The sequence below is a fragment of the Paraburkholderia monticola genome, from assembly GCF_001580545.1.
Classification (GTDB): Bacteria; Pseudomonadota; Gammaproteobacteria; order Burkholderiales; family Burkholderiaceae; genus Paraburkholderia; species Paraburkholderia monticola.
In genome coordinates, this window is record NZ_LRBG01000035.1 from 168,654 (window position 1) to 226,324 (window position 57,671).

The window sequence follows — 57,671 nt, forward strand, 5'->3', positions numbered from 1 at the left end:
GCAACCGTAAATGGCTGGCTGTAGCCGGGTACTCTCTGGGCGCAATGAGCAAGCCGTTTTTTGCTATCGCGCCGACACTTGGAATCGTTGTGATGGCGCGCATCATGGACCGTGTAGGCAAGGGAATTCGGGGCGCACCTCGAGACGCGCTGGTCGCGGATGTGACACCGCAACACCTGCGCGGCGCGGCCTTCGGGCTACGCCAGGCGCTCGACACGGTCGGTGCTTTCCTCGGTCCGCTGCTGGCGGTTCTCATCATGCAGACGTGGGCGGGCGACTTCCGCCTCGCTTTCTGGGTTGCGGTCATTCCAGCGCTATTTGCCGTTGGACTGTTGACGTTTGGTGTCACGGAGCCCGCGCGTGACCGGCACGCCAAAGGGACCCGTCCAGTCCGATGGACGAGCCTCAGAGACCTCGATTCGAAATATTGGTGGGTGGTCGGAATAGGCGCCGTTTTCTCGCTGGCGCGGTTCAGCGAGGCGTTTCTGGTTCTTCGTGCAATGGCCAGCGGCGTGCCGATTGCGCTGGTGCCGCTCGTCATGGTCGCAATGAATATCGTGTACGCATGTCCGCCTATCCGTTCGGCAAACTCGCGGACGCCATGAGCCATACCCGGTTATTGATAGCGGGTCTGGTCGTATTGATCGGCTCCGACGTGGTCCTCGCGCACGGTACCCATTGGAGCATCGTCGTCGTGGGAGTCGCGCTTTGGGGGCTGCACATGGGGATGACCCAAGGTCTACTCGCCACGATGGTCGCGCACGCGGCGCCCCCACATCTGCGTGGCACGGGGTTTGGTTTCTTCAATCTGCTGGGCGGCATCGTGACGTTGGCTTCGAGCGCCATCGCAGGGCAGTTGTGGGAACGTTTCGGAGCGGCCACTACGTTTTACGCGGGCGCGGTCTTCAGTGCCGTGACTGTCGTGCTGCTCCTGTTTTACCCGACCCCTGCCACGGGCGATGCAAGCTGAGGCGTGGAGTCGGACTGGTCGTCAATCAGTTGGCTTGGCGGGCGTCCACTTCAATACGCGCGCTTTCCCCCCGATATCTGCACCCCGCCAGAGAACCGTGCCATCATGTCCACGATTCAGCAGATGTTTTCGCGCGGACAAAATTCGTGTTTGTAGTAGACGCTTCAGTACCGCATGATCCGACGCGCAGCAGCAGCTGAACGAGGAGGTCATCATGCTTGCAGTTCACAAGGCGGTGTTTCCGGTGGCGGGAATCGACACGCGCTTCCTGCCGGCCACCAAGGCGAGTCCCAAGGAGATGCTGCCGGTCATCGACAAGCCGTTGATTCAATACGCGGTCGAAGAAGCGATCGACGCGGGCATCACCGAGTTGATCTTCATCACGGGCCGCGGCAAGCGCGTGATCGAAGATCACTTCGACGAATCCTACGAAGTCGAACGCGTGCTACGGGCGAGAGGGCTGCAGAGCCTCGCCGAGCTGGTGCACGGCATCACGCCATCCAACGTCAGTTGCATCTATGTCCGCCAGGCCGAGCCGCTCGGTCTCGGTCACGCGGTTCTGTGCGCACAAAAGCTGATCGGCGAAGAACCCTTCGCGGTCGTTCTCGCCGACGACCTGCTCGAAGGTCAGCCGCCTGTTCTCGAACAGATGGTGCATATCTTCAGCCATTACGATTCGTCGGTGATTGCGGTCGAGGAATTCGAATCGGAGGGTGCATGCTCGCACGGCGTGATTGGCGGACGGCATTGGGACGAGCGTGTGATCAGCGTGTCGAGCATTGTCGAAAAGCCAGCGCCGCAAGACGCGCCGTCGGCATTCGGGGTCGCGGGGCGCTATGTGCTGATGCCGGCGGTGTTCGAACATTTGCGCGGGGTACGGCCTGACGCACATGGCGAGATTCAACTTACGCCGGCCATTCACTCGATGCTCGAAACCGAACAGGTGCTCGCCTACGAATTCATCGGCAAACGCTACGACTGCGGCACCAAACTCGGTTATCTGCAGGCCACCGTCGACTTCGCGCTGCGCCATAACGAAGTCCACGACACATTCGACGCCTGGTTGCGTCAGCGCATGGGCGGCGCGGCGGGTGCGTCGGGGACCGCGCATTAGCGGAGCCCCCATTGTGGAAAACGAAACAGTCTGATCAAATCAGGTCCCGGTAAATCTGTGCGCTATCGAACACACGTCAAAGCGTTGAATGTCCATGATTTACCGATAAAGGCTTTTCTCCGAGGCCCTTGTCCGAGTGTGGCGAGCCCGGGTGTCGACATGGGCTCGCGTGTAACGCGCTATATTTGACGTCTCACCGTGCGATGCGGCAAGGTTCGTTTGCGCTCGTCAGGTGGCGATCTCGAGCGAATTCGACACGGCGGTGCGCTAACCGCCGCGCGAGCATCCGCTTCGAGAGTTTCAGCAATCGTTGTGAGCTTTGGTGATTTCCGGGCCCGTGTAGGACCGCTGCAGACAGGCGTCGCGCGGGTCTTCCGCTTAACCACGACTTCCCAGGACGGCAATATGTCACTTCGTATCAATGATGTCGCGCCCAACTTCACCGCGCGGACCACGCAAGGCACCATCGATTTCCACGAGTGGATCGGCGACCAATGGGCGATCCTGTTTTCTCACCCGAAAGACTTCACGCCAGTCTGCACGACTGAACTGGGCTATATGGCGAAGATCGAGCCGGAGTTCACCAAGCGCAACGCGAAGCTGATCGGGCTGTCGGTCGATCCGGTCGAAGATCACGAAAAATGGGCCGCGGACATCCAGGAAACGCAGGGCGCCGCCGTCAAGTACCCGATGATCGGCGACACCGATCTATCGATCGCCAAGCTGTACAACATGCTGCCGGCCGATGCGGGCGACACCAGCGAGGGCCGTACCGCCGCGACCAACGCGACCGTGCGCTCGGTTTTCGTCATCGGTCCCGACAAGAAGATCAAGCTGACGCTGACCTACCCGATGAGCACCGGCCGCAACTTCGACGAAATCCTGCGCGTGCTGGATTCGATTCAACTGACCGCGAAGTACCGGGTCGCGACGCCGGTCAACTGGAAGCAGGGCGACGACGTGATCATCACGACCGCTGTCAGCAACGACGAGGCGCAACAGTTGTTCCCTGGCTTCAAGACCATCAAACCGTATCTGCGCACCACCAAGCAGCCGGGCTGACAAACGCTGCGCGGCGGCCGTTTTTTGGCCGCCGCGCCGATTTTCAGAAGAGATGCAGATGATCTTTCGTCAGCTTTTCGATCCGGTTTCGTCGACCTACACGTACCTGCTCGGCGACAGTGGCGAGGCGCTGCTGATCGACCCTGTCTACGAGCAGGTGCCGCGCGATCAGGCCCTGCTGCGCGAGCTGGGCCTGTGGCTGCTGACGACGCTCGATACCCACGTGCACGCCGACCACGTGACCGGCGCATGGCGCATGCGTCAGCGTTGCGGCAGCGAGATCGCGCTTGCCGCGGCCGTCGAAGCGAAAGGCGTGACGCGGCCGTTGCGGCATGGCGATCGGATCGACTTCGGCACGCGTCATCTGAGCGTGCGCGCAACGCCTGGTCATACGAACGGCTGCCTGACTTACGTGCTCGACGACCAAAGCATGGCCTTCACGGGCGACAGCCTGCTGATTCGTGGCTGTGGCCGCACGGATTTCCAGCAAGGCAGTCCGCAGCAGCTGTTTGCGTCGGTGCGCGAGCAGATCTTGTCGCTGCCGGAGAGCTGCCTGCTTTATCCTGCGCACGATTATCGCGGCATCACGGTGACGAGCGTGGTCGAAGAGCGGCGCTTCAATCCACGCCTGGGCGGCGACGTCGACATCGGCGATTTCACCGGGCATATGAATAACCTGAATCTGCCGCATCCGAAGCTGATGGCGGTGGCGGTGCCCGCGAACATGCGTTGCGGCCAGCCGGAAGAGGCCGCCGGCGTCGCGACGGAAACGCCGGATTGGGCGCCGTTGACGTTGCGCTTTAGCGGCGTATGGGAAATCGAGCCGATGGCGCTGCTCGAACATGGCGCGGCGTTTCAGATCGTCGATGTGCGGGAGGCGCCCGAGTTCATCGATCGTTTGGGTCATCTGCCTGGCGCCCAGTTGGTGCCGCTGTCGCAATTGACAGGGCGACTCGAGGAACTCGATCGCGACCGGCCGGTTGTCGCGGTGTGCCGCTCCGGCGTGCGCTCGGCGCAGGCGAGCGTATTGCTGACGAAGGCGGGATTCGGCAAGGTCGCCAATCTTGCCGGTGGGATGCTGCGATGGAGGACGGAGGGGTTGCCGGTGGCGTCGGATAGCGTGTGAGGGACTCGACGCTATCGGAAACGCCCTGCGAGCTCAGCCTCGGCCACGACCCAAAACCGCGCCAGCCTTCGAATAACCGGTGGCCCGTTGTGCCGAGCGCGTAACCAGCCAGATCCCCGCGCAGACGAACACCAGCGCGACGAGATTCTTCAATTCCATGATGTTCTCGTTCAGGCAGATGGCCGAGAGCACGGTGCCGAACACAGGTACGAGGAAATTGAAAACGGTGACCTTGCCGACCTGGTTATATTTCAGCAAAAGACTCCACAGGGTGAAAGCCACTGAGGACAGTAATGCCAGATAGGCCAGCAAGGCCATCGATCCCAGCGTGAACCCGTGCAGCGAACCACCGGTTGCGTAACCCGCCGCGAGCAGAGCGACGCCGCCAAACCCGAGTTGATAACCGGTCATGACCATGACGTCCATGCTCTGCGAGATGCGCTTTCCGTAAATCGACGCGGCGGAGAGGACGAACGCGGCAATCACGATGAAGCCTTCGCCGAGCAGGTTGAACGAAAACCCGAACAGGCCGTCGCCGAAATTCACGACCATCACGCCGACGAATCCCAGCAGGCATCCAAGCGCCTTGCGCGGTGAGACCTTGTCGTTCTTATAGATGAAATGGGCGAGCAACACGCTGAAGAAGGTCGTCGTCGAATTCAGGATCGAACCGCGAACGCCGGTCGTGTAGGCGAGACCGATATAGAAGAACACGTATTGAATCGCCGTTTGCGTGAAGCCCAATAGCATCAGCTGACCGCCGTTGCGTCGATTCAGATCGAACACGGGCTTCTTCGACAAAGCAGCGAGTATCAACAACAACAGTCCCGCGAGCACGAACCTGTAGCCTGCGAAGATCAGCTTTGAAGGAATATCGTTTTGCGTGATTCCGAGTAAGGCGTAGCCAATTTTAATGGCCGGGTATGAACTGCCCCAAAGCAGGCAGCATACGGTTGCCACGAGGACGAGCACTTTCGGTTGGGTGAAAAACCGCACGGAATCGCGCGATCCGAGTGTTGCTGAGGGCACTGACATATTTCGAGTGTGTTGTCTTTGTGCACATTGTGGGCAGGCCACATCAGTGCTTTATTGATTGCGGTATCGCTTTTTTTGCTTTTCAGTAATACCGCATGAAGGCTTTGCGAAATTATACGCAAATGCAAATGTAATGTCAGGCGACATACACGGACGCTCATCGTCCATCGGACGGGAATGCCACGGGCGGCCGGACGTTACGCCGGCTGCTATGTCTGCATCACTGTGTCGGGCGATCTTCCGACCATGCGCTGGCGAGTGGTGCGCACCTTCACACCTGCGGCGCAGGCACCCGTGGGTTCGATCATTCTGCCCGATTGTCGATCCCGCTGCGATTCGCTCGTCGTAGGAATGAACCGACTGGGTTCATCGACCAGGAGCACATCATGCGCAAGCACATCGTTTCCATGTTCCTCAGCCTGGATGGCGTCACTCAAGCGCCCGGCGGGCCAACGGAAGATACCAGTGGCGATTTTCGCCTCGGCGGCTGGATCGTTCCTTACGCCGACGAAGCCATCAGCTCACACGTGCACGAGCTGCTCGCGCAGCCATTCGAGTTGCTGCTGGGGCGTTGCACGTACGACATATTCGCGTCGTACTGGCCGCATGTGGCGGCCGATTCACCGAGCCGCGGCATCGCCGACCAATTAAATCGCGTCCCCAAGCACGTGGCCACGCACCGAGCCGATACGCTTGAATGGCACAACAGTCATGCGCTGAAGGGCGAGCTTGCCGGCGCGATCCGCGCGCTGAAACAGCAGGACGGTGCCGATTTGCTGACGTTCGGCAGCGGCGCTATGGTGCGTCAACTGCTGGCCGCGGGGCTCGTCGATGAACTGCGACTGCTGATTTATCCGGTCGCGCTCGGGCACGGCAAGCGAATGTTCGGCGACGACGCGCTGGCGTGCGCTTTCACGCTGGCCCACACGACGAGCACGCCCGGCGGCGTGCTGATCACCCGCTACACACGCAGCGGCGAGGTGCGCACCGGCGCGTTCGAGTAAGTTGACGCACAGCCGAACAACGCACTATGTCTTCCGCACGTCCCGCGGCCGCTTACCACTCGCCACCGTATCGGCAAACAGATCGATCACGAGCTCGCGCAGCCAACGACTGCCTTCGTCCTGGTGGACCCGCTCGTGCCACAGCAAATGGATCGGCGCGGCGGGCAGCGTCATCGGCAGCGCGCGCAGGCTCAGCGAGAACGGCGTAGCCAATTCCAGCGCGAGGCGCTCAGGCACCGTGGCGATCAGATCGGTACGTTGCAGGATGTAGCCCACGCTCATGAAGTGCGGCACCGTCAGGCGCACCTGACGTCGCACGCCGCGCCGTTTCAGCCACTCGTCCACCTGTCCGTGGCCGGTGCCGGCCGACACCACCACCAGATGCTCGGCCTCGCGCCATGCGGGCAGCGTCAACGCTGCGTCCTCGAGAGGATGGCCGCGTCTGAACAGACAGACGTAGCGCTGATCGAACAGACGCCGCTGATAAAAACCACCCTTCAATTGCGGCAGCAAACCGATCGCCAGATCGACGCGGCCCGCGGCCATTTCATTGCCGAGATTGACGCTCGTATTGCGGACCGTATTCATCGCGATGCCCGGCGCGACGCGCGACAACCGTTCGAGCAGCGCGGGCAGAAACACGACTTCGCCGATATCGGTCATGCCGATCGTCATCGTTCGCATCGCGCGTAGCGGATCGAAGCCGGTCACCGGATTGAGCGCGGCGTGCAAGGTGGCGAGGGCCTGCGAGACCGGCTCCGCGAGACGCAGCGCGAACGGCGTCGGCACCACACCGCCCGGCGCACGCACGAACAGCGGATCACCGAGCAGGCGACGCAGCTTCGCGAGCGCGTTGCTGACGCCCGGCTGGCTCATGTTCATTTGCTCGGCGACGCTCGCCACGCGCCGTTCCTGCATCAGCCGCTGAAAGAGCAGCAGCAGATTGAGGTCGAGATCGCTCAGTTCCATGATTTGGGCATGACCGGAGGTCATTCTTGTCAGTGATGATGGAGATTCATTTCATCTTATTGAGCAATGAAGGTCCAGTGCTGAAAATACCAACACGGAATCCGCATGCGACACGCTGACCGCGCGTGCCAGAGCGACCGAATCGATAAACCTGCCTATCGGAGACACAATCATGAGTGGAATAGACCTGAGGATCGCGATCGTCGGCGCCGGCATCGGCGGCCTGACGCTGGCGCTCGCGCTGCGCGAACACGGCATCGATGCACAGCTTTACGAGCAGACCGACGAGTTGCGCGAGGTGGGCGCGGCGGTCGCACTGTCGGCCAATGCGACACGCTTCTATGACCGCATGGGCCTGCGTTCCGCGTTTGAAAAGGTGTGCGCGGAAGTGCCCGGACTCGTCTATCGCGACGGGCGCAGCGGCACCGTCATTGGTCATCATCGCGGCATGCCCAGCTATCTCGAGCAATTCGGCGGCTCGTACTGGGGCGTGCATCGCGCCGATCTGCAGGCGGTGCTGTCGCAAGCGGTCGGTCTTGAGCGCATTAATCTCAGCCACCGGCTGGTCGATCTGGTGCAGCATCCCGATCGCGTCAGTCTCGCCTTCGACAACGGTCGGCGCATCGACGCAGATCTCGTGATCGGCGCCGACGGTGCCCGCTCGATCACGCGACGCTGGATGCTCGGCTACGACGACGTGCTCTATTCGGGTTGCTCAGGCTTTCGCGGTGTCGTGCCGGCCGAGCGCATGGACCTGCTGCCCGATCCCGAGACGATCCAGTTCTGGGTCGGGCCCGGCGGTCATCTGCTGCATTATCCGATCGGCGACAAGGGCGATCAGAACTTCCTGCTGGTCGAGCGTCATCCGTCGCCGTGGCCGTCGCGCGACTGGGTCATGCCATCCACCGAAGGCGAGCAACTGCGTCTGTTCAAGGACTGGCATCCGGCCGTCGTGCAGATGATCACGGCCGTGCCGATCAGTCAGCGCTGGGGCCTGTTCCACCGTCCTCCGCTCGGCCGCTGGAGCAAGGGCCGCGTGACGCTGATCGGCGATGCCGCGCATGCGCTCGTGCCGCATCACGGCCAGGGCGCCAACCAGTCGATCGAGGATGCCGTGGTGCTGGCCGCCCAGCTAGCCAAGGCCGGCCCCGGCAATTGGCGCGAAGCGCAGCAAGCCTACGAACGTTTGCGCCGCGGCCGCACGCGCAAGGTGCAGTACGCGTCGATTACCACCGCGGACGTGCTGCATCTGCCGGACGGGCCAGCTGCGCAGGAGCGCAACGCGAGGCTCGGTGCGCGCGACAGCATGCTGCATCACCTCGACTGGATTCACGATTTCGACGCGCTGGAGCAGGAGCCGAGCGAACGGCAGGGCGGCACGTGGCTTTGAGCTTCACGATGAGGACGCGGTGAGCGTGCGACCCTGCGCGCGCTCACGCGAGTTGGCGTTTCGTCGCGGCGGGAGGTAGCATCGGCAGTCGATCGGTGATGGTTTCGACAACCTGCTCGATCGAACAATTAGCCGTATCGACTACGAGATGCTCTGATTCCCATGCATCGTATCGACGTTCCTGCACGCTCTTCCATGTCGGCAGTTTGTGCCCTGGGATATCCGCCTGTCGCGCTTCGATCCTCAGACGGTGCACCGTAGTGTCGGAACAAATCAACTCGATTTCGACAATTTGCACCCCTGCTTCGAGCGCCGCCTTTCTCCAGCCGCTACGCGTCACATCCAACCCATTGACCGAGTCCGCGACGACCGTCAGTCCGAGACGCAAATTATCTTTCGCAACGGCATAGCCGGCCAGATATCCGGCGGGGCCAATATCGGTCCCGTCGTCCATGCCCGCGATAATCGCCTGTTCCAACGTATCGATGCGCAGATAAACGGCGGCGAGTTTCCGAGCCAGTGTTTGCGCGACCGTTGTTTTTCCCGTGCCCGGTAGTCCTCCAAAGGCAATCAACAATTTCGATTCCCCCTTCAGGTCGATTGCTTGCGATCGAGGCAACGATATCAGACAGAGATCGGTCAGGCATCTGTGAATTCAGTGCGGCAGCGGCATCGGCGCCTATGCAAATGCGTCGGATGAAAGGCTTTTGATAGCTTCCCTGCGGTTGTTGTATTTCCGGTCAAATCGGGAAAAGACCAACTTGCTTGTAACTGAATGTAACCATAGACTGTCGCAAAATTACCAGATGTGGTCTCCGGGGAACGATGAAAAAAGCTCTAGCCATGTGCGCAGCGAGTGCGATGCTCGCGGCCTGCGCCACTGTATCTACGCCTCCTCAAGTCAGGGAAGCACCCATCCCCAGGACGCAACAGCAAGCAGCGCAAGTCACGAATGCGCCGACTGACGAAAAGGTCGTCAAGCGAAAGATCGCTATCGGCCGTTTCAGCAACGAAACTCGCTACGGCCGCACCTTCGTTACCGATGCCAGTCTCGATCCACTGGGCAAGCAGGCCAGCGACATCCTGGCAAGTCGCCTCGTAGCGTCAAAGCAGTTTCTCGTTTTCGAACGTCCCGATATCGCAAAGGTGTCCGCCGAGCAATCGCTTTCGAAAGACGCGGGACTGATAGGCGTGGACGCGCTCATTTTGGGGTCGGTTACTGAATTTGGTCGCAGCACCACGGGCAAGTCAGGCTTCCTGAGCGCGACGAAGGTTCAGAATGCTCATGCGAAGGTCGAGTTGCGACTGGTTGACGTGAAGACGGGATATGTTTTCTTTTCCGCGTCTGGCACGGGTGAAGCGTCCACAGAGTCGGGAGAAATCGCGGGATTTGGGAGTCGCGCCGATTACGACGGCTCGCTCAATGACAAGGCGATATCTGCTGCGATCTCCGACGTCATTGGCCGGATGATGACAAAGCTCAAAGAGCGCCCCTGGAAGTCCGACATTCTCAAGGCAGAAGGCTCTACGGTCTACATCAGCGGCGGTGCGCTGCAGGGGATCAAGCCTGGTTCCACCCTTCACGTCTATAGGGCAGGTGAGTCTGTTCAGAGCGGGCAGACGGGCTTCACCATTGCGTTGCCCCCTACGTCCATCGCCACCATTCGCGTCACTTCGAATTTTGGTGACAGCGAAGTGAATGAAGGCTCTGTCGCCCTCGTGACGAGCGGGACCGTCACAAAAGACAAATCTCTCTTCGTAGCCGAGTAACTAGAAATGATGCGATCCATTTGCCTGGCAACGCTTGTCGTTGCCCTCGCGGGCTGCGCTATGCCTCATAGCCAGGTCGTTTCGGGCAGTGCCCGTCCAACCCTTAGCCTCGTTGGCGCTCCGACCGATAGCGAACTCGTTCTCGACGGGCAGTTGATCGGACCAGCGAACCAGTACAACGGGGTCAACGGTGTGATGTCCATCGAGGAAGGACCGCACTCCGTTGAAGTTCGTCAAGGCAACGCGGTGCTAGCAAAGAAAAGAATCGTGGCTGCCAGTGGAGAAGGAGTCGCAGTGGACGTAATGAGCGGAGGACAACAACAATGAAGGTCTGGAAATTTGCAGTCGTGCTCACAGTAGCCGGAATGACCGCTGCCTGTGCGCCGCAGACGAAATACGCATGGGGAAACTACGAGTCGTCATTGTACGAACACTACAAGACGCCGGGCGACACAACGGCATTCGCTCAGCACCTGGCTGATACCATCAGCACGGCTGAGGCATCCGGTAAGAAGGTGCCTCCGGGAATCTACGCTGAATATGGCCAAGTCTTGCTGGAGTCCGGTGACTCGAAGCAAGCTACTGTCTTCTTCGAAAAGGAGAAGACCACCTGGCCTGAGTCGACAGTCTTCATGACGACCATGATCAGGGTCGCCTCTAGCACGAAGGAGGCGAAGCAATGAGCGCAGCAAATCGCCTTTTGAAGCTTGCTCTCGCCGTAACTTCAGTAGTTGCGATGGCAGCGTGCGCACCGGTTCCCGTCCACAACGACTACGCAGCATTCCGGCATGCTGACCCGCACTCGATTCTTGTTGTGCCGGTTGTCAACCGCAGTGTTGACGTGGATGCGCCAGACTACTTTTTATCGACGATTAGCCGGCCGTTGGCAGAGCGCGGCTACTACGTCTTTCCTGTGAATCTCACGAAGCGTGTCATGGAGGACGACGGGCTTGGCGACGCTAATCTCGTCCACGCCAACGATCCGACCGTCCTGGGCAAGATGTTCGGTGCGGACTCAATCATGTACATCACCATCAATCGTTGGGACGCGAAGTATGCGATTCTAGCGACATCGGTGACAGTCGAACTCAGCTATGCGCTGAAGAGTGGCACCACCGGAGAAACGCTGTGGACCCACAGACAGACTATGGTCTACTCGCCGCAAGCCACGAACGCTGGTAACCCGATTGCAACGTTGATCGCAGCCGCAATCACGGCGGCGATCGCCAAGGCGAAGCCGAACTACGTTCCTTTGGCTCAACAGGCAAACGCGATCTCCGTTAATCAAGTCGGTCAGGGATTGCCGGCCGGCCCTCATGACGGTCAGTACAAGTCTGACGGCACAAGTTTCTAACTATGTGAATCGCCTTCGGTGAGCAGATCTTCGTCGAGGTATTGAGCGATCGGATTGCCGTGGTGATAAGCCTCGAAGAATTGTCTCGTCAATTGAAAGGCCGCTGTCCGTGACGGTGCGGCCTTTCATAAACAGCATGGCGAATGAGGGATCCTGTGTAGTTACGATCCTCGATCCGCAATCACTCCGTTCGCCCACGAAACTTGAGCGCTTTGTGCATGCGCTCGTTCGCTCAGTCGCAGCCGATTGTCATCGTTATTAGCTGTCACTGCCCCGTAGCGGCTGGCGACTTCACGCTCGGCGTCGCCAGCGTGTTATTGGTCGCGGGCGCAGGGCCGGTGTCAGACGGCGAACTGCTGTTCATGCTCGGCAGGCCCGAGTTTGGCGCCTTGGCGCCCATGCCGGTTTGCGAGTTCGGGTTGCCTGGCATGCCGTAGCCGCCCGTTGTCGCCCCGTTCATCTGGTTCGCCGGGCTGGCCGTGCTGCCTGCGGTGCCTGCCGAACCGCCGCTGTTCTGGCCGCCGGCCGCCTGTGCGAAAGCGCCGCCCGACAGGGTGAGTGCGGCGACGGCCGCGACTAATGCAATGGTTGCCTTGCTCATGATCCGCCCCTCCTTAGTTGGACTGGAATAAAGACGCAGACTGTTGCTGCCCGCGCTATCAGGAGTGCCGCAAGCGCCGTGCCTCGCGTTCCCGTCTCGACCGAAACGGAGATCGGGCCGCGCTGTTGCTCGCCGTCAAATACCTGCTCCATGCTGGACCCAAACGAAGTAGGCAGACGATCAGTGGCCCGTCACCCCGGCGGCTGATGTGCCGACGCCGGCCATCCCGATTCGCCCACTGCCGTACACTACCCGCTGGCCGCATCACCCGTTGCCTGCCAGCTCGACCCATGCCCAGCCCACTCAATCCCACCAACTGGCTCACCGCCCGGCGCGATGTCGAAACGGGCATCGAAAGCCTGCGCGCGCATTTCAGCGGTCACGCCTACGATCCGCACGATCACGACGACATGTTGATCGGCTACACGGAGCAGGGCGTGCAGCGTTTCCAGTGTCATCGGTCGTTGCACACGAGCGTGCCGGGCCGCGCGATCCTGATCGAGCCCGGCGCGCTGCACGACGGTCACGCACCCGAAGCGGCCGGTTTCACGTACGCAATGCTGTATCTGCCGCAAGCGTGGGTCGAGCGTGCGGCGCGCCGGCTCGATCTGCCGGGACTGGTCGGTGTCGAGTCGGCATTCGGCCATACGCTCGTCGACGATCGCGCGCTCGTCGACGCGATCCGGCAGGCCTTTGTCGCGCTTCATGGCAACGAAGGCCGGCTCGCGCGTGACCAGACGCTCGATCGTCTGCTGTTGCAACTCGGCGCTCAATTGCGCGACGCGCCGCTCGCGGGCGACCCCGCCGCATCGCCCGCAATCGCGCGGGTGCGCGATCTGTTGCACGAGCGGATGGACGGCAACCTCGGGCTCGACGAACTCGCCGACGCAGCCGGCATCGACCGGTTCCGCTTGACGCGTCTGTTCCAGCGCGCGTTCGGCACCCCGCCGCACGCCTATCTGGTGCGCTTGCGGCTGCGCGCCGCGCGGCGCCTGCTCGCGACCGGCCGCACCCCCGCGCAGGTCGCCGCCGAAGTCGGCTTCGCGGATCAGAGCCATCTCGGCCGCTGGTTTCGTCGCGCGTACCGGATGACGCCGGCGGCCTACCGGCAGATGTGCACAAACGTTCCAGACTGATCGCGCGGGTTCGTCGATCATGAGCGGCTCAACGAGGAGTCAACATGTTCGATACCAAAGTGGCGCTGATCGTGCGCAGCGATCTCGCGGTCTGGCAAAAGCTCAATGTGGTCGCGTTTCTCGCGACCGGCGTCGCGGCCGCGGCGCCCGATGCGCTGGGCGAGCCCTACGAGGATGCCGCGGGGCATCGCTACGGCCGCATGCTCGGCCAGCCGATGATGGTGTTCGCCGCCGACCGCTCCGGTCTGCAGAGCGCACATCGGCAGGCGCTCTCGCGCGAACTCAGAATCGTGCCCTATGTGCACGCGATGTTTTCGACGGGGCATGACGCGGCCAATCGCGCTGTCTTTCGCGCCGAGGACGCGGCCAATCTCGATCTCGTCGGTCTCGCATTGCACGGACCTAAGAAAGCTGTCGATAAGGCCGTGAAAGGTTTGGCCTTGCACGAATGAATTGACGAGTGCGCGACCCGCTTATTGGTTGAAGGTACTCGCGCCGAAGGGCTAAAGAAGAAACCTCCGCTGCGCCGGGCATCAATTACATTAAAACAAAAATATTATTCGGCGAATGCACGGTGCATCGAAGTCGAGTCGCCAGCGCGGCACCGAGATTGCAAGTCTTTTGCCAGGGAACGAACTGTCGGCGACGACCCGTGTGCGGTCGCGCAGTCGTCTCAAATGGTTCTTCGCAAAAGCGGCCTTCTATAGCATGGCCATGCTCGCAAGTAAAACTTGCGAACACATTTCATTCCGAATTTGACCTCAATCGGAATTGAACGTGTTGATGTTACACTGCAACCCGCTGGAGCCATTCTAGCAAGGGGCTTGGGTGTTTCCGGCTCAACTGTGGTTTGAAACACGTCCACGACTTGTCGCCGGTGTCGTGCGTGCGGCAGCCATTCGCTGGACTCCTCCGACACCCTGCTGCGTTCCCGGATTCCTCAGGTACTTATACCGTGTACTCTCAAACGCAAATCGACCCGGTGATCAGCTTCCGCAACTCGCAGCGCGAGCACGTGCGTGGGACGATCATTAACCTCCAGAGAAAGTCTTTGGTCATGGAGGTCTATAACCCCTACTCCATCGTGCAGGTCAGCGAGGTGTTGAGCGAGCTGAGCGTGCGCATGGGCACCAAGAATGCCTATCTCGGCAAGGCGGTGGTGGTGAGCCTGGTGAACACCGGTCTCACCGCGGTGGTTTCTCTGGCACTGATCGACGAGTGGCGCGAGCTGAGTGTTCTGCCCAATGAAGCGAAGTCGGTCGGACGGGAAGCAGAACTCTTTATTAGCGATTGGGACGCGCGTTTCAATATCCGGCGCGATTATCAGATCGTCGTGAATGAGATGCGCGCGTTCCTGTCGGAAGTGTCGCGCTGGGTCGAGCAGGTCGATCTGACAGAGAGCTTGCCGAAGACAGACGGCGGCAGGCTGCGCGAGGACCTGTTCTACGAGCTCGCCACGCCGATCATGCTCAAGATCAAGTTCTTCCTCGACCGCCTGGAGAATGAGGCCGAGCGCGTCGACGCCGAGACCGCGCCTGTGCATCGCACGTATGCGCAATCGGCGTTGCATCCGTTGCTGCTGCGCGCGCCGTTTGTCTATCGCACGTTCACGAAGCCGCTCGGCTACGCCGGCGACTACGAGATGGTCAACCAGATCCTCAGCGATCCGCAGCAAGGACCGACCACCTACTTCCAGATCGTCAATACGGCATTCCTGCAGGCAGCGGTCGCGACCGCGCACCGCAACCGCATCACGCTGCTGATCGACTTTCTGACACGCCAGGCCGAAGCGGCGCGCGCGGCCGGCAGAACCTTCCGCATCCTCAACGTCGGTTGCGGGCCCGCTTTCGAGATCCAGCGCTTCGTGCGCGAATATCCGCATCCGGAGCTGCTGTCGTTCGAACTGGTCGACTTCAGCGAGGAAACGCTGGCGTTCACGAAGGACGCGATCGAAAGCTCGGCGCGCGCAGCGGGACACGAAACGTCGGTAAAAATGGTGCATCAGTCGGTGCACGAGCTGCTCAAGCGTAAAATTTCAGCGGACCCCTCCGCGCGGGAATTCGACGCGGTTTACTGCGCGGGCCTGTTCGACTATCTGTCGGACAAGGTCTGCGCGCGCCTCCTGAGTTACTTCGCCGCTCGCACGCGAGCTGGCGGCCAGTTGCTGGTCACCAACGTCCATTCGGCGAATCCGGAGAAGTACGGGATGGAGCATCTGCTCGAGTGGTATCTGATCTATCGGAACGAGAGCGGCATGAGCTCACTGCTTCCCCCCAACTCCTCTGACCAGAAGCTCTACGTCGACGAGACCGGGGTGAATGTGTTCGCGGAAGCCATGATCCTCTGAAACCGTGTCGACATCCCTGTCCATGACTACCAGTCCTCTGCAGAGCGGCTATCAAACCGAACTGGCCGACTTCCGCGTCACGTTCAGCCGGGGCGGCGCGTGCACCGCCATCGTGCTCGTGCTGCTCGGCGTGGGGCTGGATTACGCGCAGTATCCGCAGCATCAGACGTCGTTCGCGCTCGCGCGTCTGCTCGTGTCGCTGATGATCGGCGGTATCGTGGCCTTGCTCGATACCGACATGGGGCGACGTTTGACCCCTTGGCTGACGCTGTCCTGGCTGCTGCTGCCGCAGGCGATGATTTCATGGATGATCTGGCGCACTGATGGCGTGCTGTCGCCGTACTACATGGGCCTGAACCTGGCCATCTTCGCGTCCGGCATCGCGTTGCCATTCGGCTTGTGGCAGAACCTCGTGTTCGGCGTGTTGTCGTGCCTTCTGTATCTGCTGGCCTGCCTGCTGCCTCCGCATAGCGGCGTGCCGCTCGGCACGATGACCGTCAATGTGCTGCTGCTTCTGTTCGCCGCTGCCGCGAGTGCCGTCTACACGTTCTTCAACGAACGCGTGCGCTTCATGCTGTTTCGCCTGAAGGCCGAAGTGTCCGAGAAGAACGAGGAGGTCTCGGGGAAGAACACCGAGCTCGAAGTGAGCAATCGCCAGTTGCTGGACATCAAGGGCCAACTGCTGCAGCAGGAAAAAATGGCGGCAATCGGTACGCTCGCGGCGGGCCTGCTGCATGAAGTGAATAACCCGGTGAACTTCTGCCTGATGGCAATCGAGGTTGCACTGGAAGAGCCGATCGCGAAGAAGGAGCCGACGCTGCAGGAGTGTCTGGTCGACGCGCGCCAGGGCATGCAGCGCATCCAGCACATCGTGTCGGACCTGAAGACGTTCGCGTATCGCAAGCCCGGTGCCGAAGCGGAGCTGGGCACACCATTCCTGTTCGAAAAGGCGCTCGATTCCGCGATCCGGCTCGTCGGGCATGAATTGCGCGGCGTCGCCGTGACGCGGGAACTGCCCGCGGACACGCTGGTGCAAGGCGACGAGGCGGCCATCATCGGCGTGCTAATCAACCTGCTGTCGAATGCGGTGCTGGCCATGCGCAAGGCGGCCACGCCCGCGCCGGCGATCCACATCAACGTCAGATGGACGGATGAGCGCCTGCATGTGACGGTCAAAGACAACGGACCGGGCATCGCGCCGGAGAATCTCGCGCGCGTGTTCGAACCGTTCTTTACCACCCGTGAAGTGGGACAGGGCCTGGGCCTGGGGCTGTCGATCAGCTATGCGGTGATCGAGCGCCACGGCGGTTTGCTGTTCGCTGAGAGCGAGCTGGGTAGTTGGGCGGCATTCAGTTTCGATCTGTCGCCCGCCCCGTGAGAAACATCATGAATGACATCCGACAGACACAGCCCACGCTTCTCTACGTCGACGACGAAGAGCTGGCGTGCAAATACTTCGCGCGCACCGTCGGTGCGGATTACGAGGTCCTGCTCGCAACGAGCAGCGACGAGGCAATCGCGATCCTCGAGCAGGACAATGCCCGCATCGCGGTGCTGGTCACGGACTTCCGCATGCCGGGGCGCGACGGCGGCGAACTGCTGCGCCAGGTGGCGCTTGAATATCCGCACATCGTGCGCATTCTGGTCACGGCTTACGCGGACGTCGAGATGCTACTGCGGACGGTCAACACCGGCGAGGTGTTCCGCATCCTCGAAAAGCCGCTGAAGCCGGCGGCGGTGCGCGACACGCTGCAACTGGCGTTCGAGCGTTTCCACGAACGTGCGATGCAGAATCAACGGCTGATCGCCATCGACGAAACCCTGGCGTTCATCGCGCACGAACTGAATACCCCGCTCGCGGCGATCGCGTTGAACGCGCACAGCATCGAAGATCGCACCGATGCGGAGCGCGATGCGGAAGGTGAAATCCTCGGCGCCGCGAAATCGATGCGCGAGAGCGCGCAGTACTGCATGGCGGTGGTGTCGTCGTTCTGGCGCTCGGTCCACAACGGGCGCCGGCTGCCGGAGGACGACGAGGCACGCCTCGAGAGCACCGCGCACGGGCTGATCTCGGCGTTGCTCGACACGTATCCGTTGACGACCGCGCAGCGCTCGTGGGTGCAGGTCGAGGTCGCCAGCGACTTTGCCGTGCTCACGCAACCGAATTGCGTGGCGCTCGTGCTGTCGTCGCTATTGTCCAACGCGTTGCGTGCGCTCGCGGATGTGCCGTCGCCGTCGGTGCGCTTTAACGTGACAACGGACCCCCACCCGAGCATCGGCATCTGCGACAACGGGCCGGGGATTCCGCCCGAGATCAAAGACCGCCTGTTGACGGACCCGATTACAACGCACGCGAAATCTGGGGGAAACGGCTTGGGCCTGATTCTATGCAACCGCGTCATGCAGTCCTGTGGCGGCGGACTCAGGATCGAATCCACGCCGGGGGGAGGCACCACCGTAGTGCTGGATTTCCCCCATATCAAAGGTCAAACGCACAGGAGTTGTTGATGAACGAAGCAAAAGCCACAGAGGAGTTGGCGCCGGCGATCATCTTCGTCGATGACGAAGCTACCGCCGTAAAGTACTTCCAGCGTGCCATTGGAAGCCTGGCGCCGGTCCTGACTGGTGGCTCGGTGGAAGAGGGCAAGGCGCTGCTCGACCAGCACGGCGACAGGGTGGCGGTCCTTGTCTCCGACCAGCGCATGCCGGGCGAGTTCGGCAACGAGCTGCTGCGCTATGCGAGCGAGCGCTTTCCGCATGTCGTGCGGATCCTGACCACCGCGTATGCGGAGATCGATCAGACCGTCGCGGCCGTCAACCTTGGCCATATCCATCGCTACATCAAGAAGCCGTGGGACATCACGGCGTTGCGCATGGAGCTGAAGCAGGCGCTCGAGCTGGCCGAGCTGCGCAAGGAACGCGACACGCTGGTGCGCGAGAAGCTCGGCGTGCTGCAAAAGCAGGTGGTCGCCACGCGCGTTGGTCTGGTGCGCTCGCTGTCGGCCACGCTGATCGGGCTGGAGCGCTTTCAGCCGGTCGAGACCTACCTCGCCGCGGCGCTACTCGCCAACGTGCCGAACTCCGAGCCGGACTGGCTGCTGCAGGACTACTCCGATCTGATCGCCGCCGAGAGTGCCCGCAGCGGCGCGTTCGGTCATACGGTGGCGGCGCATCTCGCCACGCTGCGTAGTCGTCATGGCGGCATGAGCGCGAGCGATGCGCTGACCGCGCTGGCCGGGACGCTTTCCGAGGCAGGCATCGGTGTGCGCCGCGAAGGCGATGGTCTCATGTGGGATCAGCCGGCCGCACTCGCCGAGTTTCTCGCGGAGCCGGGCAATAACGCGGTGTCGAGCGCACACGCGGCATGGCTGGCAAGTCTCCTGTGGCTCGATATCAATGATGTTGCACTGCAGCCGGTCCGTGAAGGCAATGCGATCGCGTTGCGGCCGGTGCAGCGCGCCAGCGAGTTCGCCGCCGATCGCCTCGCCACCTGGATCGAGCAGTTCTGATTACTTTGCTACGCGAGCGCGGCGTCTGACGCTCCGATACGCATACCTGGTTCGCGCTGCTGTCCGCCTGGGCTAGCAGCGCGCAACTGACAACGGCTCGCCCGAGCCGTCCCGCCTTCAGTCGACCCCTCTTCAAGCTGCATTTATCGCAGCGATCCCATCCCATCGCAATACTTCGCATCCCGACGCGATTTCCGCGGCGGCGACCCGCGTCACGCGCGCGAATAACAGACCGACATTTCATTTCGATGAAACATCGCACTTTCCGTTGATGGGGACCCGGTGACGGAGGAGTTCATTAAAAGTTCCATGTCATAAAAACGGAACATTGCCGCTCGATAATCCGGCTGCGTAAAAAAACACGGATTTGTTCCATTCGGGCGGAAAAGTCGCATCTAAACCATCAGGGGTCCCACAATGTCGGTCAGTCCAACATCACGCACTAGTCTGATTCTCACTTCAATCGCGGCCGCCTGCGTTCTAGCAGCCTGCGGCGGCTCCGATAATTCGAACACGGCGAGCACCAGTACGCCGCAACCGACGACCTTCTCGGGCGTCGTGACCGCAGCCAACTTCGTGCCGGGCAACGCGTCCGGTAACCCGACCATCAACGCAGGCTACTACGCCGGCGCGACCGTCTGCCTCGATACGAACGGCAACGGCAAGTGCGATTCGGGTGAAGCAAGCGCGACGACCGACAGCAAAGGTCACTTCTCGCTGCAATCGAGCGCGAGCGGTCAGCTGATCGCCGACGTCAGCACGAAGGCAACCAATACCGCAAGCGGCGCGGCTGTCGCAAGCCACGTGATCCTGCGCGCTTCGGCTGCGCAAATCGCCGACCAGGGCGCGGCGAACGTCGTGATCAGCCCGATGTCGACCGAAGTGCAGCGTCTCGTGGAAGCGAACGGCACCACCTACGCCACCGAAAAGGCCAACGTCGCAGCACGCCTGAGCGGTCCGGCACTCGGCGCATCGTCGGTGACGGTGAGCGCCGCGGATGCGCTCGGCGACGTGAACAAGCTGTCGGGTGTCGAGCAGCAGACCGTGCTGTTCGAAGACAACCAGCTCGCGAACCGCTACACATACGCGACGACCAAGCTCGATCGCGGCGACATGTACCCGGACAACCTCGCGGTGACCGGTGGTGATCCGTCGATCGTCGGCGCGTCGGGCGTGACCGCCTTGACGGCCGTGAAGTCGACGCAGACGCAAGCGCCGATCACGTATGCGCAAGCGCAGCAAGCCGCGTTCAACGTCGAAGGCATTCCGCGTTACGACAACGTGTTCGTGATCATGCTCGAGAACCACAGCGTGGCGCCGACCGGTTCGGGTGCGAACTTTACGCCGGGTATTCTCGGTTCGTCGAGCGCGCCGTTCATCAACCAGTTCCTGAGCGGCAACGCCCAGTTCACGACCTACTACTCGACCGGCAACCCGAGCGAGCCGAACTACACGGCACTCGGCGGCGCGGATGACTGGGGTATCACGGATGACAACTGGTGGGGCTGCGGCGCGGGCACGACCGGCGCAAACGCACCGACCGACGCGGCATTCGCAGGCGGTACTGCTTCGGACGGCGCACCGCTCGTCGCGACCGGCGCACTTCCGCCGCTCGACACGTCGCACCTGACGGGTTACACGACGACCGGCGCGTGCGCATCGACGACCTCGATCGCGAACCACAACGTCCAGGCGTCGAACCTGTTCACGCTGCTGTCGCAAGCGGGCATGACGTGGCGTACCTATAGCGAGTCGATGAACCCGGGCCAGGACCCGCGCGCGGACAGTATCGCCGAGCCGACGATTTCGGCCGCCTACACGGGCCCGGGCAGCAACGGCACGGCCTACCCGATGCCGGGCGCGCTGTACAAGACCAAGCACCATCCGGGCATGGCCTATCAGCAGACGCGTAACCTGCCGGAATTCCACGCCGACAACCGCACGATCTTCGGCACGCAGTACCCGCAGTCCGCTCTCGTGAATTCGAAGGACTATCCGATCCCGGCGAACTACAACTACGACCAGTTCAGCACCGACCTCGCGACCGGCGACGTGGGTAACGTGAACTTCATCATGCCTGACCAGTGCGACGACATGCACGGCACCGGCTCGGATCCGTCGTGCCTGAGCGGCAGCACGGCGATCGTTCAGCGCGGTGACGACTACGTGCGTCAGGTGGTTTCGAAGATCCAGGCTTCGCCGCTCTGGACCAACCCGAACCGCAAGGTCGCGATCGTCGTGATGTTCGACGAAGGCGAAGGCAGCTCGACCTCGTGCTGCGGCTGGAACCCGGTCACCTCGAACGTGAACCAGCAACCGCTGACGTTCGCGAACGGCAAGTACTCGCCGACGACGACGGTGCTGTACAACGCGGGCAACCACGGTCACGGCAACTCGGTGTTCGGTGTCGCGACGAACCAGGCGAACCCGAACGTCGTGGATAGCGACGAGTACAGCCACTTCTCGTTCGTGCGCACGCTGCAGGACATGTTCCAGATCGCCGACCCGCAGCAGCCGAACACGTACCTCGCTCGTGCGAAGTACACGGAGTCGTTCATCGCGTCGAACATCGCGAACCTGCCGGAATTCTCGGGCAGCGCGGATACGCACTTCGACTCGATCCGTCCGATGAACCACGCGTACGTCACGCCGGCCACCTACACGCAGAAGCTGAACCCGGTCGACGTGACGGGTACGTCGCTGGCATCGCGTGTTCCTGGCCCGGATGCGACCCAGACCAACATCTGGTCGCTGAAGTCGGCGAAGTAAGGAGCCGATCCGCATGCGATACAAGCCGGCTCGCCGCCTTGTATCGCAGCCAGATGCGAGAAGAAGCGCTTGCTGCCGGGCCACGTATCGAGTGGTCCGGCAGTTTTCCATTTTCGTTCGTCCCATTGCCTCGCGGCCTTAGCGGTACGCGCAGTTAGCCAGGCCCTGCACGAGGCCCAGCCAGGACCGCCCGGCAATTGGATTCACGTACCCAGACATCGTCATGCGAACACTTACCCTCGGCGTGCTGTGCGCGCTCTCCCTGATATTGACCGCCTGCGGCGGTGGTGGCAGTGATGGCGGCGGCTCGAGCCAGACGTCGTCGGGCGGCGGCGGCACGACGAGCGTCGCGCCGCCCGCGACGGTCACGTTGAGCGCCGCGGCGCAAGTCGGCCAGCAGTTGTTCTTCGACCAGAATCTGTCGGGCAACAAGAACATGGCCTGCGCGACCTGCCATAACCCGCAATTCGCCTATGGGCCGCCCAACAGCCTCGCCGTGCAGCTCGGCTCCGATCCGTCGGTGGCGGGGCAGCGCGCGGTGCCCTCGCTGCGCTACAAGTCGATGACGCCGCCGTACAACGACGTCGCCGACAACCCCGACGGCATCACGCAAAACGCGCCGGGCGGCGGCTTCATGTGGGACGGCCGCGCGACGACGCTCGCCACCCAGGTATCGTTGCCGCTGCTCAATCCGCTCGAAATGAACAACACGTCGGCCGCCGCCGTCGTGAAGGTCGTGCAGAACGCGTCATACGCGGCGCTGTTCCAGCAAGCGTTCGGCTCAGGCGTATTCGCCAATACCGACACCGCGTTCACCGACATCGGTCTCGCGATCCAGGCCTACGAGACGGAAGATCCGAGCTTCGCGCCGTATTCGAGCAAGTTCGACCTGTACGAGTCCAACAAGGTGGGCGGCACGCTGACGGCCGCGGAAATGCGCGGCCTCCAGCTGTTCAACGACACCGACAAGGGCGCCGGCTGCGTGGCTTGCCACTATGCGGGCGCGAACTTCAACGGCTCGGTGGGACTGATGACCGACTTCACCTATCAGGCGATCGGTGCGCCGCGCAACGACACGTCGATTCCGGACAACCCGGACCCGATCCCGAGCAACACCAACACCGCGTACTACGACATGGGCCTGTGCGGTCCGCTGAACACGATTCACACGCCCGGCACCGCGACGAGCGGTGCAGGTCCGGACTCGATCACCGGCGTCAACGTACCCGATCCGTATTGCGGCCGCTTCAAGGTGCCGACGCTGCGCAACGTCGCGACGCGCACGGCGTTGTTCCACAACGGCGTGTTCCATTCGCTCGTGCAGGTGCTGAACTTCTACAACACGCGCGACACGAACCCCGAGTACTGGTATCCGAGCACGGGCGGCGATACCAGCAACATGGTCCAGAACCCGTCTTACGCGCTGTTCCCGAGCGCTGCATCGGGCGCGACGGCGACGCGGTTCAACGATTTGCCCACCGCGTACCAGGGCAACATCGACGAAGAACTGCCGATGGGCCAGGGCCAGACCGATGCGGGCGGCACGACGGCGGCCGACGGCGCGCAGGCGCGCCCGGTTCACTCGACGCCGCAGCTGACGCAGCAGAACATCGCGGACCTGGTCTGCTTCCTGAACACGCTGACGGACGGCTATCAACCGCCCGCCACGACGCCGACGAGCGGCGCCTGCGTGAACTGACGACATTCAATCAAGCAACTCAACCTGAGCAACAACGACATGATGCGACGCTCCACCGCCGCCCGCCTCGCAGGCGGCGCGCTTTCCCTGATCGCCCTGACGCTCTTCGCGGGGTGCCACGACAAGAGCCAGGATGCGAATCAGGCGAACTTTACGACCACCATCAACGACTACCTGAGCAAGCGCGGCCATCTGTGTCTCGCCAAGTACGACTGGCCGATCTACACGACGACCGAAGACCGCGCCAACGGCACGCGCGACGCGGTGCAGATGCCGGTGCTCGAGAAGCTCGGTCTGGTGGAAGGCAAGGACATGCTGGTCGAACGCGTCGACGCGGACGGCAAGAAAATCACCGCGTCAGCGCGGCAGTATCAGCTGACGCCGGAAGGTCAGAAGTACTATCTGCACATTCCGGAAGTGGTCGCGACCGCGACGTCGCGTGTGACGCATCCGGCCGATTTTTGCGCGGCTTCGTTGTCGCTGGACAAGGTCGTCGGATGGGAACGGCCGATGAAGATGGACGGCAAGATGGTGACGTCGGTGGTCTACACGTACAAGATCGACCCGGCGCCGTGGGCGAAGGACGCCGACGCGCAACGTGTGTTTCCGATGGTCAAGCGTGTGATCGAAGGCGCGGGGACCATGCAGCTGCGCGAGGGGGTGCATCTGACCGATGAGGGGTGGGTTGCGGATGAGGTGTTTCAGCGCTGAGATTTGAGTTGGGACAGCGGGGCGGGCACAGAGCGCCGCCCCGTTTTACGTCGTCAGGTTCGCTCCCGCACCACAAACCGCCGCGTCCGAATCCACTTGGTCGCCACCCACTTATCCCCCGCACGCAGCGGCGTGCTCGCGTGCAACGAACTCGGATCACACAGCCCATACCGGTTGCCATACTCGAAGTAGAGCGCATGCCCCCGCTGCGGCGCGACCGACCAGCCGATTTGCGGAAACACCGTCTCCCCACCGCCGTCGACGTCTTTCAGATACATCAACAGCGTACCCATGCGCTGGCCACTGCGCGCGATCGATTCGCGATTCGCTTCATTGCCGGTAATCAGATAGTCGACGTGCGGCGTCGACTCCGCGCCTTCCTCGTAGTGCAGCATTTGCAGGCCTTCGCCGTTCTCGACCGGCGTGCCGGTCAGCGCCGCGATGCGCGCTTCGATGCGCGCGATCAGCGGCGTCTCGCCCAAACGGAAAAACATCCCGTGACTGCTGCGATGACCGGCAACCACATTGCGGCCGGTCACCGGATCGACGACGGTCGACCGGTCGAGCCGAGGCTGCGCGAGCGCGATCAGCTGTTCGCATTCGTCGCCGCTCAGGAAGTTGGCCAGATGCACGGCGGCGGGCCGTTGCAGCCGAGACAGCACGCGTATCTTGCGCTCGCCGAGCTGGATCAGTGGACCGTCGGCCACGCGCAGCGGCTCAGGCTGGTAGCTGAGCGGCGCGCCGCCGACTTCGAGCTTGTCGCCGGGCAGCGGCGCACCGTACAGGAACGCCGACGACACCGCCTCGACCATCGCCGACGCGAGCTCGGCCGCGTTGTTGCGGCTCACCAGTTCGTTGACGATCGCTTGCGGCGCGACGCCGCGCGTGAGGTTGGCGGCGATCCAGTCGCGGACCTCGGCGGGAAAATGGACGGTGATGGACATCGGCGTGACGTGATGGGAAGTCGTGATGGTCGCGGCGCCCGCGACGCTGGCTTGGGATGATAGCGAACGATTGTGACGATTCTGGACGGACGGGGCGCCTTTCAATCGGCAGTCGTCTGTTACCGCATATTGCGAAGGCCTGCCGTGTCCAAAACTCGACGCATCCGGGTGTCGCCGCGCCACGTGCCGTTCGATCCATGCCCCCAACTCTTCCACACACCAACATGTTGCGCTCCTGTAACTCAATCCCGCCGTAAGCCAGTTACATTCACGCATGCCGGGATAAAAGCACGCCCATTTCCTTACATATCGATAACAACACCTCCAGAAGGGCTTCGACTGATGACAACGCGCGTGAACCATGGCAATTTTGCGCAGTCCCGTCAGAGGACGAGATTCCAACCACACATCGACACCAATATCCGTCCCCGGAGAACAACATGAGCGAAACCGTGTCCCCGCCGCCAAAGCGCTCCCGACGCGGGCTCATCATCTTCGCGGTTATCGTGCTCGTGCTGGTCGCGCTGGTCGTCGTTCATCTGGTCACGCGTAAGAAGCCCGCGCGCGAGAACCCAGCCATCGTCGTCACCGTGGCGCAGGCGACGCTCGGGTCGATGCCGGTCACGTTGAGCGAGCTCGGCACCGTCACGCCGATTGCGACCGTGACCGTGCTGCCGCAACTGAGCGGCTATCTGACCGAGGTCGGCTATCACGAGGGCCAGGAGGTGCAGAAAGGCCAGTTCCTCGCGCAGATCGACCCGCGCCAGTATCAGATCAGCAAGCAGCAGGCGGAGGCCACGCTCGCGAAAGACCGCGCGTCGCTCGCGCAGGCACGCGCCGATCTCGAGCGCTATACGCAGTTGAACGAGCGCAAGTCGATCGCGCAGCAGACCTACGCGGATCAACAGTTCCTCGTGCAGCAGGACGAAGCGGCGGTGAAAGCCGATCTTGCCAACATCGCCCAATTCGACCTCGATCTCGCCTATTGCCGCATCACTGCGCCGATCGCGGGCAAGGTCGGCTTGCGGCTCGTCGATCCAGGCAACTACGTGACCGCGTCGTCGTCGACGGGGATCGTCGTCATCACGACCGTGAAGCCGACCACGGTGCAGTTCACGGTGCCGCAGGATTCGCTGGCCTCGATCGTGCAGCGTCTCGCCACCGGCGCGAAGCTGCCGGTCACCGCGTATTCGAGCGATAACTCGCGCGAGATCGCGACCGGCACGCTGTACGCGGTCAGCAACCAGATGGCGACCGCGACCGGCACCGTCACCCTGCGCGCGACCTTCGCGAACGAGGACGAGGCGCTGTTCCCCAACGAGTTCGTCAACGTGAAGCTGCTCGTCGACACGATGCAGAACGCGGTGCTGGTGCCGACCGCGGCGGTCCAGTCCGGCGCGCCGGGCGACTTCGTTTATCTGGTCAATTCGAATAGCACGGTGTCCGTGCACAAGGTCAAGCTCGGCCCGAGCGACGGCAAGAACACCGTCATCGAGTCGGGTCTCGCGGCCGGCAACCAGGTCGTGACGGACGGCACGGATCGTCTGAACGACGGCGCGAAGATCCAGCCGGCACAACCGAAGCCCGCCGTCGCGGCGAGCGGCGTGGCCGCCAGCGGCGCGGCGGCGCCCTCCGCCGCGTCCGAGGCCGCGCCGGCATCGCCCGCGGCGGCATCGTCCGCAGCCGCTTCGTCCTAACGGACCGCCGCGCCGATGAATATTTCCCGCCTGTTCATTCTTCGCCCGGTCGCGACGCTGCTGCTGATGATCGCGCTCGTGCTGGTCGGTCTGATCGCGATGCGCGTGTTGCCGGTGTCGTCGCTGCCGAACGTCGACTATCCGACGATTCAGGTGCAGACGTTCTATCCCGGCGCGAGCCCGACCGTGATGGCGACCACCGTCACGGCGCCGCTCGAAGTGCAACTCGGCGAGATTCCGGGCCTGCAGCAGATGACTTCGTACAGTTCGGACGGCGCGTCGGTAATCACGCTGCAGTTCGACCTGTCGCTGAACCTCGATATCGCCGAGCAGAACGTGCAGCAGGCGATCAATGCGGCGAACAGCTATCTGCCTTCGGGCCTGCCGGCCCCGCCGACCTACGCGAAGGTCAATCCCGCCGACCAGCCGATTCTGACGCTCGCGGTCACCTCGAAGTCGATGTCGCTGACGCAGCTCGAAGACGTCGCGAACAACCGGCTCGGCACGAAGATCTCGGAAGTGGCGGGCGTCGGCGTCGTGACGACGAGCGGCGGCAACGTGCCCGCGATCCGCGTCGAGGCCGACCCGCACAAGCTCGCCGCCTACGGCCTCAATATCGACGATCTGCGCACGCTGCTCAGCTATGTGAACGTGAGCCAGCCGAAGGGCAATTTCGACGGTCCCGATCTCGACTACACGATCAACGGCAACGATCAGATCACCGATCCGAAGGACTACCTGGACACGGTGATCGCCTACCAGAACGGCTCGCCGGTGTTCATGCGCGACGTCGCGCGCGTGAGCCAGGCCGCGCAGGACGTCGAGCGCGGCGCGTGGTACAACGGTTCGCCCGCGATCGTGCTGAACGTGCAGCGCCAGCCGGGCGCGAACGTGATCCAGACGGTCAACCAGATCATGAAGGAGCTGCCGCAACTCGAATCGACGCTGCCGGCCGGCATGAAAGTGACCGTCGTGTCGGACAGCACCGGCGTGATCCGCGCGTCGGTCGCGGACGCCGCGTTCGAGCTGATCCTCGCGATCGTGCTGGTGGTCGCGGTGATCTTCGTGTTCCTGCGCAACGTGCCCGCCACGCTGATTCCGAGCATCTCGGTGCCGGTCTCGCTGATCGGCACGCTGGCGGTCATGTACCAGCTCAACTACTCGATCGACAACCTGTCGCTGATGGCGTTGATCATCGCGACCGGCTTCGTCGTCGACGACTCGATCGTGATGATCGAGAACATCGTGCGCTATCTGGAAGAGGGCATGACGCCGCTCGAAGCGGCGCTCGAAGGCGCGGGGCAGATCGGCTTCACGATTCTGTCGCTGACCATTTCGCTGATCGCGGTGCTGATTCCGCTGCTGTTCATGGGCGGCGTGATCGGGCGGCTCTTCAGCGAGTTCGCGGTGACGCTCGCGGTGACGATCGTGATCTCGGCGGTCGTGTCGCTGACGGTGGTGCCGATGCTGTGCGCGCGGATGCTGCGCGCGCAGGCCGAGCGGCATCCGAGCCGCTTCGAGCGCATCAGCGAGAGCCTGTTCGACAAGACGCTCGCGGCCTACGAGCGCGGCCTCGCGTGGGTGCTCGATCATCAGACGCTGACGCTGATGGTTGCGGTCGCCACCGTCGTGCTGACCGGCCTCCTGTACGTGGTGATTCCGAAGGGCCTGTTTCCGGTGCAGGACGTCGGCGTGATCCAGGGCATCAGCGTCGCCGACAACTCGGTTTCATACGCGGCGATGGTGAAGCGCCAGAGCGCACTCGCCGACGCGGTTCTGAAGGACCCGGACGTCGTCTCGCTGACGTCGTACGTCGGGATCGACGGCACCAACGCGACGCTGAACAATGGCCGCTTCCTGATCAACCTGCGCGACAAGGACAAGCGCTCGGACAACGCGCAGGAAATCGCGCGGCGGCTCGCGCAGGAAGTCGCGCACGTGCCCGGCGTGAAGCTCTTCATGCAGCCGGAGCAGGATCTGACGCTCGACACGACCGTGTCCCCGAACCAGTACAGCTTCGTGTTGCGCGGACCGAGCCAGGAGGCGTTCCAGAAGTACGTGCCGGAACTCGTCGCGCGCCTGAAGAAGGTGCCGTCGCTCTCGGACGTGCAGAGCGACCTCAACAGCGACGGCCTCAGCGTGAACGTCGAAGTGAACCGGCAACTGGCCGCGCGCTTCGGCATCACGCCCGCGACGATCGACAACGCGCTGTACGACGCGCTCGGCCAGCGCATCGTGTCGACGATCTTCGAGCAGTCGAACCAGTACCGCGTGATTCTGGTCGCGAAGCCGGAAACGATGCCGAGCGTGCAGTCGATCGGCGATCTCTATCTGCCGAGCCAGACCAGCAGCACGGGTCAGGTGCCGCTGTCCGGCATCGCGAAGATCGAGATCAAGAAGGCGCCGCTCGTGATCAGTCACCTCGCGCAGTTCCCGTCGGTGACGGTCTCGTTCAATCTCGCGAAGGGGGCGTCGCTGAGCACGGCGGTCAAGGAGATTCACGCGGCCGAACAGGCGATCAACCTGCCGCCGTCGATCACTTCGTCGCTGCAAGGCGCAACGGCGGCGTTCGAGGATTCGCTCTCCAGCGAGGTGTACCTGCTGATCGCGGCACTGGTCGCCGTATATATCGTGCTCGGTGTGCTGTACGAGAGCTTCATCCATCCGGTCACGATCCTCTCGACGCTGCCGTCGGCTGGTATCGGCGCATTGCTCTCGCTGATGCTCGCGGGGATGGATCTCGACGTGATCGGCATCATCGGTATCGTGCTCTTGATCGGCATCGTCAAGAAGAACGCGATCATGATGGTCGACTTCGCGCTCGATGCCGAACGCAATCACGGCAAGGCGCCGCGCGACGCGATTTTCGAGGCGTCGCTGCTGCGTTTCCGCCCGATCCTGATGACGACGCTCGCGGCGATGCTCGGCGCGCTGCCGATGCTGCTCGGCACCGGCACCGGTTCGGAACTGCGCCGGCCGCTGGGTCTCGCGATCATCGGCGGCCTGACGCTGAGCCAGGTGCTGACGCTATTCACGACGCCGGTGATCTATCTGTTCTTCGACCGGATGGCCATGCGCGTGAACCGCTGGCGCGCCGCGCGCGCTGAGCGCAACGGCGGCGGCGAGCCGGGCGGACGCCCGCCGGAAGGCGGCGCGGAGGGCACGCGGTGAACATCCCGGCGCTCTTCATCCGGCGACCGGTCGCGACGACGCTGCTCGCGATCGCGATCCTGATCTCCGGCACGCTTGCGTATTTCCGCATGCCGGTCGCGCCGCTGCCGAACATCGCGTTTCCGGTGATCGTCGTGCAGGCGAACATGGCCGGCGCGAGCCCCAACATCATGGCCTCGACGGTGGCCGAGCCGCTCGAGCGACGGCTCGCGACGATCGCCGACGTCGAGGAGCTGACCTCGATCAGCTACGTCGGCTCGTCGATGATCATCGTCGAGTTCGGCCTGAAGCGCGACATCAACGGCGCCGCACGCGACGTCGAGGCGGCGATCCAGGCCGCGCGCGCCGATCTGCCCACCACGTTGCGCAGCAATCCGAGCTACCGCCAGTACAACCCGGCCGACGCGCCGATCATGGTGCTGTCGCTGACGTCGGACACGCTGACCAAGGCGCAGCTCTACGACTCCGCCGATTCGGTGATCCAGCAGCAGTTGTCGCAGGTGCAGGGCGTCGGCCAGATCACGCTCGGCGGCGGCGCGCTGCCTAGCGTGCGCGTCGAGTTGCAGCCGGGCAAGCTCAATAGCTACGGCATCGGCATGGAAGACGTGCGTGCGGCGATCAGCGCGGCCAATGCCGACAGCGCGAAGGGTCATCTCGACGTGGGTGATCAGCGCTACGTGGTCACCTCGAACGATCAGATCACGCACGCGGCGCCGTATCGCGATCTGGTGGTCGCGTATCGCGACGGCGCGCCGGTGCAGTTGCGCGACGTCGCCCAGGTGCGCGACTCGAATGAAAACATCCGCAATGCGGGGCTCTTCAACGGCAAGTCGGCGATTCTCGTGATCGTTTATCCGATGCCGGGCAGCAATGTCGTGAGTACCGTGCAGCAGATACGCAACGTGCTGCCGTCGATCGAAGCGACCTTGCCGAAAAGCGTGCACGTGGATGTCGCGATCGATCGCTCGGAGTCGGTCACGTCGTCGGTCAGCGATACCGAGCGCACGCTGTTCATCGCGGTGCTGCTGGTGGTCGGCGTCGTGTTCATCTTCCTGCAGTCGCCGCGCGCGACGCTCGTGCCGGCGGTCGCGTTGCCGCTGTCGATCGTCGGTACCTTCGGGCCGATGTATCTGCTCGGCTATAGCATCGACAATCTCTCGCTGATGGCGCTGACCATCGGCACCGGCTTCGTCGTCGACGACGCGGTGGTCGTGCTCGAAAACGTCGTGCGCTACATCGAGCAGGGCTTGAGTCCGAAAGAGGCCGCGGTGAAGGGCGCGGGCGAGGTCGGCTTCACGGTCATCTCGATGAGCCTGTCGCTGATCGCGGTGTTTCTGCCGATCCTGCTGTTCCCGGGCATCGTCGGGCTGCTGTTCCATGAGTTCGCGATGACGCTGTCGATCGCGATCCTGATCTCGCTGGTGATCTCGCTGACGGTCACGCCCGCGATGTGCGCCTACGTGCTGAGCCGCGACAACGCCGGTCATTCGAAATCGCGCTGGGCGCATTGGATCGAGCGGCAGTTCGATCGTTTCAGGGATGTCTACGCGCGCACGCTGACGGCCGTGCTCGATCATTCTCTGCTGGTGATTCTGCTGCTGGTCGCGCTGATGGTCGGCAACGTGTTCCTGTTCAAACTCGTGCCGGCCACCCTCTTTCCCGAGCAGGACACCGGCATCCTGATCGGCCAGATCATCGCGGACCAGAGCATTTCGTTCACGGCGATGCAGAAGAAGCTCGCGCAGTTGCAGTCGATCGTGCAGAAGGATCCCGCGGTGCAGTCGGTCGCGGGCTTCACCGGCGGGCGGGCGCTCAATACCGCGAACGTGTTCATCGAACTGAAGCCGCTCGCGCAGCGGCATGCCACGGCGACCCAGGTCGTGAACCGGCTGCGGCCGAAGCTCGATGAAGTGTCGGGCGCGCGGCTGTTCCTGCAGGCGCAGCAGGACTTGCGCATCGGCGGGCGGCAGTCGGCGGCCGAGTACCAGTACACGCTGACGAGCGACGATTCCGCCGCACTGTTCAAATGGACGCCGAAGCTCGTCGCGGCGCTGGCGAAGGAGCACGGTCGGCTGCTCGACGTGAACTCCGACTTGCAGCAGAACGGCCTGCAAACCTATCTGACGATCAATCGCGCGACCGCCGCGCGCTACGGCTTCCAGCCGAACCAGATCGACAACGTGCTGTACGACGCGTTCGGCCAGCGCACCGTCTCGACGATCTACAACCCGCTGAACCAGTACTTCGTCGTGATGGAGGTCGCGCCCGAGTATTGGCAGTACCCGCAGACGCTGAGCCAGATCTATCTGAGCACGGCCGCGGGCAATCCGACCGGCACGGCCGCGACGCAGATGCCGCACGGCACGGTGTCGGCAACGACCACGGCGAGCGCGAACTCCGCCGGCACGTCGGCGAACACGAACTCGCGCAATGCCGACGCGCAGTCGAACGCGACCAACAACAGCATCGCCAACAGCAAGGGCGGCAGCTCGACCGGCAGCGCGGACAGCACGGCCGCCGAAACGATGGTGCCGCTCTCGGTGTTGACGTCGTACGCGAACAGCCATACGGCGACGCAGGTGAACCATCAGAGCGGCCTCGTCGCGGCCACGATCTCGTTCAACCTGCCGCCCGGCGGCTCGCTCTCCCAGGCGGGCGTGGCGATCAACGACGCGAGCCGCGAGATCGGCATGCCGGCGAGCATCCACGGTTCGTTCGCGGGCGCGGCGGCGGCCTATTCGCAGTCGCTGGTGCTGGTGCCGCTGCTGGTCCTCGCGGCGCTCGCCGTCGTCTACATCGTGCTCGGCGTGCTGTACGAAAGCTCGATCCACCCGCTGACGATCCTGTCGACGCTGCCGTCCGCCGGCATCGGCGCGACGCTCGCGCTGTTGATCTTCGGCACGCCGTTCTCGTTGATCGCGATGATCGGCATCATCCTGCTGATCGGTATCGTCAAGAAGAACGGCATCATGATGGTCGACGTCGCGATCCAGTTGCAGCGCCAGGAACAGATGCCCGCGCGCGATGCGATCCACGCGGCCGCGCTGATCCGTCTGCGGCCGATCATGATGACGACGTTCGCGGCCGTGCTCGGCGCGGTGCCGCTCGCGCTCGGTGTCGGCCAGGGCGGCTCGCTGCGCCAGCCGCTGGGCATCACGGTGATGGGCGGGCTGCTCCTGAGCCAGATGTTTACGCTCTATACGACGCCGGTGATTTATCTGTACCTGGACCGCCTGCGCGCACGGCTGGTCAGATGGTCCGCGGGTTTGCGCTGGAACCGCGACGCGACGCCGGGACAACCGGATACGAAGGCATGACGATGAAGATTTCTATTGAACGCTCGAGAGGGCCGCGCACCCGGTTGACGAGTGCCGCGACGCTCGCCGTCGCGCTGCTGGCGTTGTTCAACGCCGGCTGCATGGTCGGCCCGGATTATCACCGGCCGCAGGTCAGCGTGCCCGCCACTTACTCGGAGCTGCCGGGCTGGACCCAGGCCGAACCGAACGCGACCGGCCCGAAAGGCACGTGGTGGAGCGCATTCAACGATCCGCTGATCGACGAACTCGAACCGCTCGTCGCGGTGTCGAACCAGACCGTGCGCGCCGATTACGCGAACTACCAGCAAGCGCTCGCCGAAGTGCGCGCCGCCCACGCGAACCTGTTTCCGACGATCGGCGCGACCGGATCGGTGACGCGCGAGCGCGCGAGCAGCGGTTCGGTCAGTTCGTCGGGAAGCTTCATCAACGGCACGACGGCGCGCATCGTCAATGCGGGCACGCTGGAAGGCAGCGTGAGCTGGGCGCCGGATCTGTGGGGCCAGGTGCGCCGCACGGTCGAGGAAAACGCCGCGACCGCGCAATCGAGCGAAGCGACGCTCGCGAATGCGACGCTCTCCGAGCAGGTCGCGCTCGCGACGGCGATCATCGAGCTGCGCACCACCGACGCGAACATCGACCTGTTGCAGCAAACGGTCGTCGCGTATCAGCACGCTCTCGACGTCGTCACCGAGCAGGACCGGGCGGGCACGATCCCGCCAAGCGATCTGATCACCGCGCGCAGCCAGTTGAATACCGCGAAGTCCGATCTGATCGCACTCGGGGTCTCGCGCGCCCAGTTCGCCCATTCGATTGCGGTGCTGGTCGGCAAAAACCCGGAGGAGCTGTCGATCACGCATAGCACCGCGATGCCGGCGCTGCCGTCGGTGCCGGTCGGGGTGCCGTCGACGCTGCTCGAACGCCGCCCCGACATCGCTGCAGCCGAACGCAGGATGGCCGCGCAGAATGCGGCGATCGGCGTCGAGGTGGCCGCGTACTACCCGGATATCTCGCTGTCGGCGGCGGCCGGCTTCACGCAGTCGCCGTTGTCCGGTCTGCTGAAGGCCGCGAACTACGTGTGGTCGCTCGGCGGCAGCGCGACCGAGACGCTGTTCGACGGCGGCCTGCGCAGCGCCGACGTCGATGCGGCGAAAGCAGCCTACGACTCGGCGGTCGCCAACTATCGCGGCACGGTGCTGGGTGCATTCCAGAACGTCGAGGACGACCTGTCCGGTCTACGCATTCTGGCCGACCAGGCGGTCGTGCTCGAAACGGCGGTGGTCGACGCGAACCGCGGCGCGGAGATCGCGCTCAACGAATACGAGGCGGGCACCGTCGATTACACGACGGTCGCGACGGCGCAAGCGACTCAGTTGACCACGCTGCAGACCGCGCTGAACGTGCAGGAATCGCGACTGTTGCACGCGGCGTCGCTGTTCGGCGATCTGGGCGGCGGGTGGTCCACCGATGAGCTGCACGATCCGCGGCATCCGGCGACGGCCGCGTCCTCGGCTGCGCCTTCAGCGGCGTCCGCGCCTGCTTCGGCTTCCTCGCCTTCGGCGGCGTCCGCCCCGGCGGCTACGTCAGCGGCTATCATGCCGGGCGCGCGGCAAGCGCGGCACGATCAAAACGACTAAGGAACAGCATTGGCCAAAGGCACCCAAGGGCAAGACGTCAACGACCCGGTCTCGCCACCCGTACACGACGCGCCTCACCACACGCCGCCCTCGCGCGAAGTGACCTCGCTCGGGCTGTTCCTGATCTTCGCGCGCATCGGCCTGACGAGTTTCGGCGGCGGCCTGAGCGGCTGGTTCATGCGCGTGTTCGTGCACGAGCGGCACTTGATCAGCGAAGACGAATTTCTCAACGGACTGGCGTTGTCGCAGGCGCTGCCCGGCGTCAACGTGAAGAATCTGGCGATCTGGATCGGCTACCGGCTGCTCGGCTGGCGCGGCGCCGTGGTGGGATTCTGCGGCATCGTTTTTCCGCCGGCCGTCGTGATCGTTCTGCTCGGCGTGTTCTTCTCGGCGATCGCCTCGTTTCCGCTCACGCATGTCGCGCTTGCCGGCGCCGCGGCCGGTGCGATCGGGCTGTCGTTGTCGATGGCGATCACCGCCGCGCGCCGCTTGCCGCGCCGCGTGTTTCCGTATCTGGTGCTGGTCGCGACATTCGCGGCTGCCGCGGTATTTCGCGTGTCGATGGTGTGGACCGTGCTGATCGCGGGCGCGTTGAGCGTTGGCTATGAGTACGTGCGCGAGGTGCGCCGGACCTGATCGCCTGGATCGCCGTTAGTCAAACTCAAGAAAAAGCTTCTGCCGTGTCCCGAACTCTCATTGCCCTGTTCTCGGTTTTTGCGCCGCTGTCGATCGTCACCGTCGGCGGTGGGCAGGGGATCATCCCCGAAGTCCAGCGCCAGGTCGTCGACGTGCACCACTGGATGACGCATGCGCAATTTCTCAGCGACTTCGCGATTGCGCGGCTCGCGCCCGGTCCCGGTTCGCTGCTCGCGACGTTGATCGGCTATCAGGTTGGCGGCCTCGGCGGCGCGCTCGTCGCGACGCTCGCGTTGTTCGGGCCGACTGCGTTCCTGATGTACGGCGTCGTGCACCTGTGGAACCGTCACGAAGGCGCGCGCTGGCTGAACGCGTTGCAGGCCGGATTGCGGCCGGTTGCGGCCGGGCTGATTCTCGCGTCCGTCTACGTGCTGATCAAGGAACTCGAAGGCGGCTGGATCGCATGGCTCACCGCGGCGGTCGCGACCGCGCTCGTGATGGGCACGCGTATCAATGCACTGGTGCTGATCGCGGGCGGCGCGCTCGTGTTTGTGCTGCTGCATTTCGTGGGGTTGTTATAGGGCTCACGAAGGCGCCGACCTATTCGCGCGATCGCAGTCGACCGGCCAGCGGTGTATTGCTGCTCGAGTACTTGACGCAGTCAGTCAATTCCCTGGCTAGAGGCCGCCATCCGAGTGTTTCCTCTAACTTTCGGTTCAATAGTGCGGTATCGAACGTTTACCAAAAATTCAATTTTTTCGGGTCTTTCCACAGTTCCTTCCAATGCATTACATTCGGCAATACCGCTCATGAGATCATTCAACGTCCATCTCCGGGGCGTATCCGGCGGGACGTCATCGAAATGAGGCGTGTCGCACAAAAGATATGCAAGTTGCATCTAATTTTTAATGCAAACAGGTGCGATTTACGTAAATCCGCGCTATTGTTTGAATTGTGGCAATTCAGGTCGCATAGCGGTAGATATTCTCGGTTGTATTGGCAGTGGCGACTTGCGTCCCTGGTGTCGCGGTAAGCGGACTATCTCGCACGGAACGGCGCGATCAGGGATCATTCATTGAGCAATGCAGTGAGTAACCTTGTTTTTCTTCAACCCGGGGATTGCCTGGCTTTCCCACCGTTCTTACAGGAGGCAGGAAACATCATGATGTTGGACACATTCCAGCCACAGAGGCATTTGCCTGTCATGCCCGTGCCGCCGGCGGCGTCACGAGAGGTCGTCTTGCGTCATCTCCAAGGCCCCTCGGAGATCAGCGAAGTTCAGCACCTGCGCCGGGAGATCGATCTGGCCGTGCACGAGCGGCTGAATCCGTATTTCCATGCGGAGGAAAAAAAAGAGACGAAATAGGCATTTCCGTTGCCTTTGAGCTGGATAGCCAGCTAATCGGCACCATGCGATTCGTACCGATGGCGTACGAATTGACCCTCACGGAAACACTTCACAAAGAGGCACGGCTTGATCCGTCCTTGCTGGTGGACAGCTGGGAAGTGGGTCGCCTCGTACTCGATCCCGCCGTCAGACAAGGCCAGGATCTACTCAAACAATGTTTGATACTGGCGCTTGGGTTCGTCGCCGAGAACTCCAACGGAAGAAATTTTCACGCGTCCTGCACACACGTTCTGAGCCGGCTTTACCGAAGATTCGGCTTCTCGATCGTGGCGACCGATATACCTCTCGCAGGAACTGAGAAGACATATACGCTAATTCATGGCACTGTAGCGAATGTTTCGAGAGCCCTAATGGGCAACGACGCTGTCAGCGCGGCGGTTATATAAAAACATCAATGCAAAAAGCATACTAAAGGAAAAGACCATGCAAAATAACTTTGTTCATTCTCTCCGGGAAACAGTCAATCAGCATTGGGCGCAGATCAAGACTGGCCGATTCTGGCATTACGTGATGAACAACAAGGTAACGAATGAGTTTTATCACGACCTGATGGTCGAAGTTCACCACTACACGAAGCACAACTCGATGAACCAGGCGGTCGCGGCCTTCGTTAGCGCGCCAGAAGGGCTGCTGAAATTCGCCTATCACCACGCTGCGGAAGAGGTAGGACACGAGCGCATGGTGATCCACGATCTCGAGAGTGTCGGACTGCTCAACAGGGATGCGATAGCACGCGCTCCGTTGCCGGCTACCGAGGCGCTGATCGGCTATCTCTACTTCGTAGCGCTCAAATATGGTCCCGTTGCGCGCCTGGGCTACAGCTTCTGGGCGGAAAGCGTGTACGAGCATATCGGCGAGCCCCTCGCGAAGGTCAAGAGCGATCTGTCGCTGACGGACAAGAACATGTCGTTCTTCGTGGCCCATGCGGTGATCGACAAAAAGCACAGCGCCCAGGTGGAAGATTGCCTCGAGCGATATGCGCAAACGCCTGCGGATCAGGCGCTCGTTCGATCGACCGCGGAGACCACGCTGTTCCTGACGGGGCAAATGCTCGAGCAGGTAGCGCTGCGGCACGCGTGATCCTGACGGGGAGCGTCTGTCGAGCGTGGCGCTCCCTGTTCCTCAGTCTGGAGGCTTCGTTTTCCCTGCAATCTGGTGGTTGCGCGTCCCATGAAATATCTACGCAAGCTGTTTGCCTGTTACGAAGACTATTGCAGCCACAGAAAAGGAATTCTCAGATACGCCAGCCTGGTGGGCGCAATCGGATTTCTACTTTTCCATTTCATCTATACGCTGGTTCTGCCGCAGCCGTATGAGAATCTCACGATCAGACTGATCGCAGCGGCTGCCTGCGCAGTGATGGCAATGCCGAATTACTGGCCTGCGCGGCTGAGAAAGTACTACATCGGCTGTTCATACGTCGTGGTGCTTTATTGTCTGCCGTTTTTCCATGTGTTCATGTCGCTGAAGAACCATGGAAATATCGTCTTCATTGCCGACAGCTTCATGGCCGTATTTTTTCTCGTTCTGCTGACGGACTGGCGCAACACGATTGCCATGCTGTGTTTGGGTACCATCCTCGGGGTGGCGCTTTACATGGCCACCACGGCTCATCCCGTGCTTGCACCTGACTATATCGCGAGATTGCCGACCTTTATTCTGGTCGTCGTCGGCGGAAGTCTGTTCAAGTTTTCGGAACGGCAGTTGCAGGATGCAAAGCTGCGAGGCGCGGTGGCGCTTGCAGGTTCGATCGCTCACGAAATGCGCAATCCGCTCGGTCGTATCCAGTACAGTCTGGACATGGCGAGCCGGGCATTACCCGAGCCAACAACGGACGACGCCACGCAGCCCCTTTCTGGAAAACAGATCGAAGACGTGTATGCGCAACTGTCACAGGGGCAGCGCGCGGTCCAGCGTGGCTTGCAGGTGATCGCAATGACGTTGGAACAGGTCAACGTCAAAACCATCGACACCAGCAAAGTCACACGTATTCAGGCAGCCGACGTCGTACAGAAAGCGCTCGCTGAATACGCGTACGAAACGGAAGGAGAGCGAAGCGTAGTAAGCCTGTTGGTGCACGAAGATTTCGCTTTCGACGGTGACGAAACGCTGTTCATGTTCGTGCTGTTCAATCTCTTCAAGAACGCGCTCTACTACGTCAAGCGTTATCCGGACATGAGGCTCGTCGTGACAGTGGACGAGCCGCATGTCTTCGTGACCGATACCGGACCCGGCATTCCGAAATCGTTGCAGACACGCCTGTTCGAATCGTTCCAGACCTCGGGCAAGGCGGGGGGCACAGGCCTGGGGCTCGCATACTGCAAGCGGGCAATGGTCGCCATTGGTGGCGACATTTTCTGCGATTCGGCCGAAGGCGAGGGCACGCGCTTCACTCTGCGGTTCCCGCGGGCTGCGCAAGCCGCGCCCGACGAAAATAGTCGAGCGCTTCGGGACGATTCACTCGCGATTTTCGAGGGTAAGCGGATTCTGCTCGTCGACGACGACGTCATGCAGCGAAGCACGCTTCGCAAGCACCTCGGCGGTCTCGGCGTGGAGATCGACGAGGCGGAAAATGGCCAGCTCGCCATCGAGCGAATCAAGCAGGCGCACTATGACCTCGTGCTGATGGATCTGCACATGCCCGTGCTGGATGGCTATGCCGCGACGGGAATGATCCGTGGCGGGCTCGTCCCCGCCATGCGGTTCGTGCCGATACTCGGCTGCTCCAGTGAGCCGGAGCATCTCGTGCATGTGAAGACCGAGAGAGCGGGCATGACTGCAATCGTCCCCAAAGCGTGCAGTCGCGCTGAGCTTCTCCGAGCGGTGCAATCGTGTCTGGAGCATCCTGGAGTCCATGGCGAGCCGCTGGCAGGCAAGACAGCGATCCTCGCCGATGACGATGAATATGGGCGGCGTATCGTGCGAACGTGGCTGGAGAAATACGGCCTGGAAGTCCGCGAAGCCAATCACGGGCAGGCAGTGCTCGACATGCTCGCAGAGGATGAACGATGCGATGTCATCATGCTGGACCTGCAAATGCCCGGTCTCAATGGGATAGAAACGACCCGCGCGATCCGCGCACGCCCTGGAACGAGCGGTCAGATACCGATCATCGCTTTGACCGGCTATTCAGACTCAGGAACGATCGAGTCTGCCGTCAATGCGGGCATGAACGATATCGCGACCAAACCAGTTCGTGGACCGGCGCTTGTCAGAACGTTGATCCAGCATATGCATCCCGGCGCGAACGGCGCGCGTTGGGCTGCAACGGCCGCTGTGCCGGGCGCGGGCGACGGGTGGGAAAACTGACCGTTCGTGGCTCATCGTGGCGCCATGATCCGTAGAACCGGATGTCCGTCGATGCTCTTCAGCGGAAACCAGGATCGGTGCGTCGCCGCGTCGACGTCGACGACATGCGCATTCGGGCCCAGGCGACCTTCGCCGATCTTCGACACATGGCTACCGTCAACGCTGAACATCGACACGATGCCGGCTTCGCTGGCTACATACGCCGTTCGTGAGCCCGGATCGAACGCGAGCACATCCGGATCGCCGCCGACATCGAACGTGCCGAGAACTTTCATCGTGTGCATGTCGAGCACCAGCATGAGGTCGTTGTCTTCACAGGCGATCAACGCGAGGCGCGATTCCGGGATGATCAGCAGTCCATGATTGCCTTTCGCGCCCGGCAACTCGGTATGGGAAACGATCGTATTGCTGGCCGGGTCGATCTCCACCAGTTGGTGTCGCGTCTGAACATTGACGAAGATGTGTCGAGATACCGGATCGTATTGCGAATTGCCGGCTTCCCCGCCGAGCGGAATCGTCGCTACCCGCCGGTTGCTGGGGACATCGATCACCGTCTCGGTTTCTCCCGTTTCATCGGAAACGTAGAGCCTGCGCGTATCGGGCGCATACGCCATGCCGTCCGGATAGACGCCGCCGGGCACTCTGGCAATGATCTTGAGCGTGGACTCGTCGATCGCGACAACCTCGTTCGTGCCGGTCGCCGATGCATACACACGGGATAGTTCGGGCAGGGCGAGCACGCCATGCACGGCGGAGATGCCGGGTATGCGCGCGATGACGCGCGACGCGAGGGTGTCGAACACCACGACTTCGCTGTCACCCAGATGCGCGATGAACAGCAGATGCCTGCCGGCGTCATAGCTTTCATAGTCGAACCGGGTCGCTCGTCCCGGTAGCGGAACGTCCTCGACGTGCTTCAGCGGCAGATTGCCGGTGACCGCGTTATCCGCTCCATGCGCGACACGAACAGCGCCGCTGCCGGCTGCGACGGCGATCGCGATAGAGATGCCAATGAGCGACGCAATCAAGCGACGACCTGCGCATGCACTCTTCACGGCGACGCTCCGTCGGGCTTGATATGGCGGAAGCTCGCGAGCAGCGCGAGATCGTAGGCAATCTTGAGCGTGCCGCATGCGATCAGTGGCGCGGCGAGCCATCCCGCGCCAAGCAGGCCACCGGCAAGCGTAGGCGCAACGGCCGCTGCGAGGCTACGCGGCACCGCCGTAAAGCTCGCGGCGGCCGGCCGTTCGAGTGGCGTCACGACGGCCATGACGTAAGCACTCCGGGTCGGCACGTCGAGCTGCGAGAGCGCACTGCGCACCAGCAGCAACACCAGGGTCAGCGGTAGCGTTGGCGTGAAGGCGGCGGCAATCAGGCACAGGCTCGACGGAATGTGCGTAAACACCATGGTGTTGAGCAGGCCAATCCGGCGGGCAATCGGCGCAGCAGCCAGTTGCGAGCCTGCGCTGAGCAGCCCCGACCAGAAAAAGAACTGCCCTGCCGCAGCGAGAGAAAGGCCAAAGCGCTGGATGAGCCAGAGCGTCAGCAGCGAGTTGACGAGCAGCCCGCCTGCAAACGCGTCGACGCTGAAGAGCAGCGCGAGACGCGTGACGATCCCGCGCGACGGGCCGAGCGGTGTCCGGGCCGCCGCGGTGCGGGCTTCACGCCGTGGCAGCCGAAGGTATAGCAGAAAAACGGCGCAGCCCGTGATCGCGTAGACGATGAACATCGCCCGTATGGCGAAGAGCGCGGAAACGCCGGCATGTGCCGCGATCCAGTCAGGGAGTCCCGCGAGAAGCGCACCCAGTGCGGCCGAGAGCGCACCGACGAGACTGTAGCGGGCGAACAGCGCAGTTCGGGCGTCGCCCGTTGCGGATTCGGCGAGGCGTGCGTGCTCGAGCGGCAGAAACAGGCTGACGTCGCCAGAACTCGGATTGAGCGTGCCGACGAACGCGACCACGAGCAGCGGCCAGAGCGATGACAGAAATCCAAACGCAAGACCGGTCACCGTCATCAGGGCGCCGGCGAAGAGCAGTAGCGCACGCTGCGGGTAACGGCTACCGAGCAGGCCGACAACGATGGTCGCAACGGCCGAGCCCAGCAGCGTGGCGGTGCCGATCAGGCCGACCGTGAGTTTCCCGAAACCGAGCGACAGCAGATACGCTGGCAGCAGGACGGCGACGAACCCGTCGCAGATCCCGCGCAGGCTCCGTGCGGCGAGCAATGGCCCCGCACTCCGGTCCACGCCCGCGGGCAGGAACAGGATTGAAAGCTGTGCCTTGGCAGCAGTCATTGCAATACCGGGGTTGTCTCCTCCACGTTACTCCCAACGCGTTCTCATTGCGCGGCCGCAGACGCTTCGAGGAATGCCGCAACCGAATGCATCTCCTGTTCCGTAAGCTTGACGCAGATCACATTCATCACATCGCCGCGAGGCCTTTGCTCTGCGTGTTGAAAAACCACCAACTGCTTCACCAGGTAGTCCGCATACTGGCCCGCGAGGCGCGGAAACTCACCGACCCCTTCGCCGTGGGCGCCGTGACAGGCGCTGCATGCCGGCACACCCTTGTCCGGCAGGCCGGACATGAAAATCACCTTGCCATTGGCAACCAGCAGAGGATCGCCGGCGTCGCCCTCAGGTGGCGGACGGCTTGAAAAGTACGTGGCAAGCTGCTCGATCTGCGCGTCGCTCAAATGGGTGAAGCCCCACATATATCTTTTCGCATTCGGGTCGGACCGGCGATGAGCCCTGAAGTCCATCAACTGGTTGACCAGATACTCCTTTTGCTGGCCTGCGAGTTTGGGAAATATCGGAGAGACGGAAACGCCGCCCACGCCGTGACAGTTCGAGCAGACCTGCAACGCGATCGTCCTGCCGGTAACGGCGGGATCGTCGATCCGTCTGGAATGTTCGAGGTCATGACAACTGGCGTCACCCAGCAACGTGGCGAGCAGAATCCATCGCGGCATTCCCTTCATGCTGCGAGGCGCCGATCTGCTTCCCCGGCATTGTTGCGGACGAAGGTATGGCATCGTTTTCACAAAACCCCCTGCATGAACGGCGAGTCGAAGAAGCCCTGAACGATGCGGTTTCATATACGGAAGCGAGCGCGACAACCGGCATCACCAGTACGCCGCCCAGAGGTAAACAAACAGCGTGTCGTTGTCGCTTGCGTTGCGTCCGAGCCCGTCGTAATTCGAACGCGCACCAAGGTACTTCGTGAAGTGTGTGTATTGCAGCCCCAAGCGGATGTTCTGGACAGGAATCCAGAATATTTCGGGGGTCCAGCCTTGCGTTGCCGGAGAGAAGTCCGCACTGCCCGGATACGCGACGCTGTCGCGGCTGCCGGTAACGTTAAAGAACGAGAGACTGATGCCGTATTTGGCCTGGTAGACGTATGAGAGCTTCAGTCTCAGCGAGCCGAGGTTGGCCGCCTTGCTGTCGCCATAAACGAGGTTGTTCGGATCGCTGATGTTCTCGCGGATATAGCGGGCCTGCGCGGTGATTGTGTTCGGTTCGAGCAGGTACTGGTACTGCGCATCGAAGCCGATATCGCGGTAACGGGTCACGCCCTGGTTGAAGATCGGGGTTGCGTTGACGTCGTTGGGGTAGACGTTGACGTTGAGCCCGAAGGTCCCCAGCATGACGCTGTGTGGTCCCCAGTCGTGTGTCAGTGCCAGTCGCCAGTAGGGATTCTGGCCACGCAGATAGATCTGCGGGTGGTTCGGATCGCCGGCCTTGTTCCCTTTGCTCATGAACGACCAGATACCGTCGGCCGTACTGTAGAGCGACAACTCGGCATAAATCGTCCGGTTCCAGTAGACGTAGCCTCCGGCGCCGACAACCTGCTGTGCCAGCGCGCCTTCCATGATTGGCAGGAATTGCGGAGCGCCAACCGTGCTTGTCGACGAGGAGATGTACGGATAACTCCATGCCGGCGCGCTGTTCCACACGTCCTGCACGGACGGATTGTTGTGCAGTGTGGTGCCGAGAATCAGATCGTTTGCGTCCCCTATGATCCTGTCGACATAACGGAAGTCCATGTTGTCGGACGCCCAGTGACCGATCCACTTGCCGTCGCTGCCCTGATGATCGTAGTTCGAGTAGGTGAACTGCGTGAACGCACCGATCCTGTCGGTGATCTTGCCGGCAAGGAAGATGCTGGCCGCGTCGAAAATCGGCAAGCCGTCTTTGGGGGAAATGACGTTGCCGCTGGCATCGTGGTTGACCCTTGTCTTCGTCATGTCGACCGTCGCCATCACGGCAATGGGAACGGTACGTTCCCCGAACGTGTATCCGTTCAGCTTGAACATTCGCCCATAGGGAGTCAGCTCGGGAAACTGTCCACCTGCATGGCAGGCAACGCAGCTTTGTCCCGTTTGACGGGCGAATATCGGCAGCGCCGAAAGAGAGGAGGCGTGCAGCAGACAGATAGCCGCAATCGCCTGAATGCAGGCGCGCTGAAGCACGCGACGGACGGCAACGATATGTCTCATGCCATCATCTCCTCCGGCCCGTTTCGCACGCGGAGATTTTCGAGGCACGCAGGTACCCCTCCCCACTGCGATACGAGGGACGACAAAGACGACGCTTCGCGCGCGGCATCACCGGCGTCGCCTGGTAAAACGGTGGAACGACACAGGACTGCGCTGCGCCGGGAGTAGAGCCGACACGCACACCTGTTCACTCGATGTCCAAAACGAAGGAGCCCGCCAACTTATTCCGCTGACGGTACGTCGTCGATACGCAGAGTGAGTACGAGCCGCAACGAGCGTTTCGCGAGCAGCCGTCACGTGCAGATTGAACGTGCCTACGCCGTCGCTGCGAGCATCGGGCCTTGAGCGACGCGTCAAATCATGAAGCGCTTATTCACGTATGACGCATTTCATTCAACAGGTAGGGAGGCGGCCACTCTGCGCAAACGACTCACAACGCCGCGCGCAATGACTCGTCAACAACGGCAAGCCGAATTGCGATGATCTTGACCAGAAACCGATGAAACTGTTGCGCGACCGCCGGATGCTGTTGTTCGAGTTCGATGAGCGCGGAGGTCGACAAACGACGGACCCGCGTCGGCACCTCGGCGATCACGTCCGCACTGCGTTGCTGCTGCGTGTAGACCGCCATTTCACCGACAACGGTCCCCGGGCCGAACGAGCGCAGCCGCACCGAGCGTCCATCGTCGAGCGGCAACGCGACCTCGACACGTCCGTGCTCGATGAAATACAACGCGTCGGCTTGCTCACCGCGACGAAAAAGCGCCTGCCCCGCGAGCAGGTCATGCACCTCCAGGCACCCCAGCAGCGTGCTCAACGCGCCGGCCGTGAAATGCGGCGCGAGCATCGCGTGAAAATCGTAGCCGTGGCCTGTCGCACGCGAGTTCGCCGTGAGCAACTGGTCTTCGACCCATTCCAGACCCACATCGAGCGAGTCGAATTCATGAATCCGCAGATTGAGGGTCCCACTCTTCGTGAGCAGGTCGCGCGAGTGCGGCGGCAGCGCGGTCAGCACCAGGTCCGCGTTCTTCGCCGCGCAGAGTTGCCGTAGCTTGACGAAGCTGATCGACACCGACGCGTCCATGCCCTGAGTCGACCCGAAGTCGAGAACGACGAAACGGACCGGCGTCGGATTGCTTGCGGCGAGCCGCCCACGCAGGCTCTGCAGAATCGAATTGGCGGTGCCGAAGAACAGGAACCCTTGCAGGCACATACCGCAGACCTGCGCACCGAGTTCGCGCAACGACTGGCTCTCGTCGATGCTGCGCTCGACATTGGACGTCCGTGTGCGCAGATCGAATTCCATGCGTATACAACTGACCCGGCCGTAGAGCAGCGTGAACGTCACGCACGCCGCGACGACGCCTACCGCCACGCCGACTACCACGCCGTAGGCGACGATCGTGCCGAGAATCGCAGGCACGAGCAGGTACTCGTACCAGCTGAGCTTCGCATACGCACCCACGAGCCAATGCATGATCAGGCGCAGGCCCATGAAGAGCTGAAGGCCAACCAGCACCGGCACGGGAAACAGCGCCACGATATCGGGCGAGGTGCCCAGTAGGACCAGGCAAGCGAGCGCCGCGAACACGCCGGCCACGCGGCTCGTGGCACCCACGCGCGCATTGAGCATCGAGCGATTGAACGACTGGTAGCCGACCATTCCGCCGAGCAGCCCGCTCGCGAGATTGGCAAGACCCGCGGCCCGCATCTCGCGATTGAGATCGACCTCCTCGCCGGTCACCGCGCCGATCGCCGTCGAATTCATCAGGATCGTGACAGCGGAAACGGTCGTGACGAGGAGGCTCTCCGGTAGGTGTGCGGCGACGGCCGGCCAGTCGATGCCACCCTGCCTCAGTTGCGCGGCCATGTGCAGCTCCGGCAGCCCGGTAAGGTGCAGCGTGACGCGCGGCAGAAGCAGCCCCATGCCGCGCGCGTCGGCAATCGAGAGACCGGCAATGTGCAGGAGAACGTAGAACAGCACGATGCCGAAACCCAATGTGAGCGGCAGCGCGGCAATGTGCTGCCAGGCGCGCGTGAGGATCGTGGTCATCACACCCACGACGAGCGCGGGAATCCACGTGAGCCAGTGAACCTGCGTGAGCAACGACAGCACGTGCCAGTTCAGTGCCTCGCCCGTCATCACGCGAAAGGCCCCGGCCAGCAGCAGATAGCCCGTTCCGGCGAGAAATCCGCCGAGCACCGGATACGGCAGGAACTGCAACGAGCGGCCTTGCTTCGACGAGCCGATCGCGTAGAGGATGACGCCCGTCACGACCGAGCAGAGCGCGATGGCGATCAGCACGGTCAGGATCAGGGTCTGGGGGGACCCGCCGTCCGCGCGCACGCTGCTGGCGACCCCCGCGGCGACGCCCGCGAGAAACGCCGCGGCATTGCTGTCCGGACCGCCGATGTTCCAACGCATCGAGCTCGTCAGTGCAATCACGAGCGCCGTGACGACGCAACTGACGAGCGCGGTCGGCACGCCGAGCATCGCGTAGCGCGCAAGATCGGCGCTGAAGATCATCGTGCCGAGGCTCATGGCGTAGCACAGCATGACGAGCGTCGAGACCGCGCCGGCCGCCACGTCGCCAGGCAGGCCCGCGAAGCGCGAGCGTAGCGGAATGTCGGAGACAGTCTTGCCCGGCTTCACGTGAACTCCTCGAAGAATGCGAGGGTGCGGTGGGACGCGCTGCCCAGTATCCGTCGTGACTCGAAAGGGTGTCAAACACCTGCGCCCGGCGAGTTGTAGACCTACACTGGGTAATCATCGGCTGGGTCGAATGCCGGCTTGGGGCCGATAGCATCGGCGAGCGGTGCGCGCGATTTTCGTCTGACGTTTGCGCATCGCGCCGCGCCGGCTGGCATCGAATGCAGGCGACGAACATGGACATCGCGCAATGGCTGCAGCGCCTCGGACTCGAGCAGTACGCGCCCGCATTCGAGGCGAACGACATCGACGTAGCGCTGCTCGAGCAGTTGAGCGATGCCGATCTGAAAGAACTCGGCGTGCAGTCGCTTGGCCATCGCAAGCGCATCCTGGCCGCCGTGGCGGCCGCGCAACCGTTGCCGGGCGCAGCGGCGCCGCCGCCGACGGCCGCCGCCACCCTGGCGCCTGCGGACGAGCGTCGGCAGGTCACGATCCTGTTTGCCGATCTCTGCGGGTACACGGCGCTCTCGCGCACGCTCGACCCCGAAGACCTGCGCGCGCTGATTGGCCGCTACACGGCGCTGGTCGACGGTGTCGTCCTCGCGTATGGCGGCACGATCGACAAGCACATCGGCGATGCGGTGATGGCGCTGTTCGGCGCGCCGCGCTCGCATGAGACCGATACGCTGCGCGCGGCCCGGGCCGCGCTGGATATCCACGACGGGCTGACGCAACTTGGCGCGCAGGCGGGGCGGCCGTTGCAGGCGCACATCGGCATCGCGAGCGGCGAAGTGGTCGCTGGTGCGCTTGGCCGCGCCGACGCCCAGGACTACACGGTGCACGGCGATCCGGTGAACCTCGCGGCGCGACTGGTGGGCGCCGCGCCCGCCGGCGAGATCTGGATCGCGGACGAGTCAGCGCGTCTGCTCGGCGATGCCGCCGTGTGCGAGGCGATCGGCGAGCAGTTCTTCAAGGGTATCGACACACCGGTACGGGCCTGGCGGCTCGTTGCCATCGCGAGCGAACCGGTGGCGACGAACCGAAGCCGCTTCGTCGGCCGTGAAGCCGAGCTCGAGCAATTTCACGGTATCGTCCACGCCTGCCAGGCTAAGCACGCCGGACATATTCTCCATCTGCGAGGCGAAGCAGGAATCGGCAAGACGCGGCTCGTCGACGAAATGCGCCGCTACGCGCAGAGCCAAGGCTTCACGCTGCATCGAAGCCTCGTGCTCGATTTCGGGGTTGGCAAGGGGCAGGACCCGGTGCGCGCGATCGTCGCCAGCCTGCTCGGGCTGCCGGCCAGCGCATCGGCCGACGCCCGGCAAGCCGCCGTCGAGCGTGCCGCCGCCCGCGGTGTCTTGAACGAAGAGCAGCTCGTGTTTCTTCAGGATTTCCTCGATCTGCCCAAAAGCGGCGAGTGGCAGGCGCTGTACGACGCCATGGATCACAGTGCGCGCCAGCGTGGCAAGCAGACGCTCGCCGCACGACTGGCCGAGGACGCCTGCGCGCAAGCGGCGACGATGATCGTCGTCGAAGATCTGCATTGGGCCGACCGCGAGGCGCTCAGCTATCTGGCGGCGTTCGCGTCGGGCATCGTCAATGGAACGGGCTTGCTCGTGACGACTTCGCGGGTGGAAGGCGATCCGATCGATGCCGCCTGGCGCGCACGCTGCCGCGACACCCCGTGCGCCACGATCGACCTCGGGCCGCTGCGCAAGGAGGAGGCGCTCAGCCTCGCGAGCAATTTCATCGACGCGACTCAGCGCGTCGCGCTCGCCTGCATCGAGCGGGCAGCAGGCAATCCGCTATTCCTCGAGCAACTGTTGCGCAATGCCGAGGAAGGCAGCAGCGGCAACGTGCCCGCGTCGATCCGAAGCCTCGTGCTCGCGCGGATGGACCGGTTGGCGCCACGCGACCGGCTGGCATTCCAGGCGGCTGCCGTCATCGGTCAGCGTTTCGACCTGGCGTTGCTGCGCCGGCTCATCGACGACCCTGACTACGTCTGCGACGGCCTGCTCGCCAATGCGCTCGTGCTACCCGAAGGCGAGGACTTCCTGTTCGCCCATGCGCTGATCCAGGAGGGCGCATGGGCGACGCTCTTGCGGGCGCGCCGGCGCGAGCTTCATCGCTGTGCCGCCGAATGGTTCGCCCATAGCGATCCCACGTTGCACGCGCAGCATCTCGACCGGGCCGAGGACGAACGTGCGCGCGCTGCCTATCTCGCCGCGGCGGCCGCGCAGCGTGCGGCCCATCGTTTCGAGGCCGCGCTGCGGCTGGCCGACCGGGGCCTCGAGATCGCACGGACCGACACGGACCGCCACGCACTGAGCTGCGCCAAGGGCGAGCTCCAGCGCGATCTGGGCGACATTGCGGGATCGATCGCCACGTACCGCGCGGCGCTCGCGGCCGCCACCGATGATGACGCCCGCTGCGTCTGCCAGCTCGGGCTCGCGGAAGGTCTGCGGGTGAATGAAGGTCTCGACGAGGCGCTCGCGTTGCTGTCGGCCGCGCAGACGATTGCGGAACGTGACGGGCGAGTGGCCGACCTCGCAAGCCTTCATCACTTGCGCGGCAACATCCTTTTTCCGCTTGGCAGGATCGACGCCTGTTGCGCCGAGCATGAACGGGGTCTTACCTATGCACGGCGGCTCGCCATGCCGGAGGCGGAAGCGCGCGCGCTCGGCGGCCTCGCGGATGCAGCGTACGCGCAGGGACGCATGGAAACCGCTTGTCGCCATTTCAGCGAATGCGTGGCGCTCAGCCGCCAGCATGGGTTCGGCCGAATCGAGGTGGCGAATCGTCCGATGCAGGGCTTCAGCAGGATCTATCTCAACGAAGCACGCGAGGCACGCGAGGACGCGCTCGTCGCGGCACGTGCGGCCGCGTTGATCGGGCAGCCGCGCGCGCAATTGCTGTGCGAGACGCTGGGCGTGTTCGCCTGCCAGGAACTGGGCGACGAACAGGCGGCGCACCTTCACCTGGAGCAGGAACTGCGGCTGATCAGGCAACTCGGCGCCCGCCGCTTCGAGGCACAAAATCTGGAGATGCACGGACGGCTGTTGCTGGACAACGGAGCCAGAAGCGAAGCGATCAAGAAACTTAGCGAGGCGATCGTGATCTCGCGCGAGGTAGGCACGCAGTTTTCCGGCCCCAAGGCGCTGAGCGCGCTGAGCCGCGCAATGGATGAAAACGTCGAGCGTGCACGGTTGCTGGACGAAGGCGAAGCGCTGCTGCGACTCGGCGCGGTGGGCCACAATCATCTCTGGTTTTACCGCGACGCGATTGAAGCGATGTTCTCCGCCGGCGATGCGCCTGGCGTGTTGCGCTACGTGAAGGCACTCGAGAACTACACCCAGCGCGAACCGCTGCCCTGGGCCGAGCTTTTTGCAGCGCGTGGCCGTGCGCTCGCGCTGGCACTGCAGGACCCGGGTGGCGAACCCGCGCTACGAGAGCTCGCGCAGGTGCGGATGGCGTTGCACGAAGCTGGCTTTCGGCATTATCTGAGCGCCGTCGATGCTGCTCTGGCGGTTTGATTCGCGTGACGCAGATGATGCGTCGAATGGCTTTCCTGGGATCGAGCGCAGCGCCCCAAGCTCTGTAGACTGCTTGACCACCTGATGTTTGCACGCATCGTGAGGGACAAACTTCAACTGGAGCGGTCTCCCCAGCAAATCACCGAACGGCTTGCTCACGCGTGCCGAGCCTTCGGGCTTTTCTTGCCTTTGCGTGAAACGGAGCGCTGACTGACATCCTTTGACAAGCGCTGAGGGTCGCCAAGGAGCTCGACCAGCCGGGTCTCGCATTCGGAAAACGAGTAGCCGCGCCGCTGCGAGACCATGAACGTGAGGGGGCGCATGTGCCATGCGCGCCGTTGGAGTTCGATAAGTTTCCCATTCGCGAGGTCTTCCGCAACCAGATGATGCGGCATGTGCCCCCAGCACAGGCTTCCCCTTAGCAGATCGTGCTTCGCGCCGAGGTCATTCACCCGCCACTGGCGTTCGCTGGCGACCCCCTGTTGTGTCTTCTCCGCATCGGGCTGATTGTCGGTTACGACGAGCTGGATGTGCCGGCCAAATTCCTCCCGCGGGATCGGCCCCGCGATTGCGGCTAGCGGATGCGATGGCGCACAGACGGTCACCATTTGCGCTTCACATAAATGCAGCCTTTCTATGGTGGCTGGGCTCAGCTCAGGCACGTCCGTGATCGTCACCGCCAATGCGCACGTGCCTTCGATCACCAAACGCTCGCCCCCCTGCATGGTCGTCATGCGCAGATTGATCGCAACCGTTGGAAAGTCCGCCTGCAGAGTGCGCAAGCATTCAATCAGGTGCGCACGCGAGAAATAGGTATCCACGGCAATCGAGACCTGTGGGACCCCGGCTTCAGCAATCGAAACCGCGCGCATCTTCATTTCCTCGGTGCGTGAGATCACCCCACGAGCATCAGGCAGGAGGCTGCGGCCCGCGGCCGTCAGCGTTGCTTTGCGGGTGTTGCGCTCGAACAGCACTACGTCAAAGGCGCTCTCGAGCGCGTTGATCGCGTGACTGATCGCCGACTGTGCACGCCTCAACTCCCTTGCAGCCCCGGAAAAGCTTCCCTCGTCACACACCGCGACGAAGGCCCGAAGTTGATTGATGGTGACGTTGTCGAGCATGGGTATCTAAAAAGTAGATGGTATTGATACATATTCAGTCAATTGTCTTCATGAATCAAGCGCTCCAGAATCGGGTTTGTCACTTTTGTTTTGAAGGATGCATCACATGAACAGACTGAACGGAAAGACCGCTGTCGTCACCGGTGGTGCTACGGGCATCGGCCGCGCCGCCGCAAAGCGCTTTATCGAGGAGGGCGCCTTTGTCTTCATCTTCGGCCGCCACCAGGAAGCGCTCGACGCCGCTGTGGCCGACCTGGGGCTCAATGCCCGCGCGGTGAAGGGCTCGGTCGCCGATCTGGCCGACCTCGATCGACTCTACGCAGTGGTGAAGGCCGAGCGCGGAACCCTCGACATCGTCTTCGCCAATGCCGGGGCGGGAAGCCCGCTTCCGCTCGGCAAGATCACCGCCGAGCACGTCGATGAAATCTTCGACACCAATGTGAAGGGTTCGATCTTCACAGTCCAGAAGGCGCTGCCGCTGATGGGCGAGGGCGGTTCGATCATCCTGACCGGATCGAGCGCCGGCACGACGGGCGCCCCGGCATTCAGCGCCTACAGCGCGAGCAAGGCGGCAGTGCGCAATCTCGCGCGAACCTGGGCGGAGGACCTGAAGGGCACCGGCATCCGGGTCAACGTGCTGTCGCCCGGGCCGACGGCGACCGAACTCGCGAAGGCAGCGCTAGGCGAGGAAGGCCAGAAGGTCTTCGGCTCGATGAATCCGCTTCAGCGCATGGCCGATCCGGCGGAGATCGGAGCGGTGGCGGCCTTTCTCGCGGCGCAGGACAGCAGCTTCATGACCGCCAGTGAGGTCGCCGTCGACGGCGGCCTGGCGCAAATTTGACACGCTACGCCCGGGCGGTCACTCCATTCGATATTCGGAGTCCGTAGGGCGTGGCAAACCGAAGGAGAAGATATGAGCTACGCAATTATTGGCTTCGGCGAGATCGGCCAGGCGCTTGCCAAGGCGTTCGCCCGAACCGGCATCGAAGTATCCGTTGCAACCACTCGCCACCCGGAAAGCTTTGCTTCCGCTGCGGCCGCGATCGGACCGACGATCATTCCCAAAACACTGGCGGAAGCGGTCAAGGCGGACATCATCTTTCTGGCTGTCCGTTTCGAGTCGCACCCGGATGTCGCGAAGGTGCTGCCCACCTGGCAGGGGAAGACCATCGTCGATGTGACCAATGTCTACGGCGTGCCCCCTGAGGAACTGGGCGGACTGCCTTCGTCCAAGGTCGTTGAGCGGGCCTTCTCTGGTGCAAGACTGGTCAAGGGCTTCAACCATCTGGTCGCTGCCGTCCTTGACCAGGATCCGGCCGTGCATGGTGGCAGGAGAGTCGTGTTCCTGACGAGCGACGATGACGGCGCCGCAACGGAGATTGGTGCGCTTGCGGAAAAGCTCGGTTTCTCGCCGATCAAACTTGGGGGGCTTTCGGAAGGTGGGCTGCTAGTCCATTCGCGCGGAAATAGCTGGGGTCGACTGATCTTTAAGGACCTGGTCAAGTTCGACTGACGCTTCCCACGCTACACGCTGGTGCGCGCCGCATGCAGTGGCTCGACATGCTATGCGGCGCACCTTAGCGAAGTGCAGCCGCCACCGCCTCGTCAATCTGGCGCGCAAAGCGAGCCTCAGCATCGGGCACCGTGAAACCAATCGACAGTTCCAGATACGCGTCGCCCAGCACCAACTGAACGAATGTCGCTGCCCGCATTGCAGCAGTCGATTCGTCGAATCGCTTTCGCAGAATTTTTGCGGCGAAGGCACGCACAACCTTTGCGCCATTTTCGTAAAACACCTGGCCGAGTTCCGGAAGGCGCTCGGCCTCAGCAACGATGGCGCGGTAAAGCCGCAGACTATCCGGCGTGATCAGGATTTGTGCCAACACCGTTCCCAACTCGCGTAACTCGACTTCGGGTGACTCGTCGGATTGCTCGTCCAGGGCGCTGGCAAGAAGTCCACCCACCTCAGCACACATCGAGCTCACCAGGCCAACGAAGAGCGCTTCCTTCGACTTGAAGTGGCGGTAGACCGTCTGCTTGCCGACGCCAGCGGCCGCGGCGACATCGTCCATGGTTGCCAGGACGAAACCCTGGCATAAAAAAACCGCTTTCGCACCGTCGAGGATGGCGGACCGCTTACGGCGTTGCAGCGGGCTCAGGTCGGGAAGAGAAGACGTGTTCATGCCCGATTAATAGCAGATCGTCGAGTAGTTGACAAGACTGGTCAGTCTCGTTTAGATTCGTCAAAACGAGACCGGTTGGTCTCGTTTGTATGACTACTCGACTTCGCAGCCAATCATTGGAGAACGCTTTGAAACTGTTCATTACAGGTGGTACGGGCTTCATCGGGCAAGCGGTCGCGCGCAAGGCAATCGGCCTCGGCCATCAGGTGACGGCGCTGGTGCGCAACGACAGCTCGGCGGCCGCCGGCGCGTTGGCACGACTCGGTGTGACACTGCATTCCGGCGACTTGCGTGAGCCACAGTCTTTCGCTGCGACTGCCGGTGCCGCTGAGGGTGTCGTGCACATGGCGTCGACCAACGATGCTGCCGCCGCCGCTGCTGACGAGGCCGCGGCTGAGGCAATGCTTTCGCATTTGCAACCGGGCGCGGCGTTTGTCTATACGTCGGGCACCTGGGTCTACGGCAATACGGAGGGCGAGCCCGCGACTGAAACATCGGCGCTGCACCCGACACCACTCATCGCCTGGCGGCCCGCCGTGGAGCAACACGTGCAGGCGCTGGCAGCACGCCGCTCGATTGCCGCCGTGATCCTCAGGCCGGCGATGGTGCACGGCTACGGCGGCGGCGTCTTCGGCATGCTTGCCGGCATGAGCCGTCAGGCCGGCAGTGTGAGAGTCGTCGGCGATGGTCGCAATCACTGGCCTGCCGTGCACGTCGATGATCTCGCCACGGCCTACCTGAGCGCGGTGGAGCGGGCGGCAAGCGGAGACGATCGTGTCGCGGGACAGGTCTTCAACGTGGTCGCGGAAGATGCGGTTGCCGTTGCCGACATGGGCGAAGCGATTCGGGCGTCGGTCGGCGCCGAGCGAGTCGAATTCTGGCCGCTCGACGATGCTCGCCAATCGCTTGGGCCGTTTGCTGACGCACTGGCGCTCGACCAGACGGTAAGCGGCCAGCATGCGCGGCGAGTGCTTGCGTGGGAACCCCACGGCCCCCGCTTGATTGCGGACCTCTCTGTGCAGAAGCACTTTCAGCAAAGCAACGGAGCATAACGATGGCGTTGAACACTGCATCTATCGAATCGATTCTCCCGACGATCGTAGCGGTTCTGTTCGCGGTTGCTGGGGTGGTCAATCTCGCAGGACTGGGCGCGGTGAAGCGCGACTTCGCACGCTGGGGTTACCCGGCATGGTTTCGGTTGCTCTGTGGCGCTCTCGAACTGCTCAGTGCGGCGCTTCTTCTTGGACAACAAACCCGAGTTTTAGGCTTGGCGCTGGCCGGTGCCATCATGATTGGTGCGCTCGTCACGTTGCTGCGAAATCGGGAGCCGTTCCGGCATCTCGCCCCGGCGCTGATCTTCTCGGCGCTCGTTGTGGTGACTGTGGCGGTCCGCGGTTGAGGTTTGCTCGCCATCAGGCGAGTGAGCCAGGGAGGCTAACGGGCCGCGCGGGCGATCCGTGCTGCATGTTCCCGGAAGTCTTGCCGTGGACGGCCGAGGAAGCGCTGTTGCAAGACCTCTACCCGAATCGCGGAAAACTCCGAGCAAGGGACGAGATATTCGAAGTCTCACGTTATAGATGCGAACGCGGCGGGCATAATAACGGGTTCGCGTTTCGCAGGGGCTATCGCGATGTTCGCCTTTGGTTTGATCTTCTGAGGACTCTTCATGCTGATCATCGTGGTATCGGGCGGCTATGCGTCGTTTCTGTCGGGCACGCGTGGCGGCATCGATGCAGAGAGAGCTGCGACGATCCAATGTTTGCATTCGGACACGCTCCAATGCATCACCGGCGAGTTCGTATCCGATCGAGGTCGCAATGATCTTTCTTGAATTGCGCTCACGATCCCGGTCAGCAGACGTCTCGCAGAGCCCTTCTATCGCAGCTTTGGTCACTAGCAGCTTGCTGACTCGAACCCGTGTAGTGGCGGAGAGGCAAATAGGCGTTGCATGGAGGAGCCAAGGATTCCCCCGCATGAGATAGCGTGGTCTCAGCTCAATCTCGCAGGGTTGCAGGCGGTTTTCGTGCCAAAGGTGTTCGACGAAGCGCATCATCAGATTCGTCGTCTTCAGCACGCAAGCGGATCAAAAGAAACGAAGGAACTATGAAAGTGCGTTTAGTGTATTTCTGCACGTCGCCACGTGCAACCGAGCACGCTGGCGGGGTCAAGGTGATCTACGATCATTCCAGCCATTTGAATAACGGTGGCGTGATCGATTCCGCGATCATCCATGATCGGCGTGGTTATGAGTATCCGTGGGCCGAACATGCTGCGCATTTGATTTCCGACAGAGACCTACGTCCGACAGATCATCTGGTGTTGCCGGAAATTAAGGCGGCGCAACTCGCGCGCATCCTGGTTCCGCGCGGACTGAAGTACTCGATTTTTGTCCAGAATGGATACTATTTGCGTGACCGCGACCGCGGTTGTACCGATGACGACGTAGATCACGCATATCAGAATGCGTCCGCCATCCTGTCTATTTCTGAAGATACCTCCTCCCTGATTTCCCTTCACTATCCGGACCTGACAAGCCGAATCGTGCGGGTGTTTTGCTCGGTAGACGACAGCGTGTTCAACGTCGATGGCAAAAAACGCAACCTCGTCACGTATATGCCGCGCAAGAACGGTGCGCATGCTGCTGCCGTCGTCTTTGCATTGAAGAAACGACTGCCGCCGGGTTGGGAAATCCGCGCAATCGACGGTATGAATCAGACAGAAGTTGCCGCGTTGCTGAAGGAATCGCGAATCTTCATGTCGTTCTCAGGCTTGGAAGGGCTAGGTTTGCCGCCAGTGGAGGCTGCGCTGTGCGGAAACTACGTTATTGGGTATCACGGCGGCGGCGGCCGGGAATACTGGGCATCACCCAACTTTGAAGAAATCGCCGTTGGCGATCTTGAAGCCTTCGTCAGAAGGGTCGAGGCGCGCGCCCATCTGTTGTCCAATAGCGTCGACGATCTTGCTGAGCTTGAGCCAGGGATGGCCAGACTGCGCGCGAATTTTTC

Annotated in this window: 45 protein-coding genes and 1 pseudogene (2 of these 46 cut by a window edge); 34 read left to right on the forward strand and 12 right to left on the reverse strand. The window is 62.6% G+C overall.

Going from position 1 to position 57,671, the window contains the following annotated elements:
- From CI15_RS21595 to CI15_RS21610, 4 genes and pseudogenes are all read left to right on the forward strand, one after another.
- Nucleotides 1-970: pseudogene (locus tag CI15_RS21595) on the forward strand (MFS transporter); it begins 235 nt to the left of the window's first position.
- A gap of 214 nt (nucleotides 971-1,184) precedes the next feature.
- Nucleotides 1,185-2,084 (forward strand): UTP--glucose-1-phosphate uridylyltransferase GalU, encoded by a 900-nt coding sequence (gene galU / locus CI15_RS21600; protein WP_062130760.1) that lies wholly within the window; start codon nucleotides 1,185-1,187, stop codon nucleotides 2,082-2,084.
- Nucleotides 2,085-2,489: 405 nt separating this feature from the next.
- Complete coding sequence (locus CI15_RS21605; RefSeq protein WP_062130763.1) at nucleotides 2,490-3,146, forward strand: peroxiredoxin; 657 nt, start codon at nucleotides 2,490-2,492, stop codon at nucleotides 3,144-3,146.
- Between the two features lie 58 nt (nucleotides 3,147-3,204).
- Nucleotides 3,205-4,272 carry a rhodanese-like domain-containing protein gene (locus tag CI15_RS21610; RefSeq protein WP_062131645.1) on the forward strand — a complete coding sequence of 356 codons (1,068 nt, stop codon included), beginning with the start codon at nucleotides 3,205-3,207 and terminating at the stop codon, nucleotides 4,270-4,272.
- Nucleotides 4,273-4,305: 33 nt separating this feature from the next.
- Here CI15_RS21610 and CI15_RS21615 read toward each other — a convergent pair whose 3' ends face one another.
- Nucleotides 4,306-5,307, reverse strand: coding sequence for a DMT family transporter (locus tag CI15_RS21615; RefSeq protein ID WP_062130766.1), 1,002 nt, complete (start codon nucleotides 5,305-5,307; stop codon nucleotides 4,306-4,308).
- Nucleotides 5,308-5,693: 386 nt separating this feature from the next.
- Here CI15_RS21615 and CI15_RS21620 point away from each other — a divergent pair, with 386 nt between their 5' ends.
- Nucleotides 5,694-6,311 (forward strand): dihydrofolate reductase family protein, encoded by a 618-nt coding sequence (locus CI15_RS21620; RefSeq protein WP_062130769.1) that lies wholly within the window; start codon nucleotides 5,694-5,696, stop codon nucleotides 6,309-6,311.
- A 24-nt stretch (nucleotides 6,312-6,335) separates the two neighbouring features.
- Here the strand turns inward: CI15_RS21620 and CI15_RS21625 are convergent, their stop codons facing one another.
- Complete coding sequence (locus CI15_RS21625) at nucleotides 6,336-7,280, reverse strand: LysR family transcriptional regulator (protein WP_062131647.1); 945 nt, start codon at nucleotides 7,278-7,280, stop codon at nucleotides 6,336-6,338.
- 172 nt (nucleotides 7,281-7,452) lie between these two features.
- Between CI15_RS21625 and CI15_RS21630 the strand changes: the two genes are divergently transcribed.
- Nucleotides 7,453-8,670, forward strand: a complete 1,218-nt coding sequence (locus CI15_RS21630) for an FAD-dependent monooxygenase (RefSeq protein WP_062130771.1) — start codon at nucleotides 7,453-7,455, stop codon at nucleotides 8,668-8,670.
- 43 nt (nucleotides 8,671-8,713) lie between these two features.
- Here the strand turns inward: CI15_RS21630 and CI15_RS21635 are convergent, their stop codons facing one another.
- Nucleotides 8,714-9,247 carry a P-loop nucleotide/nucleoside kinase family protein gene (locus tag CI15_RS21635; protein WP_062130774.1) on the reverse strand — a complete coding sequence of 178 codons (534 nt, stop codon included), beginning with the start codon at nucleotides 9,245-9,247 and terminating at the stop codon, nucleotides 8,714-8,716.
- Nucleotides 9,248-9,495: 248 nt separating this feature from the next.
- On the opposite strand from CI15_RS21635, the gene CI15_RS21640 reads away from it, so the two are divergent.
- The 3 genes from CI15_RS21640 (at nucleotide 9,496) to CI15_RS21650 (ending at nucleotide 11,794) form a co-directional block, all read left to right on the forward strand.
- Nucleotides 9,496-10,440, forward strand: a complete 945-nt coding sequence (locus CI15_RS21640; RefSeq protein ID WP_062130777.1) for a CsgG/HfaB family protein — start codon at nucleotides 9,496-9,498, stop codon at nucleotides 10,438-10,440.
- A gap of 323 nt (nucleotides 10,441-10,763) precedes the next feature.
- Nucleotides 10,764-11,123 carry a DUF4810 domain-containing protein gene (locus tag CI15_RS21645; RefSeq protein WP_062130780.1) on the forward strand — a complete coding sequence of 120 codons (360 nt, stop codon included), beginning with the start codon at nucleotides 10,764-10,766 and terminating at the stop codon, nucleotides 11,121-11,123.
- Complete coding sequence (locus CI15_RS21650; protein ID WP_062130783.1) at nucleotides 11,120-11,794, forward strand: DUF799 domain-containing protein; 675 nt, start codon at nucleotides 11,120-11,122, stop codon at nucleotides 11,792-11,794. Before CI15_RS21645 ends, CI15_RS21650 begins: the two co-directional genes overlap by 4 nt.
- Nucleotides 11,795-12,059: 265 nt before the next feature.
- Here CI15_RS21650 and CI15_RS21655 read toward each other — a convergent pair whose 3' ends face one another.
- A complete protein-coding gene (locus CI15_RS21655) occupies nucleotides 12,060-12,395 on the reverse strand; it encodes a hypothetical protein (RefSeq protein ID WP_062130786.1) in 336 nt (111 codons plus the stop codon).
- A gap of 290 nt (nucleotides 12,396-12,685) precedes the next feature.
- Between CI15_RS21655 and CI15_RS21660 the strand changes: the two genes are divergently transcribed.
- The 9 genes from CI15_RS21660 (at nucleotide 12,686) to CI15_RS21700 (ending at nucleotide 24,566) form a co-directional block, all read left to right on the forward strand.
- Nucleotides 12,686-13,531, forward strand: a complete 846-nt coding sequence (locus tag CI15_RS21660; RefSeq protein ID WP_062130790.1) for an AraC family transcriptional regulator — start codon at nucleotides 12,686-12,688, stop codon at nucleotides 13,529-13,531.
- Nucleotides 13,532-13,575: 44 nt separating this feature from the next.
- Nucleotides 13,576-13,983, forward strand: a complete 408-nt coding sequence (locus CI15_RS21665; protein ID WP_062130793.1) for a DUF2000 domain-containing protein — start codon at nucleotides 13,576-13,578, stop codon at nucleotides 13,981-13,983.
- Nucleotides 13,984-14,486: 503 nt separating this feature from the next.
- Complete coding sequence (locus tag CI15_RS21670) at nucleotides 14,487-15,878, forward strand: class I SAM-dependent methyltransferase (protein WP_062130794.1); 1,392 nt, start codon at nucleotides 14,487-14,489, stop codon at nucleotides 15,876-15,878.
- Nucleotides 15,879-15,900: 22 nt separating this feature from the next.
- Nucleotides 15,901-17,256, forward strand: a complete 1,356-nt coding sequence (locus CI15_RS21675; protein ID WP_062130797.1) for a sensor histidine kinase — start codon at nucleotides 15,901-15,903, stop codon at nucleotides 17,254-17,256.
- A gap of 8 nt (nucleotides 17,257-17,264) precedes the next feature.
- The gene (locus CI15_RS21680) at nucleotides 17,265-18,386 is read left to right on the forward strand and encodes a hybrid sensor histidine kinase/response regulator (protein WP_062130801.1); all 1,122 of its coding nucleotides are present in this window, start codon (nucleotides 17,265-17,267) and stop codon (nucleotides 18,384-18,386) included.
- Nucleotides 18,386-19,387, forward strand: a complete 1,002-nt coding sequence (locus CI15_RS21685; RefSeq protein WP_062130804.1) for a response regulator — start codon at nucleotides 18,386-18,388, stop codon at nucleotides 19,385-19,387. The genes CI15_RS21680 and CI15_RS21685 overlap by 1 nt, the downstream gene beginning before the upstream one ends.
- A 417-nt stretch (nucleotides 19,388-19,804) precedes the next feature.
- Nucleotides 19,805-22,156: an alkaline phosphatase family protein gene (locus tag CI15_RS21690; RefSeq protein ID WP_062130807.1), complete on the forward strand. Its 2,352-nt coding sequence runs from the start codon at nucleotides 19,805-19,807 to the stop codon at nucleotides 22,154-22,156.
- A gap of 223 nt (nucleotides 22,157-22,379) precedes the next feature.
- On the forward strand, nucleotides 22,380-23,855 hold the full coding sequence (locus CI15_RS21695) for a cytochrome-c peroxidase (protein WP_062130810.1): 1,476 nt from the start codon (nucleotides 22,380-22,382) through the stop codon (nucleotides 23,853-23,855).
- A gap of 39 nt (nucleotides 23,856-23,894) precedes the next feature.
- Nucleotides 23,895-24,566, forward strand: a complete 672-nt coding sequence (locus CI15_RS21700) for a hypothetical protein (protein ID WP_062130814.1) — start codon at nucleotides 23,895-23,897, stop codon at nucleotides 24,564-24,566.
- Between the two features lie 53 nt (nucleotides 24,567-24,619).
- Here the strand turns inward: CI15_RS21700 and CI15_RS21705 are convergent, their stop codons facing one another.
- Nucleotides 24,620-25,510 (reverse strand): 2OG-Fe(II) oxygenase, encoded by an 891-nt coding sequence (locus tag CI15_RS21705; RefSeq protein WP_062130817.1) that lies wholly within the window; start codon nucleotides 25,508-25,510, stop codon nucleotides 24,620-24,622.
- 440 nt (nucleotides 25,511-25,950) lie between these two features.
- On the opposite strand from CI15_RS21705, the gene CI15_RS21710 reads away from it, so the two are divergent.
- The 9 genes from CI15_RS21710 (at nucleotide 25,951) to CI15_RS21750 (ending at nucleotide 40,682) form a co-directional block, all read left to right on the forward strand.
- Entirely contained in the window at nucleotides 25,951-27,207 is a 1,257-nt protein-coding gene (locus CI15_RS21710; protein ID WP_062130820.1) for an efflux RND transporter periplasmic adaptor subunit, read from the forward strand.
- A 15-nt stretch (nucleotides 27,208-27,222) separates the two neighbouring features.
- On the forward strand, nucleotides 27,223-30,378 hold the full coding sequence (locus tag CI15_RS21715; RefSeq protein ID WP_062130823.1) for an efflux RND transporter permease subunit: 3,156 nt from the start codon (nucleotides 27,223-27,225) through the stop codon (nucleotides 30,376-30,378).
- Nucleotides 30,375-33,695 carry an efflux RND transporter permease subunit gene (locus CI15_RS21720; RefSeq protein ID WP_062130826.1) on the forward strand — a complete coding sequence of 1,107 codons (3,321 nt, stop codon included), beginning with the start codon at nucleotides 30,375-30,377 and terminating at the stop codon, nucleotides 33,693-33,695. Before CI15_RS21715 ends, CI15_RS21720 begins: the two co-directional genes overlap by 4 nt.
- Nucleotides 33,692-35,329 (forward strand): efflux transporter outer membrane subunit, encoded by a 1,638-nt coding sequence (locus tag CI15_RS21725; RefSeq protein WP_062130829.1) that lies wholly within the window; start codon nucleotides 33,692-33,694, stop codon nucleotides 35,327-35,329. The genes CI15_RS21720 and CI15_RS21725 overlap by 4 nt, the downstream gene beginning before the upstream one ends.
- Before the next feature lie 9 nt (nucleotides 35,330-35,338).
- Nucleotides 35,339-35,965 carry a chromate transporter gene (locus tag CI15_RS21730; RefSeq protein ID WP_062130832.1) on the forward strand — a complete coding sequence of 209 codons (627 nt, stop codon included), beginning with the start codon at nucleotides 35,339-35,341 and terminating at the stop codon, nucleotides 35,963-35,965.
- 44 nt (nucleotides 35,966-36,009) lie between these two features.
- Complete coding sequence (locus tag CI15_RS21735; protein ID WP_062130835.1) at nucleotides 36,010-36,546, forward strand: chromate transporter; 537 nt, start codon at nucleotides 36,010-36,012, stop codon at nucleotides 36,544-36,546.
- 581 nt (nucleotides 36,547-37,127) lie between these two features.
- Nucleotides 37,128-37,331: a hypothetical protein gene (locus CI15_RS36635; RefSeq protein ID WP_153041162.1), complete on the forward strand. Its 204-nt coding sequence runs from the start codon at nucleotides 37,128-37,130 to the stop codon at nucleotides 37,329-37,331.
- A gap of 465 nt (nucleotides 37,332-37,796) precedes the next feature.
- Complete coding sequence (locus CI15_RS21745) at nucleotides 37,797-38,453, forward strand: iron-containing redox enzyme family protein (protein ID WP_062130841.1); 657 nt, start codon at nucleotides 37,797-37,799, stop codon at nucleotides 38,451-38,453.
- 90 nt (nucleotides 38,454-38,543) lie between these two features.
- A complete protein-coding gene (locus CI15_RS21750) occupies nucleotides 38,544-40,682 on the forward strand; it encodes an ATP-binding response regulator (protein WP_082814262.1) in 2,139 nt (712 codons plus the stop codon).
- 11 nt (nucleotides 40,683-40,693) lie between these two features.
- Here the strand turns inward: CI15_RS21750 and CI15_RS21755 are convergent, their stop codons facing one another.
- The 5 genes from CI15_RS21755 to CI15_RS21775 form a co-directional block, all read right to left on the reverse strand.
- The gene (locus CI15_RS21755) at nucleotides 40,694-41,839 is read right to left on the reverse strand and encodes a YncE family protein (RefSeq protein ID WP_241495888.1); all 1,146 of its coding nucleotides are present in this window, start codon (nucleotides 41,837-41,839) and stop codon (nucleotides 40,694-40,696) included.
- Nucleotides 41,734-42,975, reverse strand: coding sequence for an MFS transporter (locus CI15_RS21760; RefSeq protein ID WP_062130846.1), 1,242 nt, complete (start codon nucleotides 42,973-42,975; stop codon nucleotides 41,734-41,736). Before CI15_RS21760 ends, CI15_RS21755 begins: the two co-directional genes overlap by 106 nt.
- A gap of 44 nt (nucleotides 42,976-43,019) precedes the next feature.
- On the reverse strand, nucleotides 43,020-43,661 hold the full coding sequence (locus CI15_RS21765; protein WP_062130849.1) for a c-type cytochrome: 642 nt from the start codon (nucleotides 43,659-43,661) through the stop codon (nucleotides 43,020-43,022).
- Between the two features lie 144 nt (nucleotides 43,662-43,805).
- On the reverse strand, nucleotides 43,806-45,179 hold the full coding sequence (locus tag CI15_RS21770; protein ID WP_062130852.1) for a hypothetical protein: 1,374 nt from the start codon (nucleotides 45,177-45,179) through the stop codon (nucleotides 43,806-43,808).
- Between the two features lie 430 nt (nucleotides 45,180-45,609).
- Nucleotides 45,610-47,832: an SLC26A/SulP transporter family protein gene (locus CI15_RS21775; RefSeq protein WP_062130855.1), complete on the reverse strand. Its 2,223-nt coding sequence runs from the start codon at nucleotides 47,830-47,832 to the stop codon at nucleotides 45,610-45,612.
- A gap of 233 nt (nucleotides 47,833-48,065) precedes the next feature.
- On the opposite strand from CI15_RS21775, the gene CI15_RS21780 reads away from it, so the two are divergent.
- The gene (locus CI15_RS21780) at nucleotides 48,066-51,362 is read left to right on the forward strand and encodes an adenylate/guanylate cyclase domain-containing protein (protein ID WP_062131649.1); all 3,297 of its coding nucleotides are present in this window, start codon (nucleotides 48,066-48,068) and stop codon (nucleotides 51,360-51,362) included.
- Between the two features lie 155 nt (nucleotides 51,363-51,517).
- Here CI15_RS21780 and CI15_RS21785 read toward each other — a convergent pair whose 3' ends face one another.
- The gene (locus CI15_RS21785) at nucleotides 51,518-52,483 is read right to left on the reverse strand and encodes a LysR family transcriptional regulator (RefSeq protein ID WP_062130858.1); all 966 of its coding nucleotides are present in this window, start codon (nucleotides 52,481-52,483) and stop codon (nucleotides 51,518-51,520) included.
- A 106-nt stretch (nucleotides 52,484-52,589) separates the two neighbouring features.
- On the opposite strand from CI15_RS21785, the gene CI15_RS21790 reads away from it, so the two are divergent.
- The gene (locus tag CI15_RS21790; protein WP_062130861.1) at nucleotides 52,590-53,324 is read left to right on the forward strand and encodes an SDR family NAD(P)-dependent oxidoreductase; all 735 of its coding nucleotides are present in this window, start codon (nucleotides 52,590-52,592) and stop codon (nucleotides 53,322-53,324) included.
- A 72-nt stretch (nucleotides 53,325-53,396) separates the two neighbouring features.
- Nucleotides 53,397-53,996, forward strand: coding sequence for an NADPH-dependent F420 reductase (locus CI15_RS21795; protein WP_062130863.1), 600 nt, complete (start codon nucleotides 53,397-53,399; stop codon nucleotides 53,994-53,996).
- A 64-nt stretch (nucleotides 53,997-54,060) separates the two neighbouring features.
- On the opposite strand, the gene CI15_RS21800 is transcribed toward CI15_RS21795, so the two are convergent.
- Nucleotides 54,061-54,666, reverse strand: a complete 606-nt coding sequence (locus tag CI15_RS21800; protein WP_062130866.1) for a TetR/AcrR family transcriptional regulator — start codon at nucleotides 54,664-54,666, stop codon at nucleotides 54,061-54,063.
- 128 nt (nucleotides 54,667-54,794) lie between these two features.
- On the opposite strand from CI15_RS21800, the gene CI15_RS21805 reads away from it, so the two are divergent.
- The 4 genes from CI15_RS21805 to CI15_RS21815 form a co-directional block, all read left to right on the forward strand.
- Nucleotides 54,795-55,718 carry an NAD-dependent epimerase/dehydratase family protein gene (locus CI15_RS21805; protein ID WP_062130869.1) on the forward strand — a complete coding sequence of 308 codons (924 nt, stop codon included), beginning with the start codon at nucleotides 54,795-54,797 and terminating at the stop codon, nucleotides 55,716-55,718.
- Between the two features lie 2 nt (nucleotides 55,719-55,720).
- A complete protein-coding gene (locus CI15_RS21810; RefSeq protein ID WP_062130872.1) occupies nucleotides 55,721-56,065 on the forward strand; it encodes a DoxX family protein in 345 nt (114 codons plus the stop codon).
- A gap of 267 nt (nucleotides 56,066-56,332) precedes the next feature.
- Complete coding sequence (locus CI15_RS37010) at nucleotides 56,333-56,497, forward strand: hypothetical protein (protein ID WP_161950050.1); 165 nt, start codon at nucleotides 56,333-56,335, stop codon at nucleotides 56,495-56,497.
- Between the two features lie 272 nt (nucleotides 56,498-56,769).
- Nucleotides 56,770-57,671, forward strand: partial view of a glycosyltransferase family protein gene (locus tag CI15_RS21815; RefSeq protein ID WP_062130875.1) — the 5' portion only. 181 nt of this gene lie beyond the right edge of the window; 902 of the gene's 1,083 nt are visible here — the first part of the coding sequence; it begins with the start codon at nucleotides 56,770-56,772; its stop codon lies off the right edge, out of view.

Bases quoted from the DNA above. Each gene is read 5' to 3' on its own strand.
- CI15_RS21655 (WP_062130786.1), bottom strand. From the start codon at position 12,395: ATGAGCAAGGCAACCATTGCATTAGTCGCGGCCGTCGCCGCACTCACC.
- CI15_RS21640 (WP_062130777.1), top strand. From the start codon at position 9,496: ATGAAAAAAGCTCTAGCCATGTGCGCAGCGAGTGCGATGCTCGCGGCC.
- CI15_RS21710 (WP_062130820.1), top strand. From the start codon at position 25,951: ATGAGCGAAACCGTGTCCCCGCCGCCAAAGCGCTCCCGACGCGGGCTC.
- CI15_RS36635 (WP_153041162.1), top strand. From the start codon at position 37,128: ATGATGTTGGACACATTCCAGCCACAGAGGCATTTGCCTGTCATGCCC.
- CI15_RS21605 (WP_062130763.1), top strand. From the start codon at position 2,490: ATGTCACTTCGTATCAATGATGTCGCGCCCAACTTCACCGCGCGGACC.
- CI15_RS21690 (WP_062130807.1), top strand. From the start codon at position 19,805: ATGTCGGTCAGTCCAACATCACGCACTAGTCTGATTCTCACTTCAATC.
- CI15_RS21700 (WP_062130814.1), top strand. From the start codon at position 23,895: ATGATGCGACGCTCCACCGCCGCCCGCCTCGCAGGCGGCGCGCTTTCC.
- CI15_RS21675 (WP_062130797.1), top strand. From the start codon at position 15,901: ATGACTACCAGTCCTCTGCAGAGCGGCTATCAAACCGAACTGGCCGAC.
- CI15_RS21780 (WP_062131649.1), top strand. From the start codon at position 48,066: ATGGACATCGCGCAATGGCTGCAGCGCCTCGGACTCGAGCAGTACGCG.
- CI15_RS21680 (WP_062130801.1), top strand. From the start codon at position 17,265: ATGAATGACATCCGACAGACACAGCCCACGCTTCTCTACGTCGACGAC.
- CI15_RS21800 (WP_062130866.1), bottom strand. From the start codon at position 54,666: ATGAACACGTCTTCTCTTCCCGACCTGAGCCCGCTGCAACGCCGTAAG.
- CI15_RS21790 (WP_062130861.1), top strand. From the start codon at position 52,590: ATGAACAGACTGAACGGAAAGACCGCTGTCGTCACCGGTGGTGCTACG.
- CI15_RS37010 (WP_161950050.1), top strand. From the start codon at position 56,333: ATGCTGATCATCGTGGTATCGGGCGGCTATGCGTCGTTTCTGTCGGGC.
- CI15_RS21645 (WP_062130780.1), top strand. From the start codon at position 10,764: ATGAAGGTCTGGAAATTTGCAGTCGTGCTCACAGTAGCCGGAATGACC.
- CI15_RS21685 (WP_062130804.1), top strand. From the start codon at position 18,386: ATGAACGAAGCAAAAGCCACAGAGGAGTTGGCGCCGGCGATCATCTTC.
- galU (WP_062130760.1), top strand. From the start codon at position 1,185: ATGCTTGCAGTTCACAAGGCGGTGTTTCCGGTGGCGGGAATCGACACG.
- CI15_RS21650 (WP_062130783.1), top strand. From the start codon at position 11,120: ATGAGCGCAGCAAATCGCCTTTTGAAGCTTGCTCTCGCCGTAACTTCA.
- CI15_RS21630 (WP_062130771.1), top strand. From the start codon at position 7,453: ATGAGTGGAATAGACCTGAGGATCGCGATCGTCGGCGCCGGCATCGGC.
- CI15_RS21620 (WP_062130769.1), top strand. From the start codon at position 5,694: ATGCGCAAGCACATCGTTTCCATGTTCCTCAGCCTGGATGGCGTCACT.
- CI15_RS21770 (WP_062130852.1), bottom strand. From the start codon at position 45,179: ATGAGACATATCGTTGCCGTCCGTCGCGTGCTTCAGCGCGCCTGCATT.
- CI15_RS21705 (WP_062130817.1), bottom strand. From the start codon at position 25,510: ATGTCCATCACCGTCCATTTTCCCGCCGAGGTCCGCGACTGGATCGCC.
- CI15_RS21610 (WP_062131645.1), top strand. From the start codon at position 3,205: ATGATCTTTCGTCAGCTTTTCGATCCGGTTTCGTCGACCTACACGTAC.
- CI15_RS21625 (WP_062131647.1), bottom strand. From the start codon at position 7,280: ATGGAACTGAGCGATCTCGACCTCAATCTGCTGCTGCTCTTTCAGCGG.
- CI15_RS21750 (WP_082814262.1), top strand. From the start codon at position 38,544: ATGAAATATCTACGCAAGCTGTTTGCCTGTTACGAAGACTATTGCAGC.
- CI15_RS21660 (WP_062130790.1), top strand. From the start codon at position 12,686: ATGCCCAGCCCACTCAATCCCACCAACTGGCTCACCGCCCGGCGCGAT.
- CI15_RS21615 (WP_062130766.1), bottom strand. From the start codon at position 5,307: ATGTCAGTGCCCTCAGCAACACTCGGATCGCGCGATTCCGTGCGGTTT.
- CI15_RS21810 (WP_062130872.1), top strand. From the start codon at position 55,721: ATGGCGTTGAACACTGCATCTATCGAATCGATTCTCCCGACGATCGTA.
- CI15_RS21765 (WP_062130849.1), bottom strand. From the start codon at position 43,661: ATGAAGGGAATGCCGCGATGGATTCTGCTCGCCACGTTGCTGGGTGAC.
- CI15_RS21795 (WP_062130863.1), top strand. From the start codon at position 53,397: ATGAGCTACGCAATTATTGGCTTCGGCGAGATCGGCCAGGCGCTTGCC.
- CI15_RS21715 (WP_062130823.1), top strand. From the start codon at position 27,223: ATGAATATTTCCCGCCTGTTCATTCTTCGCCCGGTCGCGACGCTGCTG.
- CI15_RS21745 (WP_062130841.1), top strand. From the start codon at position 37,797: ATGCAAAATAACTTTGTTCATTCTCTCCGGGAAACAGTCAATCAGCAT.
- CI15_RS21755 (WP_241495888.1), bottom strand. From the start codon at position 41,839: ATGGCTCGCCGCGCCACTGATCGCATGCGGCACGCTCAAGATTGCCTA.
- CI15_RS21725 (WP_062130829.1), top strand. From the start codon at position 33,692: ATGACGATGAAGATTTCTATTGAACGCTCGAGAGGGCCGCGCACCCGG.
- CI15_RS21665 (WP_062130793.1), top strand. From the start codon at position 13,576: ATGTTCGATACCAAAGTGGCGCTGATCGTGCGCAGCGATCTCGCGGTC.
- CI15_RS21695 (WP_062130810.1), top strand. From the start codon at position 22,380: ATGCGAACACTTACCCTCGGCGTGCTGTGCGCGCTCTCCCTGATATTG.
- CI15_RS21760 (WP_062130846.1), bottom strand. From the start codon at position 42,975: ATGACTGCTGCCAAGGCACAGCTTTCAATCCTGTTCCTGCCCGCGGGC.
- CI15_RS21785 (WP_062130858.1), bottom strand. From the start codon at position 52,483: ATGCTCGACAACGTCACCATCAATCAACTTCGGGCCTTCGTCGCGGTG.